Raw genomic sequence first — 56,652 nt, forward strand, 5'->3', positions numbered from 1 at the left:
CGCCGAGACCACCAGGATCGCGCCGTCCATCTGCGCGGCACCCGTGATCATGTTCTTGACGTAGTCGGCGTGCCCCGGGCAGTCGACGTGCGCGTAGTGACGGTTCGCGGTTTCGTATTCGACGTGCGCGGTGTTGATCGTGATCCCACGCGCCTTCTCTTCCGGCGCCGCGTCGATGTCGTCGTATTTCTTCGCTTCACCACCAAAGTGCTTCGCCAGCACCGTGGTGATCGCCGCAGTCAGCGTCGTCTTGCCGTGGTCCACGTGCCCAATCGTCCCAACATTGACGTGCGGCTTCGTCCGCTCAAATTTTGCTTTGGCCATGCTTGATACCCCTTTTTCGTTGCCGCGTGCGAGAGAAAATGGTGCCCATGACGTGGATCGAACACGTGACCTCTCCCTTACCAAGGGAGTGCTCTACCACTGAGCTACATGGGCACTTTACCCTTCGACTGGAGCGGGTGAGGGGAATCGAACCCCCGTCTTAAGCTTGGAAGGCTTCTGCTCTACCATTGAGCTACACCCGCTCAAACCCGCAACCTGTCCAGCCTGAAACCTGGTGGAGGGGGTAGGATTCGAACCTACGAAGGCTGAGCCGGCAGATTTACAGTCTGCTCCCGTTGACCGCTTGGGTACCCCTCCGAGAGAATCGACATTATGCCGGATTTCACAGACACGGTCAACACCTTTACTCCCTTTCTACCGCTCTGCGTTCCTGCCGTCCATTTTTTCGATCACGCACAATCGCGCTAAAAGTCACCGCCCGCACTATAGTTTTCGAAGCGCGTGTATTCACCAAAGAATGCAAGCCGGATCGTTCCGGTGGGGCCGTTACGGTGCTTCGCGATGATGATCTCGGCGGTCCCCTTGTCGGGGCTGTCCGGGTGATAGACCTCGTCGCGGTAGATGAACATGATGATGTCGGCATCTTGTTCGATCGCGCCAGACTCGCGCAAGTCCGACATCACGGGTCGCTTGTTCGGTCGCTGTTCAAGACTGCGGTTGAGCTGCGATAGCGCGATGATCGGGGTGTTGAGCTCCTTCGCAAGCGTCTTCACCGAGCGCGAGATCTCCGAAAGCTCATTCGCGCGGTTGTCGCTCTCCTTGGCGCCGACCATCAACTGGAGGTAGTCGATCACGACGAGTCCCAAACGACCCCCGAACTGCCGCGCCAGACGCCGCGCACGGGCGCGCAGATCGATCGGGTTGAGCCCGCCGGTCTCATCGATGAAGATCGGCGCATCGTAGAGTTTGCCCATCGCGGCCGAGAGCCGCGCCCAGTCGTCGTCGGTCAGTTTGCCGCGACGCAGTTTCTGCAAATCGATGCGCCCCACTGAGGCAAGGAAACGCATCGCCAGCTGAGTGGCTGGCATCTCCATCGAAAAGATCGCCACCGGAAGTTTTTGATGGAGTGCCACATGCTCGGCGATATTGAGGGCAAAGGTAGTCTTACCCATCGCGGGACGCCCCGCGACGATGATGAGGTCACTGGGTTGCAACCCTGCCGTCTTTTCGTCCAAATCGAGGTAACCGGTCGGCACACCGGTAACATCGTTGCTTGCATTGCGATCATAGAGTTCCTGAACGCGGTCGACGACTTGTTTCAATGCGGTACCGATCGAGACGAAGCCCGTAACGGCGCGTGCGCCTGCTTCGGCGATTTCGAAAATTTTCGCCTCGGCTTCGTCGAGGATCGTTTTGGCGTCCCTACCCATCGGCGCGAGCGCGCTTGCGGCGATCTCGTCGGCGACACTGATCAATTTGCGCAGGATCGCCCGCTCGCGGATGATCTCCGCGTAACGGCGCACGTTCGCAGCGGAAGGGGTCTGGTTCGCGAGCTCCGCAAGATAGGCGATCCCACCCGCCGCTTCGTCTTCCCCACTCTTTTGCAAAGATTCATGAACGGTGACGATGTCCGCCGGTTTTCCTTGCTGGATGAGCGCGGTGATGTGGCGAAAGATCCTGCGGTGGTCGTCTCGATAGAAATCTTCCGCAGCGACGATGTCTGCGACACGCTCCCACGCGTCGTTGTCGAGCAAAAGCCCCCCGATCAACGACTGTTCGGCTTCGATCGAGTGGGGCGGCAGGCGTAGCGCCGCAGTCTCATACCCGAGCGCTTCCGACGTCATCTTTTACCTCCCGAAACGAAAAAGGCAGCCGAAGCTGCCTTCTTCGCGACCGATTCGCAAACGGCGCTTACTCACCCAAGACTGCGACATGGATTTTCGGCCGCACGTCGGCGTGCAGGTAAATTTCGATTTCGACTTCGCCGATCGCTTTGATCGGCCCTTCGGGCATGAGCACTTGTCCTTTGGATACGGCAAAACCCATCCGGTTGAGCTCGTCGGCGATGTCGATATGGGTGACCGACCCGAAGAGACGGCCATCGACACCGGCTTTGCGCACGATCTGAAGGGTAATCCCTTCGATCTGACTACCAAGCGCCTGCGCTTGCGCCAAGCGCTCCGCAGCCTGCCGTTCGAGCTCGGCGCGACGGGCTTCGAACTCGGCGATGTTTTCCGGAGTTGCCCGCTTTGCCTTCCCTTGCGGGATCAGATAGTTGCGCGCGTACCCATCCTTGACGGTGACGACATCGCCCAGATTCCCCAGATTTGGCACTTTGTCCAGCAGAATGACTTGCATGGTTGGGCTCCCGATTATTTGTGCTGATCGGTGTAGGGCAGCAGCGCCAAGAATCGCGCGCGCTTGATCGCCAATGCCAACTGGCGCTGAAAGCGCGACGAAGTCCCGGTGATCCGCGCCGGCATGATTTTGCCCGTTTCCATGATGTATTCTTTCAGGGTATCGATATCTTTGTAGTCGATGGTCTCGACCCCTTCCGCCGTGAAGCGGCAGAACTTACGACGCCGCGCGTTGCGGCCACTTTTAGCGAAACTCATTGTGCTTTCCTTTCTTCATCCTGATGCCATTGCACTGCGGTGAGGTGGAGCTGCAACTGCCGACCGCCTTTGCGTCGTGCCGCGAAAAAACCTTCCCCGGTCACTTCCGCGCCCATCGGCAGCGCATCCATCACGGTTGCCACATCCCCCATCGCAACCCAATGGAATCGAAAATCGACTTCGCGTGTACGTCCAACTTCGCACTGCATCGAGCGGTGCCACCCTTCCCCTTCGCTCACTGCCAACCCCGCAGGGGTATAACGCAACGCATCACGCGCAGTGACATCAAAAGTGAGGCGACAGCGATTGGCGCCCATCGCGATGCAGTCGATCCCGCGCTTACGCGTCGGTTGCGGCCTCAGCGGAAGCTGCAGGTTCGGCTGCCGCTGGCGCAACGATCTGATCAGCCCCCGCGGTGGTGCTGGGGTCGAGCAGCGAGCGCGCCTTTTCCCCTTTCATCATCGGAGAGGGTTCGGTCACCGGCCCTTCCATGCGAATCGTCAAATGACGCAGGATTGCATCATTGAAGCGGAACGCCGTTTCGAGCTCTTGCAAGGTTTCCAAGTCGCACTCGATGTTCATCAAAATGTAGTGCGCCTTGTGAATCTTTTGGATCTGGTACGCCAGGTGTTTACGCCCCCAGTCTTCCAACCGATAAATTTTGCCGCCGCGTTCGGTGATCAATTTCCGATAACGCTCGACCATCACCGGCACGTTTTCCGACTGGTCGGGATGGACCATGAAGACGATTTCATAATGACGCATGAAGACTCCTTCTGGATGTGTTGACCACAGCCTTCCCGAGCTGGGTAAGGCAAGGAACCTAACATTTTATCGGATCAACCATTTTTGCGCAACACCGGCCACGCCGCGCGCAGGTAGTGAATCATCGAAACGATCGTCAAAACCGCCGCGAGCCACAGCAGCCACCGCCCCCATAGGAGGGGTTCGAAAGTACCGAACGGGTCGGCATAGAGGAGGAAGGGGATCGCGACCATTTGCGTGGCCGTTTTGAGTTTGCCGACGAACGCAACGGCAACGGTTTGCGCCTCACCAACCAATGCCATCCACTCCCGGAGCGCCGAAACGGTAATCTCGCGCCCGATGATGATGAGTGCGGCGACGGCATCCGCGCGCCCGAGATCGACCAACACGACGAGCGCGGCGGCGACCATCAGTTTGTCCGCCACCGGGTCGAGAAACGCCCCGAATGCCGACTGCTGCTGGAGCTTGCGTGCCAGGTAACCATCGAGCCAGTCGGTCACACTGGCGGCGACGAAGAGCACGGTTGCCGCCAGATTGACGAAATGGCCCGTGACCCAGGCAGTGGGCAGGTAGAACAAGAGGACGAGGAGCGGGATCGCCGCGATCCTCAGCCAGGTCAGTAGGTTGGGCCAGTTCCAGCGCATCGCGCCCGCGCTCCGCCTGTTTTTCGCTAACGCCCTTGCCGACCGAAGAGACCGCGAACCGCCTCTTGGAGATCGCCCGGAAGGACGACCGTTTTGGCGCTCTGCGATTCGGCAAGGGTTGCGAGCGCGGTGACATATTTTTCGCCCAGCAGGTAGCGAATCGCGATGTCGTTGGCTGCAGCCGCCTCGGCAACCCGCCGAATCGCTTCTGCAGAAGCCGCGGCGAGCGTCACTTGGGCCTGCGCGTCGCGTTTCGCCGCTTCGAGCCGCGCTTCCGCCTCCAAGATCGCTGCTTGCTTCGCCCCTTCGGCGCGGGTCACCGTCGCCTTGCGTTCCCGTTCCGCCGCTGCTTGCATCTCCATCGCTTGTTGCATCGACGGGGACGGGTTGATGTCCTGGATTTCGACCGTCTTCACCGTGACCCCCCAGTCGACCGCTTCGTCGGCGATTGACTCCCTGAGGCGCGCCTTGATCTTTTCCCGGTTGGAGAGTGCCTCGTCGAGCGACATCTCGCCGATGATCGAGCGCAACGTAGTCATCACCAAATTGCGGATCGCCACGGCGAAATCGACCACGCCATACGCGGCCCGAACGGGATCGGTCACTTTGACGAACGCCACCGCGTTGGTACGGATCACCGCGTTGTCGCGGGTGATCACCTCCTGCTCCTGGACGTCGAGGATGATGTCCTTGGTGACCAAGCGGTACGCCACGTCGTCGAGATAGGGAATGATGAAATTGAGACCGGGCGTCAGCGTCTTGTGGTACTTACCCAGACGCTCGACGACCCACTCCTCCCCTTGCGGTACGGTCCGGATCCCTTTGGCGAGGGTGATGACGACGAAGACGATGGCGACGATAAGCACGATGAGTTGCGGATCCATCTCACTTCCTCCCAGGTTGGGCTTTTGCCGGGGCAACCGTAAATTCAGCGCCGTCGAACGCGACGACGACAACCCGCTCTCCGACCGCGATCGCGCTTTCCGAGCGACACGGCCAGCGATCACTCCCCAGTACCGGTTTTTGCAGCAACACTTCCCCGCGTTGAAACGGCGCGACCGCCCGAGTAAGGATGCCGACCTCTCCCACGACACTCTGCGCATCGGTGACGGAATCGGCTGCGGTGCGGCGATCATGCGGCCGCCACACCGCGAACCACAGCACCAAGAGTGCGATCGCCACCGCCAACCAGAGCCCGAGTTGCGCAAAGAGGGTCATCGGCACGATCGCTTCGGCGATGCCGACCACCACGCCCGCAATACCGAACCAGATCACGACGAACGATGGAATCACGAGCTCGAGCGCCATCAAGACGATCCCGATCACCACCCAATGCCACCACAGCAACGGCGCCCACGTCATCGCGCACCCCCTTCCCCGTCCGGGTTTTCCCCGTGCAATGCATTATAGAGGATCGTGGCGATCTTGCGGTCGATTCCTGGCACCCGCAACAGGGCTTCGAGCGGCGCGGCGCGCACGCCTTCGAGGCTACCAAAAGCAGCCAACAGCGCCCGCCGCCGTTTCGGTCCAATGCCGGGGATCTCTTCGAGCCGGGTACGGGCACGCGCTGCCGCACGACGCACTCGATTCCCGGTAACCGCAAAGCGATGCGCCTCGTCCCGAATCTCTTGAATGAGATGCAGCGCCGCGCTCGTCGCGCCCAGCACCCGCTCGGCCCCGTCGGGCCGCACCAACCGCTCCTCCCCGGGGCGGCGTTCGGGACCTTTCGCTACCCCAAGCAACCGTTCGCACCCCATACCCAGATCAGCGAGCGCTTCGGCAGCCGCGCGCACCTGGCCGAGGCCGCCGTCGATCAAGATCAGATCGGGAAGCGGTTCGCCCTCTTGCGACAAACGCGTGTAGCGGCGGCGGACCGCTTGTCCGATCGCGGCGGTGTCGTCGCCCGGTTTCACGTCGCGGATTGCGAAGCGGCGGTAGCGCTTGGGTTGCAGCGCACCATTCGCCCAGACGACACAGCTCGCGACCGTGGCTTCACCGCCCAGGTGGCTCACGTCGAACGCTTCGATCCATTCGGGGGGTCGCTCGAGGGGAAGCCAATCGCGCAGCGCTTCATGGAGGGCCTTGGCACGTGCCGCCTGACGCAAGGTATCGTTTTGCCGCGCCGCCAACGCCAAACGGGCATTTTTTTCTGCGATCTCGACCCATGCCCGCTCGATTTCGCTTCTGGGCGCCGCAACCACCACGCGCGGCACCTCAGCAACCGCTTCGAGGCTCTCCCGCAACCACTGAAGCGACGCGGGCGATGCGGGCGCGATGAGGATGCGGTCGGGTACCGGCTGTTCGGCGTAATGGCGCTCGAGGCAAGCTGCGAGCAGATCCTCGGCCGCAGCGCGTTCGTCGTTCGTCGTCGCCGTCCGCTCGAGAAAGAGGGTGCGATCGCCCAGATGGCGTCCGCCGCGCACCGCGGCCCAACTCACCGCGGCGTCGGTGCCCGTGACCACCGCGACGAAGATATCGACGTTCTCTTCGCGGCGGCTGTCGATCGCTTGCGTCGTGCGCAATTCCTGAAGCTGACGGATCTGATCGCGCAACTGCGCGGCGCGTTCGAACTGCCACGCGTCGCTCGCTGCTTGCATCGCTTCGGTCAGTTCCGAAATCAGTTCCGAGCTTTTGCCCGAGAGGAACTGCACGGCCGCCCGCACCTGAGCCTGGTAGTCGGCAACCGAAACCGCTCCGACGCACGGCGCGGTACAGCGGTGGATCTGGTGCAGCAGACAGGGGCGCGTGCGGTGGGCAAAGACCGTGTCTTCGCAGGTGCGAAGCTGAAAGATTTTCTGGATCCACTGGATGCTTTCCCGCGCCGCGAGCGCGTTGGGGTAGGGGCCAAAATAGCGGTCACTGTTCTTCAACGGGCCGCGGTAGTAGTAGATGCCGGGAAAGTCGCCTCCGCTGATCCGAAGGTAGGGGTAGGTTTTGTCGTCGCGAAAGAGGATGTTGTACTTCGGCTGCAGCGTTTTGATCAGGTGGTTTTCGAGGATGAGCGCTTCGGCTTCGCTGCGCACGACGGTGACTTCGATCGCGGCGATCTGTGCGACCATCCGCGCGATGCGTGGGCTCGGCAGTTGCGTGCGAAAGTAGCTCGCGAGCCGTTTTTTGAGGTTTTTCGCCTTGCCTACATAGAGCACTTGCCCCTCTGCACCGAGCATGCGATAAACACCCGGCGCTTCTGGTGCGGTAGCGAGGAACCGTTTGGCGTCAAACGCGGCCGACATCGTCACCAGGCGTCCAACATGCGATCGATCGCAGCAAAGTCGTTACACGCCAACGCCACGTCGCCCCCTGCGGCGAAAAAGGCGCGCCCCCGTTCGGCGAGCGTGGCGCCCGCCCAGTTCGCCGCGGCCATGCCTAAGTCGTCGGACGCGATCCAGCCGGCGAACTGCAGCCGTTCACGCAGCACGGTCTGCAACCAAAACGGGGAAAACGCAGCGGGCGCATCGTCACAATGGGGAAAACGAACGAGCGCCGCCATCACGCCACAGCCCGACAACAACGCGCCGTCCGTTGCCACTGCCCGCACCAACTGCCGATAAGGAACCAAATCGGCAGCCCAGAGGGCATCCCAAGATCGGGAGTCCGTGGGCAGTTCGAGGTGGGAATCTTCGACCACACCACCGTGCCCAGGGAAATGTTTGAACACTGGGCACACGCCGGCACGCGCGAGCCCATCGGCAAAGGCCAACGCCAACGTCGCTGTGATGTGGGGGTCGGCGGAAAAGGCGCGATCACCGATCACCCGTGACCGGCCGTCGTCGAGATCGACCACCGGCGCAAAATCGACGTCGATCCCATGTGCGGCGAGCTCCCTACCGGCGAGCGCCCCCCAACGCCGCGCCGTCTGCACGGCCGCCTCTGGATCGGTCGTCCACTGGGCGCCTAAATGGCGCATCGGCGGGAGCTGCGTAAAACCTTCGCCTTGGAAACGCTGTACACGTCCGCCTTCGTGGTCGACCGAGATCCGAAGGTCGTCGCGCACGCTGCGAATCGCTTCGGTCAAACGGCGCAGTTGCGCGCTCGTCTGCCAATTGCGGGCAAAGAGGACCACGCCACCCACCGCCGGATGGACGAGGCGCGTCCGATCGCGCGCCGTAAGCGCAGGACCCTCGACGCCGATCCACCACCGGGGCGCTGCGATCGTAAACCGCTCAGACACGGGTTCCTCCTTCGATCACGACGAAGGCGACGACGTGCGTCTCTTCGTCACTCAGAGAGAGATGGGCTGCCGTTGCGCCGCGATCGGCAAAGCGCTGCGCGAACGACTCGGAAAAACGCCACACCGGTTGCCCGCTGGGTTGGTGGGTGATTGCGATGTCGTAAAACCTCACCTCGGCGCCGATGCCACTTCCCCACGCTTTCGCGAACGCCTCTTTCGCAGCGAACCGTTTGGCGAGGAACCGCGCCGCAAAGCGGTCTCGCTCCAGAGGCGCACGCGCCGCGAGCCGGGTAAAGAACACCTCCTGTTCGGTTGGCTGCAAAATGCGACACGCCAAGCGATCGCGATGTCGGCCCCAGACTTGTTCGACCCGTGCCACCGCCACCAGATCGACACCGATGCCCAAAATCATCGCACGTAAGCTCGAACCGGAGCGCTAACCGCTACGTTGCGCCGCATCCGCGATCAACGCCTTCATTTCCCGAACTGCTTGTTCGAGCCCGACGAAGAGCGCTCGGCTGATGATCGCGTGACCGATGTGCAGTTCCGCAATGCCCGGCAGCGCCGCGATCGGCGCAACGTTGGCGTAGTTGAGCGCGTGCCCGGCGTTGAACTGCATCCCCGCGGCACGGATCGCTTCCCCGGCCTGGCGCACCGCCGCGATCGCCGCACGGGTTTCGGGATGGTCGGCACGGCGACCATACGCCCAAAAGGCGTGCGCGTACGGGCCGGTATGGACTTCGCACACCGTCGCGCCCACTTCGGCAGCGGCTTCGATCTGCTTCAGATCGGGATCGACGAAGAGGCTGACCCGAATCCCGGTTTCAGAAAGTTTCGCGACCACGGTTTTGAGCCGCGCTCGTTCTCGCACGACGTCGAGCCCCCCTTCGGTGGTGATCTCCTGCCGTCCTTCGGGAACGAGCGTCACCATTTCGGGCCGCAGCTGGCATGCGATCGCAACCATCTCATCGGTAGCCGCCATCTCCAAATTGAGGCGCACTTGCACCGATTCCCGCAACAGCCAGACGTCGCGATCCTGAATATGGCGACGGTCTTCGCGCAGATGAACCGTAATGATCTCTGCGCCAGCAAGCTGCGCCACGGTTGCAGCCCAGACGGGATCGGGCTCATAGGTGCGGCGCGCTTGCCGAACGGTCGCCACATGGTCGATATTGACACCCAATTCGCACATCGTTCATCCCTTCCCGTTCGTAACCCATTCTTTCATGAAGGCGCGGGTACGCAGCGGCCGCCCCTCCAGGCAATGGTCGATGAGCGCACGCAACCACGGCTTGACCTCGCGCGCGACGATCGGCGCCGACCATGCGCCTTGCGCCACCGCTTGGTACGCTTCGGCCGATAGCGGCACCGCAACCGGTCCGGTCTCCGGCCATTGCGGGGCATGGCCGGTTGCCTGAAGCGACGCCCATTCGAACGCGCGCAATACCGGCGCGACCGGTTCGCCCGCGGCGAGCGCGCGCACTGCGGTTTCGTACGCGTCGAACCACTCCGGATGGGGGACTTCACGCGGCGCAAGCCGCAGGATCAATTCGTTGAGATAATACCCGCACCAGAGCGCTTCGCCCGAAAGCAGCGGCATTCCGCCCAACCATTCGGCCCCGGTCAGGGTCAGCCGTTCGCCTTTCCCGGACCAGCGCAGATGGAGCGGTTGGAACGGCAGCAGCACCGAACGCAAAGCCGAGTGCGGCCGCTTCGCCCCTTTGGCCACCAACCACAGCCGCCCATGCGCTCGGGTCCAGGCATCGACCAAGAGGCTGGTTTCGCGCCACGGTTCCGCGTGGAGGAGAAACCCGCGATCGCTGCCGCCACGCCGCGTCTCATTCATTGCCTACGCTGCGGATCATCCGTCGAGCCCGAGTTCGCGCAACGCGCGCGGATCGTCGGCCCAACCGCCACGGACCTTGACCCAGACGTCGAGATAGACCGTGGCGTCAAGCAGCGCCTCCAATTCTTTGCGCGCTTCCGACGCGATCCGTTTGATCCGCTCCCCCCCTTCGCCGATCACGATCGGTTTGTGCGCGTCGCGCTCGACGATGATCTCGGCCCAGATCCGCCGCAGTCGCCCCTCCTCCTCGTAGCGGCGGATTTCGACCGCAGTGCCGTAGGGGAGCTCGTCGCCCAAGAACCGAAACACCTTTTCTCGTAGGTACTCCGCCGCGAGAAACCGCTCGCTGCGGTCGGTGATCGTATCCGGATCGAAGATCGGTTCCGATTCGGGCAGATAGCGCACAATCGTCTGGATCAGATCGTCGAGATTGCGTTTTTTTTCCGCGGAGATCGGGACGATTTCCGCGTAGGGAAAGTCGTTGGCGCGTTCGGCGATGAACGGCAAGAGGAGATCCTTGCGCGGCAAACGATCGACTTTGTTGATCACGAGAAAAACCGGAACCCCTTGCGGTAAGAGGCGCATCACTTTCTGATCGTCCGCGGTCCATTTTCCGGCTTCGATCACGAAGAGGACCAGATCAACATCGGCGAGGGCTTGGGTCACGACCCGGTTCATCGCTTGGTTGAGCAGCCGCTTGTGGCGGGTTTGGAACCCCGGGGTATCGACAAGTACGATCTGCCCGTCGTCGGTGGTGACAATGCCGTGGACGCGATGGCGCGTCGTCTGCTGTTTTTTCGAGACGATACTCACCTTCGCGCCGACGAGCGCGTTCGTAAGTGTCGATTTGCCGACGTTCGGTCGCCCGACGACGGCGACGTACCCGGCGCGGAAAGACGGTTTTGTGCTATCGACTTGCGATTCGCTCGTGTGCATCAGCCTCCCCCTTCGTTTGCTTGGCGCAACCCCGCAAGCAGAACGGAGGCTGCGGCTTGTTCCGCACGGCGGCGGCTCGCCCCTTCCCCTTCGGCAGTCGCGTTCAACGCTGCGCTCACCACCCGGACGCGAAAATGTTGCGCATGCGCAGGCCCTTTCGCTTCGATCAAATCGTAGCGCGGTGGCGGCAGGTGGCGCGCCTGCAACCACTCTTGCAAAGCGGTTTTCGGGTCTTTGAGGGTTGTCAGGTCGCCGATTCTGTCCAGTTCCGGGGCGAACCACGCTTCGACACAAGCCGCCGCGGTAGTAAAACCAGCGTCGAGAAAGAGCGCACCGATGAGCGCCTCCAGCGCGTCGGAAAGGATCGACGGGCGGCGATGCCCGGCACCTCGACGCTCACCTTCGCCCAGAATCAACCAATCGGGAACGCCCAAGCGTTCCGCGAGCGCCGCCAACGTCTCTTGCCGCACCAACCGGGCACGGGCGCGGGAGAGGTCCCCTTCGCTCGCATTCGGGAAACGGCGGTAGAGGAGTGACGCCACCGCACACCCCAACACCGCGTCGCCCAAGAACTCCAACCGCTCGTTGTGCTGCTCTCCAGCAGAACGGTGCGTGAGCGCTTGGCGCACCAACGCGGGTTGCGTAAAGCGGTGCCCAAACAGCGATTCCACCTGCGACAAGATCGCTGCAAAACCGTTCGGATGCATCAGGGTGCGCTGGCCTCGAAGGTAAAGAGGAGACTGACGTTCGCGACCAAGGGCAACACCTTCTCGTAGGCGACGCGGACGACGTACCCATGCTCCCCATCTTTGCGAATTTCTAGATCCCGCGCCGAGACCGAGGTGATGTAGTCGGCTGCTGCGCGGCGGTCGAACGCTTGCCGAATCGCCTGCGGCTCTCCTTCGGCCGCGGCTGCAACCAGCGCCCGCTTGACCGCAGCGAATTCGGTGTAAAACGGAACGATGCGCATCGCTAGAATGATCGCTACGCCCGCAATCGCCCCCCAAAAGAGTACCGATAGGAGCGAAAAACCTCCATTTGCCCGGATTTGCTGCGGCTTGCACCCCTTTCCACCCATCTTCGCCACCCCCTTACTCGAATCCGCCAATGCGCGACAGATCGTCGAAGTTGAACCAGATCCAGAAGGCTTTCCCCACCAAATTTTCGTCTGGGACGAACCCCCAAACGCGCGAATCGCTGCTGCCGTCACGGTTGTCGCCCAGCACCAGATAGTGCCCCTCGGGAACGGAACAGCTGAATCCGCGGCGGTGGTAGGTACAGAGTTCACGATACGGGAAATCCATGCGGTGGGTCACATAGGGCGGCGCACTCTCGTCCCAGATGATCGCATGGGCGTGTTTCCCCAACTGCTCGCGCCACTGAATCCGGTACGCACGCCGATCGGGCATCACGTAGTCGGGCAAGCGCTCGAGCGGCACGGTCACGCCGTTGATCCGCAACCGTTTGTCGATGTATTCGACGTAGTCGCCAGGCAACCCCACCACCCGCTTGATATAGTCGAGCGACGGATCGACCGGATAGCGAAAGACCACGACGTCGCCGCGCTCGGGTTTTCCCAAATCGATCACTTTGGTCTTCACGACCGGCAAGCGAATGCCATAAGCGAATTTATTCACCAAAATGAAGTCGCCGGGCAACAGCGTGGGAATCATCGATCCCGACGGAATTTTGAACGGCTCGACCAGAAACGAGCGCAAGAGAAAAACCGCAGCGAACACACCGAAAAAGCTTGCGCCGTATTCGACCCACCACGGGTCGGGCGCACCCGCAGGCCGCCGACGGCGCGCGAAGAAGCGGTCGAACCCCCAGAGGATTCCGGAAACGAGCGTCAAAAGAAAGAGGAAAAACTCGAAATCCACCGCCGTCACCCTTCGTCGGTACGCAACACGGCAAGGAACGCCTCTTGCGGGATCTCGACGCTACCCACCTGCTTCATCCGCTTTTTCCCCGCCTTCTGTTTCTCAAGGAGTTTCTTCTTGCGGGTGATGTCCCCCCCGTAACACTTCGCCAACACATTTTTACGCAGCGCCTTGATCGTTTCCCGGGCGATGATGTGCGAACCGATCGCCGCTTGAATCGGCACGTCGAACATCTGCCGCGGAATCAACTGCCGCAGTTTCACCACGAGCTCACGCCCCCGCTGCTGTGCCGAACTGCGATGGACGATCACCGACAACGCGTCGACCCGCTCGCCGTTCACCAAGATGTCCAATTTGACGAGATCGGCGGCGCGGTAATCTTTGAATTCGTAGTCGAGCGACGCGTAACCGCGGGAGACCGATTTGAGCTTGTCGAAGAAGTCGAGCACCACCTCGTTGAGCGGCAGATCAAAACGCACCTCCACCTGCCGTCCGTGGTAACGCATGTCCTGTTGCACGCCACGCTTCTGATTGCAGAGCGTCAAGACCGGCCCCACGTAGTCCTGCGGCACGAAAATGGTCGCGGCGATGATCGGCTCGCGAATTGCTTCGATCTGCCCGGGATCGGGAAGCTTTGCCGGGTTTTCGACCCGCAACACCTCCCCTTTCTTCGTGACCACCTCATAGACCACCGAGGGTGCGGTGGTGATGAGATCTTGGTCGAATTCGCGCTCGAGCCGCTCCTGGACGATCTCCATGTGGAGCAGTCCCAGGAATCCGCAACGGAAACCAAAGCCGAGCGCCTGCGACGTCTCCGGTTCGAACTGCAGTGCCGCGTCGTTGAGCTTGAGCTTTTCGAGCGCCTCGCGCAACTGATCGTATTCACTCGATTCCACCGGGTAAAGTCCAGCGAACACCTGCGGCTTAATTTCACGAAAACCGGGCAACGGCTCCGCCGCCGGACGAGCGGCGAGCGTAACCGTATCGCCCACTTTGGCTTCGGAAAGGAGCTTGATGCCAGCGATCACGAACCCCACTTCACCGCACTCGAGCGATTCCCGCTCGACCCCTTTCGGCGTAAAAACCCCCACCTTGTCGATTTCGTGCTCGGCGCCTGTGGCCATCAAGCGGATCGTGTCGCCCCGCGCCAAACGGCCGTCGACGACGCGCACCAGCATCACCACGCCGACGTAATTGTCGAACCACGAGTCGATCACGAGCGCCCGGGTCGGCGCTTCCGGATTGCCCCGCGGCGGAGGCACGCGCGCGACCACCGCCTCCAGGATCGCTTCGATTCCGATCCCGTTTTTCGCGGACGCGGCGATCGCATCGGACGCCGGGATGCCGATCACCTCTTCGATCTCTTCTTTCACCCGTTCCGGCTCAGCCTGCGGCAAATCGATCTTGTTGAGCACCGGAACCACCTCGACGCCAAGATCGATCGCCAGGTAACAGTTCGCGACCGTCTGCGCTTCGACCCCCTGCGACGCATCGACGACCAACAGCGCCCCTTCGCACGCCGAAAGCGACCGGCTCACCTCGTAGGAAAAATCGACGTGCCCCGGAGTATCGATCAGGTTGAGCTCATAGACCTTGCCATCTTTGGCTCGGTACTGCAACGTAGCGGTTTGCGCCTTGATCGTAATGCCGCGTTCGCGCTCGATATCCATCGAATCGAGCACCCGATCCTGCATCTCGCGGTCTTGAAGCCCGCCGCAAAGTTGGATCAGGCGGTCTGCGAGCGTCGATTTCCCGTGGTCGATATGGGCGATGATCGAAAAGTTACGGATGTGGTCCATGGTCACCAAAGAAAAAAGCCCCACAGGGGGATCCGCGAAAAGGGCTATTGTACCGAAACCGCAACGGTTTAGCGTGCCACGATGCGCACGACCGGTCGAATGCGGCGCGCCGCTTGCCGCCAGACGAAGAGCATGGTACCGACGAGCAATGCAACCGCTCCCCCATCGGCGACGAAGGAAGAGAAGGGGGCAAGGAGCGCATGACCGACTGCGGCAAGCGCCACACCGATCACGAGCGGTTGCCCATAAACCCGCCACGCCGCGGCGAGCGGCGCCCCAGAAGCCGTGACGACCCAAACCGGTTGCCCGGCTTCCAATGGGGTTTCCCACTGTGCGCGGGGGAACCAAAACCGTTTCGTGCCCTGCCAATTGACGAGCGAAACCCCACCGCAACCCCCAGACTCATGACAGCGCCCACAGCCGCCACGCGGTTCGACGATCGTGATCCACGCCCCCGCCGCATCAACGGCTTCGACCACCGCCGCAACGCGATCCGATACGGTGCACGCGGCGTTAGGCGCGTGCACATTACTCATCGACATACCGCATCCCGTCCAATAAACGGTGGAGCGTCGCCGCCGGGACCTCACCGACGGCGGTCTGCAACCACCCGTTGCGGTTTCGCCGCACGATCAAGGTTGCGCCCCAACGCTGCGCAGAGCCACGTTCTGCAGACTCCGCGATCGCTGCGCCCGGACGCTCCGTTTCTGTTTCCGTGTCCCTCGCGTGCTGCGACGGCGCCTGTTCGACAAACAGGGAGACCGACGCGGCGCCGTCGCTAAGAGCCCATTGCCATACGCGGGAACCGGATGGCCCTTGCCGCCACCCTGAGGCGCGCAACGCAAACCCCGGCGGGAGATCATCGAGACGCCACGGCATCGCGTCCGGGGCGACGGTATGGAGACGGAAATCGACCCTATCGCTCTGCCCCAAACTGCTCCACGCTTGGCGCACTTCGGTGAGATCGGCTTGGGCGTGCCGTTCGAATCGAACGAACGCAAACCGTTCGAGCGGGGTCATCGAGCCATCGAATATCGTTCGTTCCAGCGTCACCCCGGTAGCGGCGTCCAGCCACCAGCGCTGCGGGTAGCGCCAGGGATCCCGCGGCTGCATGAGCCAACCGTTTGCCGGGTGGCCTTGCCAGTTTTGCTCGGGAAGCGGGGTCACTTCGTACCACTGCGCCAATTCGCGGAGCGAACGGCTCAGGGCGGGAACGCTCTGATGGCGCACGTCCCAATCGGCTTCCAACACGACCTGTTCGGCAGCGAGTTCGGTGCGGCAGCGATTGCGCCAACACAACGTAACCCGCTCGTTCGGTCCTTCGACCGTCGTCCAATAATAGGCGCCCAGCGGCGTTTGCCCCGAATCGATCCGAACGACGACGGGCGTTTCGTCACGCACCCACACCGCGACCCCGGAGAAAGTGGTCGTCGGTACGGTTTGCGCTGCTTCGTTCGCCTCGCTAGCGCCCCCCCATGACGACGAAACGAAAACGAGGAGAAGACCCGCAAGCAGCCGCTGCGTGCGCCCCATCGCCCCCTTTCCTCCCCTCATCGGGCGTTCGTCGAAACGCGCGGCGGCGTGGCAAGGGCGCGCACAGTCACGCCGCCCATCGGCTGCGCCGGGTTGTGCGCCAACATGTAAAACGGGGCTGAAGTGAATCGTACCGGTTGTACCCCCGCGTCTGCTGCCACGACGACCGAACGCACGCCCATCGGCAGCGTCGGCAAGCGCCGCTGCCCGCCCATTGCCGCAGGGGCGAAAGCCACCGACTCGGCGCGAAGCGCCATTTCCCGTTCTGCAACGCGCACGCCCGCTTCACGGGGCGACTGCAACGCCAAAACGCCCGTTACCACCACCGCAACGAGCGTGGCAGCCACCGCGCTCCAGCGCCACCACGCGTCGTTTGCTGCGGTAACGGGCGTCGTTCCGTCCCCTCCTGCAGCGTCTGCCAAGCGAGCCAGTTCCCTTTGCGGGGGTGCTTCGGAGCCGGGCTCTGCGATGCGCTGCAGCACCGCAGCGACGAAACCGTCCGACGGTGTTGCGAGCGGTTCGCCACGCAGCGCTGCACCGATCAGCGCGTAGGTTCCCCAGGTGCTTCGTGTGTTGGGGTCGCGCAGGATCGCTTCGAGATCGAGATCCGTTGCCGGTTCCGCGTACTCGTCGTCGAACCACGCGGAGAGCACTTCCTCGTTGCCATTCAACCGATCCATCTTCGCCTCGTCTGCCTTGTCGTTATCGCAATCCCCGAACTACCAGCGTCGGTCGGGTGGGGTTTCCAGAAGGGGGCGCAATCGGCGAGCAATCGCTTCCCGCGCCCGGAAAATGCGGGAGCGCACCGTTCCGATCGGACACCCCATCGCCTCCGCGATCGCTTCGTAACTCAACCCTTCGAGCTCCCGTAATTGGATTGCCGTGCGCAATTCCTCCGGGAGCTCGGCCATCGCTTCCTCCACCGTACGCGCGATCTCCTGCGAAAGCAGCAACCGCTCCGGCGTATCGTCCGTTCCCTGTCCCTCCAAAAGATCGAACGACTCTCCCTCGTCGTTGTCCTGGGTCGTGCTTGTCGTCATCACCTCTCGTTTCGCGCTCACCAGATGGTTCTTCGCGGTATTGAGCGCAATTCGGTAGAGCCAGGTATAAAACGCGCTTTCGCCGCGAAACGCGTTGATGGCGCGGTACGCTTTGATGAATGTTTCCTGCGCCAGATCTTCCACCTCTGCGGGATCATGCACCAACCGCGCGATCAAGCGTTCCACCCGGCGGCGGTATTTTTCCACCAGCAACCCAAACGCTGCCTGGTCGCCCGCCTGCACGCGCGCCACCAACGCTGCATCGGTGAGCGAACGGGGCGTTTCCTCCACGCCGCGATCCGTTTTCGAAGTGTTTGCCGCCATGCGCGCATTATACGCGGCGCACCGTGCTCTGCTACTGACCATCGATCGCGGGAAATGTTCCGGAATATGCTAGGATTGGCGCGCGCCATTCGGTAGGGGAAAGGCTGTGACCGTGCTCTGCTTCGACGTTTTGGTGATTGGCTCAGGTCTTGCCGGACAATCGGTGGCGCTTCGTCTTGCCGACCATCGCCGTGTCCTGCTCGTTGCGAAACGGTCACTCACCGACACGGCCACCCAATGGGCGCAAGGGGGGATTGCCGCAGCGCTCGATACCCCCGAAGGAATCGCGTCGCACGTTCAAGACACGTTGATCGCTGGTGCCGGGCTCTGTCACGTCGAAACGGTTCGCTTCGTCGTCGAACACGGTCACCAGGCGATCGAATGGCTGATCGCGCAAGGGGTGCCGTTTACGCGCGACGCCGACGGCAGCTACCACCTGACGCGCGAAGGGGGCCACTCTGAGCGGCGCATCTACCATTCGGCCGACGCCACCGGCGCCGCCGTCCAAGAGACCCTCACCGCGAAAGTGCGTGCCCACCCCAACATCACCATCTGGGAGAATCACCTTGCGCTCGACCTCATCACCGGCGCGCGGGTTGGAGTGCCGCAGCGGGGGTGCGTGGGAGCGTATCTCTTCGACCGCACCACCGGGCGGGTGAAAACGGTCGCAGCGTCGCACACCGTGCTCGCAACCGGTGGCGCCGGGAAGGTCTACCTCTACTCGACCAACCCCGATATCGCCACAGGCGACGGCATCGCGATGGCGTGGCGCGCAGGCTGTCGCGTCGCGAACATGGAGTTCATCCAGTTCCACCCCACCTGCCTCTTCCATCCGCATGCCAAATCCTTCCTGATCAGCGAAGCGGTGCGCGGCGAAGGGGGAATCCTCAAACTCCCAAACGGCGAGCGTTTCATGCCGCGACACGATCCGCGTGCAGAACTTGCGCCACGCGATATCGTCGCGCGGGCGATCGACTTCGAGATGAAGAAACACGGGCTCGATTGCGTCTATCTCGACATCAGCCACAAACCGGCCGAATGGATTCGCAGCCATTTCCCGACCATTACGCAGCGCTGCCTCGAGCTCGGGATCGACATCACGCGCGAGCCGATCCCCGTGGTGCCGGCAGCCCACTACACGTGTGGCGGCGTCGTGGTCGATCTCCGCGCTCGCACCGACCTTCCCAACCTCTATGCAGTAGGCGAAACCTCATGTACGGGGCTGCACGGTGCCAATCGCCTGGCGAGCAATTCGCTACTGGAGTGCGTGGTATTTGGCGAGGCGGCGGCACACGACATCCTCGCGCAGCCGGTTCATCCTGCCTGCACGCTTCCCGAATGGGATGAGAGCCAGGTTACCGACCCAGACGAAGAGGTGGTAATCTCCCATAACTGGGATGAATTGCGCCGCTTCATGTGGGACTACGTCGGGATCGTGCGCAGCGACAAACGGTTGTTGCGCGCGATGCACCGCATCCGTCTCTTGAAACGGGAAATCGACGAGTTCTACGCCCACTTTCGCGTGAACAACGATCTGATCGAGTTGCGTAACCTCGTGCTCGTTGCCGAACTGATCGTCCGTTCGGCGATGCGCCGCAAGGAGAGCCGGGGGCTCCATTTTTCGCGTGACTACCCCGAACCGTTACCCAACGCGCGCGATACGGTGCTTCGCCCACGGCGCCCCCGTTGAAAAAGCCCTTTTGATCCCGTTTTACGCGCGCGTTGCCCCGTCAAGCGAACGGGGGCGACGCGTAGCCGATCCACCCTTGCGCCCGAACCGCAAGACGCCAGTCATCGGCAGCGGAAAGCCGCCACCGTTCGGTCCAAATGGTGAAATGGGTTCCCTTGACCGTTCGGGCGGTGAGTCGCCACCACAACCCCACGCGCTGAAGCGCAACGAGCCGTCCGATGCGCTCTGCGGAGGCGGTAGCCCGGTTTGAGAAAGGCGCACCCGTAGGGTCGCGCACCGCTTGCACCCGATCCCCTTCGAGTAAATACCTTGTCGCGCGCTGCTCGCGCCAGCGCCAAGCCGTCTCGAGCGCCGATAGGGCAAGAAAGACGACTGCCAGCGCGAGCGCTTTGCCGGCAAGGAACGCAAACGCAACCGCTGCACAAAGCCCGTGTGCGCCCACAAGCAGAACAACGGTCTGAGTGGGAGGCGGCAGCAAGACCGCTTCGCATGCCGGGAACGCGCTTCCTGGCCTCTTGCTGGGTGCCGCGCCCGTTTCGGGTGCCGCGCAACGGTGCGCTGCTTCAGATCCGCTTGAAGACAAGCGTTGCGTTGGTGCCACCGAATCCGAACGAATTGGAGAGCGCCGCGCGAATCTTCGTCGCCCGCGCCGTATGCGGACAGTAATCGAGATCGCACCCCTCGCCCGGTTCGTCGAGGTTGATCGTGGGCGGTGCAACCTGATGGTGGAGCGCAAGGATCGTAAAGATCGCCTCCACGCCACCTGCGGCCCCCAACAGATGCCCCGTCATCGACTTGGTCGAACTCATGATCAGCCGTTTTGCATGGTCGCCGAACGCGCGCTTCACCGCCAACGTTTCGGCGACGTCACCGAGCGGCGTCGAGGTGCCATGGGCGTTGATGTAATCGATTTCGTCGGGGTCGAGGCGCGCATCCCGCAGCGCATTCCGCATGCAGCGCATCGCCCCATCGCCATCCTCACACGGCGCCGTCATGTGGAAAGCGTCCGCACTCATACCGTACCCGACGAGCTCCGCGTAGATTCTCGCCCCGCGGCGCTTCGCGTGCTCGTACTCTTCTAGGACGATCACGCCGGCACCTTCACCCAACACGAACCCATCGCGCGCTTTGTCCCACGGTCGGGACGCTTTTTCGGGTTCGTCGTTACGGGTCGAGAGCGCTTTTGCCGAGGCAAAGCCACCGATTGCAAGCGGCGTCACGGTCGATTCGGCACCGCCAGCGATCATCACGTCGGCATCGCCGTACTGAATGAGACGCGCCGACTCGCCGATCGAGTGGGTCGCGGTGGCACACGCGGAAACGACGGAGAGGTTGGGCCCTTTCGCCCCGAGCAGGATCGAGAGGTTGCCCGAGATCATGTTGATGATCGAACTGGGGATGAAGAAGGGCGAAATCTTCCGCGCGCCGCCGCTCAGGAAATCGTGGTGGGTCGCCTCGATCATCGGCAGACCGCCGATCCCCGAGCCAATATTGATCCCCACCCGTTCGGCGTTGGCCTCAGTAATCTCCAATCCGGCGTCGCGCACCGCCTGAATGCCAGCCGCCATGCCGTAGTGGATGAAGAGATCCATTCGGCGCGCCTCTTTCTTCGGCAGGTACGCGGTGACGTCGAAATTCTTGACTTCCCCAGCGATGCGCACCGGAAACGTGCTGGCGTCGAAACGCGTGATGGGACCAATGCCAGAGCGCCCCTCGACGATGTTTTTCCACGCCTCTTTGACACTATTGCCTACGGGAGAAACGATCCCCAGGCCGGTCACGACCACGCGCCGACGCATGCCGTACTCCTTCGGATAAAGGGAATTATTTGTTGAGGTGCGCGACGATGTAGTCGATCGCCTGTTGCACCGTGGTGATCTTTTCAGCCTCCTCGTCCGGAATTTCGCACTCGAACTCCTCCTCAAGCGCCATGACGAGCTCAACCGTATCGAGCGAATCGGCCCCCAGATCCTCGACGAAAGACGACTCGTTCTTGATGTCGGCCTCATTCACGCCGAGTTGTTCGGCCACGACCTTTTTCACACGCTGCTCGATTTGCTCGATGTTTTCCATTTCGGATGACTCCTTGAACGGGATGAAAAGCGAGGTTATTCTACCAAAGCAAAAAGCAATTCAAGCCTTTTTCACGCCATGTACATACCGCCATTGACGTGAAGTGTGGCGCCGGTGACATAGGATGCCGCCGGTGACGCCAAGAAGAGCACACACCCGGCAACTTCCGCAACCGACCCCAAGCGCCCCAACGCGATCTGGCTCGCGAGCAGCTCGCGTTGGGCTTCGGGTAACGCTTCGGTCATATTGGTTTCGATGAAACCCGGCGCAACGCAGTTCACGGTGATGTTGCGGCTACCCAATTCGCGCGCCAACGCCCGGCTCATCCCCGCAACGCCCGCTTTTGCGGCGGCGTAGTTGGCCTGCCCGGCGTTCCCCATGCTGCCGACCACAGAGGTGATATTGATGATCCGCCCGTACCGCGCTTTCATCATCCCTTTGAGCACGAGGCGCGACAGACGAAAGACCGCCGTGAGGTTGGTATCGATCACTGCCTGCCATTCGTCGTCTTTCATCCGCATCGCCAGGTTGTCTTTGGTGATGCCCGCGTTATTGACCAGAATGGTGATCGCACCGCGCGCTTTCTCGATCGCGCGAACCAAACGCTCGGCCGCAGCGCCGTCGGTGACATCGAGCACGTGCCCTTCGCCGCTCAGCCCTGCCGCAGCGAAACGGGCGCGGATCGCCTCAGCACCCGCTTCGCTCGTTGCCGTTCCGATCACATAGGCGCCTGCTGCGGCGAGCCAGTCCGCCACCGCCGCGCCGATCCCGCGCGACGCACCGGTGACAAGCGCCGTCTGCCCATCCAGCCGAAACGCGCGCGCTACCGTTTCCTGCACCGTCTGCTCCATCTCAATTCTTTCCGTCATGGCGTTCTGTCTCAAGCAGCGACTGCACGGCTTGCGCATCGCTCAACGCGACGCTTTCAAGCGACTTGACGATCCGCTTCGTGAGCCCCGCAAGCACTTTCCCAGGACCACATTCGACCACTTGCGTGACCCCCGAAGCCGCCGCGTGTTCGATCGTTTCGATCCAGCGCACGGGGGAATAGGCTTGCGCTACGAGCGCGGCACGAATCGCTTCCGGCTCTGCGTGCCTTGCCACGTCGACGTTGTGGATCACCGGGATGCGGGGCGAACGCAACGCAACTTCGGCAAGCGCAACCGCAAGCCGCTCCGCAGCGGGACGCATCAGCGCACAGTGAAAGGGGGCGCTCACCGGCAAGAGCACCGCGCGTTTGGCGCCGCGCGCTTTCGCAAGCTCCGAAGCCCGCAAGACCGCGTCCCGATGCCCCGCAACCACGATCTGGCCGGGGGCGTTGAGATTCGCGGGGGCAACGATCTCCTCTGCCGATGCGACCTGAGCACACACGTCGGAGACCGCCGCAGCATCGAGCCCCAAGATCGCTGCCATCGCTCCCACGCCCTCCGGCACGGCCTCTTGCATCGCCTCCCCTCGCAGGCGAACCAACCGGACGGCGTCAGGAAAAGCAAGCGCCTCAGCAGCCACGAGCGCACTGTACTCGCCGAGGCTGTGCCCCGCAAGGAACGCGGGATCATGGCCACCGAGCGCTTTCCATGCCCGCCAGACCGCAACGCCAGCAGTGAGCATCACCGGCTGGGTATTGCGCGTCCGCGCGAGTTCCGCCTCCGGCCCCTCATCGACCAGACGCCACAGATCGATCCCCAAGGCATCGCTCGCCTCCCGAAAGGTTTCCCGAATGGCCGGCAATCCTTCGTAGGCGCGCATCATGCCGACACTCTGTGACCCCTGACCGGGAAAGACAAACATCGTCGTCATGCGTCTCCTCGCTTTTTGGTTCAGGTCACCAACGCAGAAGCGCAGCACCCCAGGTAAAACCGCCACCGATCCCTTCGAGCAGCACCGTTTGACCGGGCAGGATCTGCCCCGCCTGCACCGCATCGCACAACGCAAGCGGTATCGACGCCGCCGAGGTATTGCCGTGCTGCTGCACGGTGGTCAGTACCCGCGAAAAAGGCACCTCAAGACGCTTCGCCGTCGCCTCCAAAATACGGATATTGGCTTGATGGGGCACCAACCAGTCGAGCCGATCGGGAGTCATCTGCGCCGCTTCGAGCACTTCCAGCGCAACGTCGGCAAGCGACTGCACGGCAAATTTGAATACCGCCTGACCCTGCATCCGGACGAACGGATCTCCCGTCACTTGGCCATGCGCAGTCTGGCCCGGAACACAGAGAAGGTGGCGGTAGCGTCCGTCGGCGTGCAATTTCGTCGCCAAAATACCGGGCGCGTCGCTCGCTTCGAGCAGCACCGCACCCGCCCCGTCGCCGAAGAGCACGCAGGTCGTGCGGTCACGCCAATCCAGAATACGGGAGAAGATTTCGGCGCCGATCACCAACGCGCGCTGCGCAGCGCCCAATCGTATAAATTGGTCGGCCAACGTCAACGCATAGACGAAACCGGTACACACCGCTTGGACGTCGAATGCCGGCGAACCGTTGGTAATCCCCAGTTTGTCCTGCACGATCGTCGCGGTGCTCGGAAAAATCATGTCGGGCGTTGAAGTCGCCAGAACGATCAGCTCCACGTCGTTCGGCTGCCAACCTGCGGTGGCAAGCGCCTGCTGCGCCGCAACAACCGCCAGATCGCTCGTCTGCTCGTCGTCGGCAGCAAAATGGCGGGTGATGATCCCGGAACGTGTGCGGATCCACTCGTCTGACGTATCGACCCCACGCGCAACGAGCTCCTCGTTGGTAACGGGAGCCCCGGGAAGGTACCCACCCACTGCGACGAGCCGAGAATAGCGGGCCATCGTCTCCCCTTTCATCCCGCAGAAGGCGTCGAGTCAGCCGTGTTTTCCGCGGCGCAAACCCCGTTGAGCGCCGCCAACTGCTCCGCGACGCGATCGACCAGGCGATGGGTGCCGGCCTCCCAAGCCCGCTCGAGCGCCCAACCGAACGCATAGGCGTCGACCCCGCCATGACTCTTCACGACGGCGCCGCGCAAGCCGACCAAGACCGCCCCGTTGTACCGCCGCGGATCGACACGATCCTTGAAGCGGCGCAACACCGGCAATGCCACCAATGCGGCCAGTTTCGTCCACCACGCTCGGGAAAACTCTTCCCGCAGGAACGTCGCCAACATCTGCGCCAGCCCCTCGGTCGTCTTCAACGCCACGTTGCCGACGAACCCGTCGCACACCACCACGTCGGCAGCGCCCGCGTAGATATCTTCCACGTTGCCGACGAAATTGAGCGGCGACGCTGCAAGGAACTCCGCGGCTTCGCGAACGACCTGGTTGCCTTTGATCGCCTCTTCGCCGATATTGAGTAGCCCTACGCGAGGCTCGGAGACCCCTTCGACCGCGCGCACCAGCGCCGCCCCCATCACGCCGAATTGCAGGAGGTGTTCTGCGGTGCAGTCGACGTTCGCGCCCAGATCGAGCACCCAAACCCGCCCCTGGCGCGCCGGCAATACCGTTGCGATCGCCGGGCGATCGATCCCCGGCAAGGTTTTGAGGACGAAACGGGCAATCGCCATCAGCGCACCGGTATTACCGGCAGAGACGGCGGCCACTGCCCGACCATCACGCACCAACTCGATTGCGCGGCGCATCGATGAATCGCGTTTGGTCCGCAGCGCCGACTGGGGCAACTCGTCCATCGCGACGACCTGAGACGCCGGCTCCAAGGTGATTCGGTCCGGGAAACGACGGGCAAGGCGCTCGACTTCGGGCGCCAACCGATCGGGCATACCCACCGCAATGACGCGCGCGGCGGTGTTTTTGATCAAAAATGTTTCGATCGCAGGGATCGTGACGGAGACTCCATGGTCTCCGCCCATACAATCGACAGCCAGCGCGTGGTTCATTCGCCAGCGGTATCGATCACTTTACGACCGCGATAAAAACCACTCGGCGTCACATGGTGACGAAGATGGACTTCACCCGTGGCGGCATCGACCGCGATCGGCGGGTTCTTCAGGCGGTCATGCGACCGATGCATGCCACGCTTCGACGGTGATTTTTTGTTCTGCTGAACAGCCATGATTTAGCGCTCCATTTGACGTAACACGGAAAAAGGGGAAAGCGGTTCGCCCACTTGCGCCGGCCCCGGCAACGCGCACGCATCATGCACCGCACCTTGAGGCCACGCCAACAACAGCTCCTCTTCCAACAGCTCGAGTAGCGTGATGGGTTCGTCCATCACGCGCGCATCCCAGTTCTCCTCCTCGAGCTCCTCTTCCGGAATCGCCTCCGCAGACCGGTACCAAACGACCAGACGTTCGATCACCACCGTCCAAGGCGCCACCGCGAGACAATGCGGGCAGACCACGGGCAGCACGCCTTCGAGGCGCAGCCGACTCGCGGCACGCCCTTCCGGCGTTCGTTCGGGCTCGACCCGCCAATCGAGCGTCGCGGCAAGGTCACCGATCTGCTCCGCTGCACGCGCAAACCGCGCTGCGGCCACTTTTCCGGACCACGGCGCGTCGCCTCGAACGAAAGCAACCGGATCGAATACCTGAGCGAGGAGATCAGGATGTTCGGACATAAAAGCGGAATGATAAAATGTTCGCCACTTTTTGTCAAAGCCTTGCGTCCCGATGAACAGACCCGATTCTGCGCTTTTGGTGCTCGCATCTACCTCCCCGTACCGTCGTGCGTTGCTGGCGCGACTCAATCTCGACTTCGTCACCGCAAATCCCGAAACCGACGAAACCCCACAGCCCAACGAATCGCCGCGCAACCTTGCCTTGCGTCTTGCCGAAGCCAAGGCGCGCGCTGCGGCCCGTCAATTCGCGCAACCCGCCCTCATCATCGGCAGCGACCAAGTGGCCGCGTTGGGCAACGAACGCTTCGGTAAACCGGGCACGCCGGATCGCGCGATCGCGCAACTCAAGCGCATGCGCGGGGAAACCGTCTGTTTTTATACGGCAGTAGCCGTTTTCGACACCGCGACACAACAGAGCCTGGTCACCGAGGTTCCCACCGCGGTGACCTTTCGCGCCGACCTCACGGATGATGCGATCGAACGGTACGTGCGCATCGAACAACCGCTCGATTGTGCGGGCGCCGCCAAAATCGAAGCGCTCGGCATCACGTTGGTCGAAAAAGTGGTCAGCGACGACCCCACTGCGCTCATCGGGCTACCGTTGATCGCCACCGTTCGCCTGCTGCGCCGTTTCGGCTGGCAAATCCCGTGACGCACCCTTCAGTACCCGCTGGGGCACCCCACCTTCGGTCGGCCGCCCCAGCCGTCTGACGCACTTTGTGAGCGCCGCAGGAAGCGGCGCATCGAGCACGAGACGCTGCCCCGATTCGGGATGGTGAAACGACAGTCGGCTGGCATGGAGAAACAAACGCGGCAGATCGAGTCGACGCGCCACCACCTTATTGAGCGAAAAATCGCCGTACTTCTCGTCCCCAACGATCGGGTGCCCGACGTGCGCCAAATGGGCGCGAATTTGATGGGTCCTTCCCGTATGGATCTGCACTTCGACCAACGAAAACCCCGGCGCAGGCTCGCCCCACGACGCAAGACGAACCACCTCCGAATCCGAAGGTTTCCCCGTCTCGGCGATGCGCACCCGTCGCTCCCCCGCCGCAGTCAAGTAGCGCTCAAGCGGCGCGCGAATGCGTAAGCGCGGTTCTGCCATCACCCCAACCGTCAGAGCGAGGTAGGTTTTCGCCACCTCGCCAGTGCGCCAAGCCGCTTGCAACTTTTTCAACGCGCGACGCGTTTTCGCGATCACGAGCAACCCGGACGTATCCCGGTCGAGCCGATGGACGAGCTCCCAGCGCTGCGCCTCTGGCCAATGGGCACGCACCCACTCGATCAAACCCCAGGAAAGCCCCGACCCGCCATGAACCGCGACCCCAGAGGGTTTGTCGACGACGAGCAGCGCCGCATCCTCATAGACCACCGAAAGCGAAGCGAGCGCCCGCGCGGGTGGCGCCACCGCAGGAGCGGGTTCGGGCAAACGCAACGGCGGCACCCGCACCGTCTGGCCTGCGTACAACCGACTGTCGGGTTGCGCACGGCGACCATCGACCCGCACTTCACCGCACCGAATGATGCGATAAATCAACGCCTTCGGCGCCCCCTTCAGATGGCGACGCAAGAAATTGTCCAACCGCTGCGGCCCCTCGGTCACCTGCAAAAAACGGACCGCAGATGTGACTGGCGCGGGTTCCCGGTCGAGATCTTGCGCTTTTCCCATAATCAGTACTATACTTTCGACTTGACCAAGACCCGATCTTACTCCTTTGGTCGAGCCGTTTATCACTGCTCCCAAAAGGGTCTTGACCGGTTTTTTCGTTACGCACTGAACCCGACCAACCTTCTTCGGCGGTGCCTGACGTAAGGAAAGCAAGTGAAGCGCTCATTGGGTTTCGAGCGCGCCATCGAGGAATCCGTGAACACGATTTTTTTGACCCTCTTCCCGCTTCTTCTCATTGCGCTCGCCTGTACCTTAAGGCGTAAGAGCGTTGTGCCGGCTGCTTTTCGGTCTAAGCCAACCCTCTGTGCGCATCGCGAAGCGGCACGGTCCGCACGGCTTATCCCTCCCCTTTCCTGTCGGGTCCCGCCCATCGACTCGTGGAGACCCGAATCCGATGAAACGCATGCTCTTCAATGCCACGCAAGCCGAAGAATTGCGCGTGGCGATCGTAGATGGCCAGAAACTGATCGATATCGACATCGAATCCGCCCACCGCGAACAACGTAAGGGCAACATCTACAAAGCGGTCATCACCCGCATCGAACCCAGTCTGGAAGCGGTCTTCGTCGACTACGGCGAAGAACGGCATGGCTTTCTTCCCTTCAAAGAGGTTGCGCGCAGCTACTGGCGCAGCAGCGAACAGAACGGTCGCACCCGTGTTCAAGACGCGCTCGAAGTCGGTCAAGAGCTGATCGTTCAAGTCGAAAAAGAGGAGCGGGGCAACAAAGGCGCAGCACTCACCACGTATGTTTCGCTCGCAGGGCGTTATCTGGTCCTGATGCCCAACAACCCGCGCGGCGGCGGCGTTTCTCGCCGCATCGACGGTGAAGAGCGCGCCGAACTCAAACAGATGCTGGAGATGCTCAACGTCCCGGAGGGCATGAGCCTGATCGCACGCACCGCAGCGATCGGCCATTCGCTCGAAGAACTCCAATGGGACCTCGACTACCTGTTGAAGCTCTGGCGCGCGATCGAAGAAGCGGCAAACGCCCAAAAAGCCCCTTTCCTCATCTATCAAGAGAGCGCGCTCGTCATCCGCGCGATCCGCGACTACTTCCAGCCCGACATCAGCGAAATCCTCTGCGACACCGACGAAATTTACGAGCAGGCGCGCCAGTTCATGCAGCACGTGATGCCCGACTGTGTGCGCCGTGTCAAACGGTACGCCGATGATGTCCCGCTTTTTTCCCGCTTTCAGATCGAACATCAGATCGAAACCGCGTACGCGCGCCAAGTAACCCTGCCCTCTGGCGGTGCGATCGTAATCGACCACACCGAAGCGCTTGTCGCGATCGACGTCAACTCCGGCAAAGCGACCAAAGGTGCCGACATCGAAGAGACCGCGCTCAAGACCAACCTCGAAGCGGCGGAAGAGATCGCGCGACAGCTGCGGCTACGCGACCTAGGCGGCCTGATCGTGATCGACTTCATCGACATGGAAAACCCGAAAAACCAGCGGGAAGTCGAACAGAAACTCAAAGAGGCGCTGCACTTCGACCGGGCGCGGGTCCAGATGGGGCGCATCAGCAAATTTGGGCTCCTCGAGCTCTCACGGCAACGGCTCCGCCCGGCGCTCGCCGAAGGCACCTATGTCCCCTGCCCGCGCTGCAGTGGCACCGGTCATATCCGCAGCACCGAATCGGCCGCGCTGCATATCCTGCGCATCATCGAAGAAGAAGCGATCAAAGAGCATACCGCCGCGGTTTATGTTCAAGTTCCGGTCGACGTCGGCACCTTTTTGCTCAACGAAAAACGGTTCGACGTCGCCCGTATCGAGGCGCGCCACCAGGTCCGCGTCGTGATCATCCCCAACCGGCACATGGAAACGCCAGCGCACGAAGTGGTGCGGCTGCGCCACGACCAAATCGACAACCTGGACGTGCGCTTGGTGAGCTACGAACTGGTCACGCCGCCAGCGCCGGAAACCGCGCCGACGAACCTCCTGTCCGAGCGCAAAGCGCCCAAGCAAGAAGCCGCGGTGAAAGGGATCGCCCCCGACGCCCCGCCCCCGGTCACGCGAGCAACGGACGCACCGGAAGACGCGACGGCAGACACGGCGCCGACGGCCCAAACCACCGAGGCACCCCAGCAAGCTCCGCTGCTTCAGCGCCTTTTCGCGTGGCTCAAAAGCTTGATGGGACCAGGCGACACCAGCGCTACCTCATCGGAAACCGAAACCGCGAGCCCGTCCGCGCCACCGGTGCGAAATGGCAACGGTCGCCGCAACGGCAACAGACGTCGCCCACCGCGCCGCAAACGGAGCGACGAATCGCCGCGCGACGCGTTGACCAGCGAAACGTGGGCCGCACCGCCACAATCCCAAAGCGCCTCGGGCGAATCTTCCGAACCGTCCCCCGAGTCATCGGCTGAATCGGAAACAGGTGCCGAACCGTTGGAACTGGTGCTCACACCGGAGAGCGGCAGCGAATCGCCGAGCAAACGGCGCCGTCGCCGCGGCCGAGGACGGCGCAAAGAGTCGGCTGCCGAAAGCGAGACCACTGCTCCGACCGAAACCTACGACGCAGCAACCACCGAAACCACTTCGGCGGTAGCGGACACAACCGAGGAGCTTCCGGCTGAAGAACCGACCCCGACCGCACCGTCAGCAGCATCGGCACAACCGGCCGAAACCGCGCGCGAAGCGGCCAAAGGGGCTGAAACCGCACAACCCGAGGCCACCGAACCTGCCGTGACGGCATCCACCGATGCGGCAGAAGAAATAGCAACACCAGCACCCGAGCACGCCGAGAAGGAGCGCGTACCTGACGACGGCATCCTTCCAGAACGGCAGCTCCCGGTACCGGTTACGCCAGCAGTCACGGAAGTAGGGGCAGTAAGCGCTGCTGGCGAAACGACAGATACTCCAACTGCAGCGGACGAAACGGCTCTTGACACCACCCAACGTCCGGAGGCAGAGCCTGGCGCAACCGCGGCAGTCGTGCCGCAAGACGGCGAAACAGCCAAGCAGGTGCCCGCTCGCGCAGAGCCCGGTGCCGAATCGCAACCGGCTGCATCAGAAGCCACGGCACCCGAAGCAGCCGAACCCAAATCCGGTGCGTCGCCTGCGAACGCCGAAGGCTCCGAAGAAGCCCCGGTGCTGCTTGCGCCGCTTCCGGTCCCGGAACGCCTTGACGGCTCGCTGGCCGCCATCCCCCCGGGGCGTCCAGCGGTTTCGCAAAACCTGAGTGAAGGCGAGCCGCGTGACGGCAACACGGCAACGGAAGCCGCGCTTGGCACCCCTGAGCCGACAACGGACCTGCCAGCGCGCGCCGCAGACGACACCACCCACGAAACCCCGCCGGCAATGTCCGAACCGGGCGTGCCGCCCGCCAGCGCGGCGCCTTCCGCAACCGCCGCGCCATCGTCCCGCAACGCAGAGACGCCGAAGGGCAACGAGCCGCACGAGATTACGGATAAGCCTGCCCCGCGCCGCGAAACCGATACCGCGGCGCTGCGGGAAATGGTCGCGCAAGCGGGCCTCGTCTGGATCGAAACCGACCCCAGCCGCGTCACGTATCGACCGGTTTTTCCGCAACCTGAGGGCTTGGGGCGCGTGATCCCGCGCGCCCCGAAACGCGACGAAGGACCGCTCATCCAGGTGGAGACGCGACGCAGCTAACTGCTCAGCGTGGCTCGATGGCGCGCTTCCAGCCAATCGAGCCACCCTTTCGCCCCCTCTTCGATGAGATCGAGCACCTGCTCGAACCCTTCTCGCCCGCCATAGTAAGGGTCTGGCACTTCGTAATTGGGAAACGCGCGGCTATGCGCCATGAAAAGCCCCAGCTGCGCGCGCGCCTCGAGCGGACGCATCCGTTCGAGCAGCGCCAGGTGGCTGCGATCCATCGCCAGAATCCAGTCGAAGCGGCGAAAATCGTCGCGGCAGATTTGCCGCGCGCGCAGCGCCGAAAGATCATAGCCCCGGGCGCGCGCGGCCCGTAGCGTCCGAGGGTCCGGCGGTTCCCCCACATGGTAGTCGTGCGTTCCCGCCGAATCGACCTCCAGCCACGTCACACCGCGCTGCTGCGCCAGATGGCGCAAAACCCCTTCCGCGGTCGGCGACCGGCAGATATTGCCCGTGCACACACACAACAAACGAAGTGGTGTTGTCATACTCCCTCCTGAGGCGCAATCGAGCGGCGTCACGCAACCGTCTCGAACCCGAACACCGACCGCCGCAACGCCAGCAGTTGATCGCGCAACGCCGCCGCCTTTTCGAATTCGAGCGCCTCGGCGTGGCGTTTCATCTCGCGCTCCAGCTTCTGAATCGCTTTCGCGACCGCCTGCGGGTCACTGCGGTCGAGCTCAGCCAACCAATCCCCGTCCGCACGCGACGCCGCACGACCGCTTACACGGGCCGCCGCACCCGCACCGGATGCAGGCAACCCATCGATCAACTCTTTGACCGCTTTGACCACCGAACGGGGCGTAATCCCATGCGCCGCGTTGTAGGCGATCTGTTTGGCCCGCCGCCGCTCGGTCTCCTCGATCGCGCGGCGCATCGAATCGGTGACCGTATCGGCGTAGAGGATCGCGGTTCCATGGACATGGCGCGCCGCTCGGCCGATCGTCTGGATCAACGACCGCTCCGAACGCAAAAACCCCTCTTTGTCGGCATCGAAGACCGCCACCAACGAAACCTCGGGAATATCGAGCCCCTCGCGCAACAGGTTGATCCCCACCAGAAGATCAAACGCCCCCAAACGCAAGTCGCGGATGATCTCGGCGCGCTCCACCGTGTCGATGTCGGAATGGAGGTAGCGCGCCCGCACCCCATTTTCGTTGAGAAACTCGGTGAGGTCTTCGGCCATCCGCTTGGTGAGCACCGTCACCAACACCCGCTCACCGCGCGCGATGCGCTGCTGCGCTTCATGGAGCAGATCATCGACCTGCTGCGACGCAGGCCGCACCCACACCTCCGGGTCGACGAGACCGGTGGGGCGCACCACCAGTTCGACCACCGCGTCGCTCGTTTCCCGTTCATAATCCCCTGGTGTTGCCGAAACGAAAACCGTCTGCGGCATTCGCGCTTCGAACTCCGTCCAAGTAAGCGGCCGATTGTCCATCGCGCTGGGGAGGCGGAACCCGTACTCGACCAGATTGGCCTTCCGCGCGCGGTCGCCGCGGTACATCCCTCCGATCTGTCCCACCGTGACGTGCGACTCGTCGATGAACAACACCGCGTCGGGAGGCAAATAGTCCATCAAGGTCGGCGGCGGCTCACCGGGCGCGCGCCCCGAAAGGTGGCGCGAATAGTTTTCGATCCCTTTGCAAAACCCCACCTCTTCGAGCATTTCCAGATCGAAGAGCGTGCGCTGCTCGAGCCGCTGCGCTTCGACCACCTTCCCCGCAGCCAGCAGCGCTTCGCGCCGCTCCCGCAACTCGGCCTTGATCGCGTCGATCGCGCGCAACACGGTTGCGCGCGGTGTGACGAAGTGGCTCGACGGATAGACCGTAAAGCGGGCAAGCTGTTGCACCACCGCACCGGTGAGCGGATCGAAGAGCTTCAACGCCTCGATCTCATCGTCGAACCACTCCACCCTGAGCGCCCATTCGGCGTGTTCGGCCGGAAAGATATCGATCACTTCGCCGCGCACGCGGAACGTCCCGCGCACGAAATCGCTCTCGGTGCGCTCATACTGCATCGCGACCAACCGCTCGATCGCCGCGCGGCGCGCAAGCTGCTCCCCCACCCGCAAGTGCAGGATCATCGCGTGGTAGTCGACCGGATCCCCGATCCCGTAGATACACGAGACGGTGGCGACGATCACCACATCCCGCCGCTCCAACAGGCTCTTGGTTGCCGACAGGCGCATCTGCTCGATGTGCGCGTTGATGCTCGAATCCTTCTCGATGTAGAGATCGCGGCTCGGCACGTAGGCTTCGGGTTGGTAGTAGTCGTAATAGGAAACGAAGTACTCGACCGCGTTCTTGGGGAAAAATTCGCGAAACTCGCTGTAGAGCTGCGCCGCCAAGGTCTTATTGGGCGCGATCACCAACGCCGGACGCCCAAGGCGCGCGATCACGTTGGCCATCGTAAAGGTCTTACCGGAACCGGTCACCCCCAACAACACCTGGCGCGCGAGCCCCGCCTCGAGCCCCTCGACCAACTGCGCGATCGCCTGCGGCTGATCCCCTGCCGGGGAATATGGGGCGTAGAGCACGAAAGGGCTTCCGGGAAAACGGTGCCAGGTCCCCTGCTCCTCTGCGTTTCGTAGCGGGACACCCCCTGGATTTGGCAAAGAATCGCCTGGGAGCGCCGTGGTAGAATCGTTTGCTGTCACAGGTACCATCTTTCCATTATCGCAAAAGTTGGAGAATCGCGATGTCACTTTTTGCCAATGTCCCGCTTGCGCCGCGCGACCCGATCCTGGGTCTCAACGAAGCCTACGCTGCCGACCCGCGCTCGAACAAAGTGAACTTGGGCGTTGGGGTCTACTACGACGACAACGGGAAAATTCCGTTGTTGGCGTGCGTGCGCGAAGCGGAAACCGCGATGGCGGCAAACCCGAAACCACGCGGCTACCAGCCGATCGAAGGGCCAGCGCACTACACCACTGCGGTGCAGCACCTGCTCTTCGGCCCCCAATCCCCCCTCTTGGCAGAAAAACGGGTCGTCACCGCGCAAGGGCTTGGCGGCACCGGGGCGCTGCGTATCGGCGCCGACCTTCTCAAGCGGATCGTCCCCGACGCTTCGGTCTATATCTCCGCCCCGTCGTGGGAAAACCACCGCGGCATCTTCGAAGCAGCGGGTTTCCCCGTTCATGAATATCGCTATTTCGACGCCCAAACGGGCGGCGTCGATTTCGCGGGCATGATTGCCGATCTCGAAGCCGCACCGGCCCACAGCATCATCGTGCTCCATGCCTGCTGCCACAACCCCACCGGCGCCGATCTCACCGAAGCGCAATGGCAAACGGTCGTTGAAGTCTGCCAAACCAAAGCGCTCGTGCCGTTCCTCGACATGGCCTACCAAGGCTTCGCCGAAGGAATCGACGCCGACGCGGTTGCCGTGCGCCGCTTCTGCGACGCGGGAATTCCGTTGTTCATTTCGAGCTCGTTTTCGAAGAACTTCTCGCTCTACGGCGAACGGGTTGGGGCACTTTCGATCGTCACCACCTCCGCCGACGAAGCCGCGCGGGTGCTTTCGCAACTCAAACGGGTGATCCGCACCAACTACTCCAACCCGCCGACCCACGGGGCAGCGTTGGTCGGCACCGTGCTCTCCGACCCGGCGCTTCGGCAGCAGTGGGAGACGGAACTGGCGGGCATGCGCGAACGCATCCGAGCGATGCGCCAAGGGCTGCGGGCGCGCCTGGAAGCCGCGGTTCCTGGGCGCGACTTCACCTTCGTCACCGCGCAGCGTGGGATGTTCTCCTACACCGGACTCACACCGGAACAGGTCGAACGGCTCCAACGCGACTTCGGCATCTACGCCGTGCGCTCGGGTCGGATCTGTGTCGCCGCGCTCAACAGCCGCAACCTCGACACCGTTGCCGACGCGATCGCCACAGTGTTGCGCAGCTGACTGCGACTCGCTAGAATGACCTCCATGAGCGTGCAACCGGTCGAGCACATTGAACCGCAGGCGGCGGAAACCGAACTCAAGCCGCCGCCGCTCTTCAAGGTGCTGCTTTTGAACGACGATTTCACGCCAATGGACTTCGTGGTGGAAGTGCTGCAGCGCTTTTTTCATATGAACACGGAACGCGCCGTCGCAATCATGCTCAAAGTCCACCATGAAGGGATGGCCGTGTGCGGCGTCTTCCCGAAAGACATCGCCGCCACCAAAGTGGCGCAAGTCACCGAGTTTGCGCGCAAGCACGGCCACCCCTTGGCGTGCACCATGGAGGAAGTTTAGCGATGATCGCCCCGGAGCTCGAAGTCACTCTGCATCTGATCTTTGCCCAAGCGCGCCGGATGCGCCACGAGTATGTGACCGTCGAGCACCTGTTGCTCGGGCTACTCGACAACCCGTCGGCTTCGGAGGCGCTGCGCGCAATCGGCGCCAACATCGATGGGCTGCGGCGTGACCTACAGCAGTTCATCGACACCCACGTCCCGCGCGTTCCGGGTGAGGGCGATTTCGACACCCAACCCACCCTGGGCTTCCAGCGCGTCGTTCAGCGGGCGATCCTCAGCGTCCAGTCGGCGGGGAAATCGGACGTCACCGGCGCCGCGGTGCTCGTCGCGATTTTCGGCGAAAAAGATTCGCACGCGCTCTACTTGTTGCAGCGGCACAAAATCACCCGCCTCGACATCACCAACTACCTTGCGCACGGCGTCGTCCCCGATCGGGTCGCGCAACAGCAGAACCTACGCAACAAAGCTACCGCCCCCAAGAATAACCCCGCGGCAAGCGACGAGGACGACGAACAGCGTCCCGCAAACGGCGCTGCGGCGCTCGAACAATTCACCCTCAACCTCAACCAACTTGCGAAAGAGGGCAAGATCGACCCCCTCATCGGTCGCGACGCGGAACTTGAGCGGGTCGTGCAGACCCTTTGCCGTCGGCGCAAGAACAACCCATTGCTCGTGGGCGAAGCCGGTGTGGGCAAGACCGCGATCGCCGAAGGGCTCGCGAAACGGATCGTCGACGGCGAAGTCCCCGAAGTGCTTGCGCACGCCACCGTCTATGCGCTTGACCTCGGAACCCTGCTTGCGGGAACCAAATACCGCGGCGATTTCGAACAGCGGCTGAAAAACGTCCTCAAAGCATTGCAGGAACAAGAGGGGGCGATTCTCTTCATCGACGAAATCCATACGCTGATCGGCGCCGGCGCCGCCTCGGGCGGAAACCTGGACGCTTCGAACCTCTTGAAACCGGCGCTTGCGAAGGGGCAATTGCGGTGCATCGGCGCCACCACCTACAACGAATACCGTCAGATCTTCGCCAAAGATCACGCGCTCTCGCGCCGCTTTCAAAAAATCGACGTCACCGAACCGTCGGTTGCCGACACGGTCGCGATCCTCAAAGGGCTCAAAGAGCGCTTCGAAGCGCACCACGGCGTCAAATACACCGCTGCGGCACTGCAAGCTGCCGCCGAACTCTCCGCGCGCTACATCACCGACCGGCAACTCCCCGACAAAGCGATCGACGTGATCGACGAAGCAGGTGCCGCGCAAAAAGTGCTCCCCAAAGGCAAGCAGAAAAAGACGATCGGCAAAGCGGAAATCGAAGCGGTGGTTGCCAAACTGGCCCGAATCGCGCCCCGCGCCGTCGCCCACGACGACCGGCAAAAGCTCGCTACCCTCGAACGTGACCTCAAACAGGTGGTGTTCGGGCAGGACGAAGCGATCGAACAGCTCGTGCGCGCGATCAAACTCAACCGCGCCGGACTCGGCAACCCCAACAAACCCATCGGCTCGTTCCTCTTCTCCGGGCCAACGGGTGTCGGCAAAACCGAAGTAGCGCGCCAGCTCGCCTTTACCCTCGGGATCGACCTCGTGCGCTTCGATATGTCCGAATACATGGAGCGCCACACCGTAAGCCGCCTCATCGGTGCGCCGCCCGGTTACGTCGGGTACGAAGAAGGGGGGCTGTTGACCGAAGCGGTGATGAAAAAACCCCACTGCGTCCTTCTCCTCGACGAAATCGAAAAGGCGCACCCGGACGTCTTCAACCTGCTTTTGCAGGTGATGGACCACGGAACGCTCACCGACGCCAACGGCCGTAGCACCGATTTCCGCCACACGATCCTCATCATGACCACCAACGCGGGCGCAGAAACGATGCAGCGAAGCGCCATCGGCTTCACCGCGAAGCGCGAAGCGGGCGACGAGATGGCCGAACTCAAACGCGTCTTCACCCCAGAGTTCCGCAACCGACTCGACGCGATCGTCTCGTTCAAGCCGCTTACCCCCGACGTGATTGCACGCGTCGTCGATAAATTCCTCCTGCAGCTCGAAGCGCAACTCCAAGAAAAACGGGTCGAAGCCCACTTCACCGACGAACTCAAAGCGTGGCTCGCTGCGAAAGGGTTCGATCCGGTGATGGGCGCCCGTCCGATGGCGCGCCTCATTCAAGAGACGATCCGCGCAGCGCTCGCAGACGAACTCCTCTTCGGCCGTCTGGCCCACGGTGGCGAAGTGACGATCGACATCGACGACCACGAAAAGGTGGTGCTTCGCTTCCCGGAAGACGGCGAAACTTCCGATCACCTCCCTGTCGTCGAAGCCGAAGGATGACGCAGCGATGACCTTTCAAACCACCGACCTCTGTGACGCCTTCGAAAGCGAACTCCAGGTACTTGCGCCAATCCTGCGCTCCTACGGCGGCGCGCGCTGCGCGGGCGGCCCAATCCGCACCCTCAAAATCTTCGAAGACAACGCGCTCGTGCGGGAAACGCTGGCAACCCCGGGCGAAGGGGCAGTGCTCGTGATCGACGGCGGCGGCAGCCTGCGCCGCGCGCTCCTTGGCGATCAGCTCGCGGAACTGGCAGTCCAAAATAGCTGGGCAGGCGTGATCGTCTATGGCGCGATCCGCGACTCCCGCGCCATCGCGCAGCTGCCGCTTGGCGTCTGGGCCATGGGCACGATTCCCCTCAAAACCGTGAAACGGGGCGAGGGACAACGCGACATTCCCGTCACCTTTGGCGGGGTCACCTTCACGCCCGGACACTTTGTCTATGCCGACGAAGACGGCGTGATCGTCGCGCCGCGCCCACTCCTCTGATCCCAGGAAAACGGGGCACAGCCGCCCTTGACCGAACTGGCGACCCCCTCCGCCCCTTGGCTCGCGCTTGCTGGCGGGTTGGGCTTTTTCTTGCTGGGTCTCGAGCTCCTCACCGACGGCCTTCGCCTGGCCGCAGGTCCCAACCTCCAGCGCCTGCTCAGTCGTGCAACCGATACCCGGTGGCGTGGACTCGGTACCGGCATCCTCATCACCGCGCTCGTCCAATCGTCGTCGCTCGTCACGTTTGCCACGATCGGCTTTGTCAATGCCGGGTTGCTCACCCTTCACCAATCCCTATGGGTCATCTTTGGCGCCAACATCGGCACGACTGTCACCGGCTGGCTCGTCACCTTGGTTGGCTTCGAGTGGGCGCTCGAATCGTGGGCGTTGCCGCTTGTTGCAATCGGCGCGTTTTTCCACCTGACCGGCAAGAGCAGCCGCCGTGGCGCGCTGGGGTTGGCGTTGGCTGGCTTCGGTCTGCTGATCACCGCGATCGATCTTCTCAAGAGTGGTTTGGGCGGTGCTGCAGCGCACGTGACACTACCCATCGGTGACGGACCGCTTCTGCTCATGGCGCAAACCGGCGCTGGGTTTGTACTCACCCTTCTCCTCTTCTCCTCGAGTGCCGCCACGGCGCTCATCCTCACCGCAATCCACAGCGGCCTCATCGACCTCTCGAGCGCCGCCGCGATGGTGATCGGCGCGAACCTCGGCACCAGCGTCAAAGCCTTCCTGGCCGCAATCGGCGCAACGGCGAACGCCAAACGCGCCGCAGCCGCCCACATCCTCTTCAACACCCTTACCGCAGTAGTCGCATTCCTCATCCTCCCTGCCCTGGTTACCGTGACCACCGCGCTCACTGCGTGGAGCGGAGCCGAACGCGACCCTGCGATCGCGATCGCGCTATTCCACACCCTGTTCAACGTCCTGGGTGTCGTTCTGATCTGGCCACTCGCCAACCCGATGGCCGCTTGGCTGCAACGTCACTTCCGTACGCGCGAAGAAGACGAAGCGCAACCCCGCTACCTCGACCACACGCTCGTCACCATCCCTGACCTGGCACTCTCTGCGCTCCAACACGAACTGGTGCGTCTGCGCGACATGGCCTCAGCGATCCTCGAACGGGCGATCGTCGGAACCGTACCCGACCCAACCGCGGTCCATGCGGTGCGAACCCTCACCCACGCAATCGCCCGCTTCATCGCCGCAATGAACCAAGGAACGCTCACACCGCAATTGATCGACACCAGCGAACGGCTCTTGCGTGTGGCTCGCTACTATGAAAGCGCGGCGCGGTTTGCCGAAGAGGGTGCGCACGCTTGGGGCGAATACGACGAACGCGACCCGTCCGTGATGGCCGCATGGGAACGCTTTCGCACCGCGGCGCTGGCGCTGCTGCCCACCGCCACCCATGCACCCCTCGAAGCGGCCGGGCCATCAGACGACGCCATGGAAGCCGCGTACCAAAACCTCAAAGCCGCGCTCCTGACCGCCGGCAGCCGTGCAGCGCTCTCCATCGCCGCAATGGACGCGCAACTGCGCGCAACAAGCGCGATCCACCGTGGTCTGCAACAACTACGCAAAGGCATCACGCGCACACCCCCACCCCTCACACCGCAAAAAACGCCACATACCTGACCCAACCGCACACGTTCTCGACTTCGCGCGTTTTTGTCTCTTATGTCTTATATAAGATACTTGACGCGGCGCAACAAGCACGGTATCATCAATCCCGTCGCCACTTGGCACATTCGTAACCGAAAGGACGCAATCATGGACCGTCAACAGCAGATCGAAGCGATCAAAAAAGATTGGGCCGAAAACCCGCGCTGGAAAGGGATCACCCGCACCTACACCGCCGAAGACGTCGTGCGTCTGCGCGGTTCGGTGACACCGGAATACACCTTCGCGCGCATGGGCGCAGAAAAACTCTGGAAATTGCTCCACACTGAGCCCTACATCAACGCGCTCGGGGCGCTCACCGGCGGCCAAGCCATGCAACAGGTCAAAGCCGGGATCAAAGCGATTTACCTCTCCGGCTGGCAAGTTGCCGCGGACAACAACGAATACCGCGCGATGTACCCCGACCAGTCGCTCTACCCGGTGAACTCGGTGCCGGTGGTCGTCGAACGCATCAACAACGCGTTCAAACGTGCCGACGAGATCCAATGGGCCAAAGGGCTCAACCCAGGTGACGAAGGGTGGATCGACTATTTTGCCCCGATCGTCGCCGACGCCGAAGCGGGTTTCGGAGGCGTACTCAACGCCTTCGAACTGATGAAGGCCATGATCCGTGCGGGCGCCGCTGGGGTGCACTTCGAAGACCAGCTCGCAAGCGTCAAGAAGTGCGGCCACATGGGCGGGAAAGTGCTCGTTCCCACCTCTGAAGCGGTGCAGAAACTGATCGCCGCGCGGCTGGCTGCGGACGTCTGCGGCGTGCCCACGCTGGTGATCGCGCGTACCGACGCCGAAGCCGCTGATCTGCTCACCTCGGACCACGACGAATACGACAAACCGTTCCTCACCGGCGAGCGCACCGCCGAAGGGTTCTACCGCACCAAGAAGGGTCTCGAGCAAGCGGTGGCGCGCGCACTCGCCTACGCGCCGTACGCCGACCTCGTCTGGTGTGAAACCGGTACGCCCGACCTCGAATTCGCGAAAAAATTCGCCGAAGCGGTCCATGCCAAGTTCCCCGGCAAGATGCTCGCGTACAACTGCTCGCCGTCGTTCAACTGGAAGAAGAACCTCGACGACGCCACGATCGCCAAATTCCAACGCGAACTCGGCGCGATGGGGTACAAATTCCAGTTCATCACGCTTGCCGGTGTCCACAGCATGTGGTACAACATGTTCGACCTGGCGTACGATTACGTGCGTCGCGGCATGAGCGCCTACGTCGAGAAAGTGCAAGAGCCCGAATTCGCGGCCCGCGAACGCGGTTACACCTTCGTCGCCCACCAGGCCGAAGTGGGTACCGGTTACTTCGACGACGTCACCACGGTCATCCAAGGGGGTCAGTCGAGCGTCACCGCGCTCACCGGTTCCACCGAAGAAGAGCAGTTCCACTGATCAGCCCGTGAGAGGCACGGCATGGCGCGATCCGTGCCTCGCCCATGCCAGAGGGAGACAAAAACGGTTGGGTAGCCCCAGGGGCTACCCTTTTTCGTGTCCGAGCGAAATGCACGCCGCAGATGGACAAATCGACACGAACTCAGTATCCTTCCACCAAGTACGGCCACACCAAGGAGACCTTACCCCAATGATCACCCTCGAAACCCACGACGATCGCGTCGAAGCCACCGTCTTTGGCGAATTTACCCTTGCCGACTTTCGCGCATTCGAAGAGCAGATCGAATACGCGAACCGCTTCCACGGCCCGGTGCGGCTCCTTCTCGACTTACGCCAGATGATCTCTTACACCATCGACGTGGCGTGGGAAGAGCTCAAATTCACCCGCGCACACCCCGACGCGTTCGACCGCATCGCGATTCTCACCGACGACGATTGGCTCACGTGGATCGCCTGGATCGAGCGCTTTTTCGTCCATGCCGAAATCCGCACCTTCACCGACGAAGACGCTGCACGCGCCTGGCTCGACGAACCCGTGACGAACCCAGCGGATTGACCGAAACGCACATGGCCGTGATGAGCCTTTTTCCCGCTACCGTGATCGATAATGCCACGGCGTACCGCTGGCTCAACGAAGGAAACGCGGTCGCGATCGATTGCCGTTTCGACCTTGCCAACCCCGAACTCGGCGAAGCCGCGTACCGCACCGCCCATCTTCCGAGGGCACGCTACTGGCATCTGGAACGGGACCTCTCTGCCCCACCGTCGGGGCGTAACGGCCGCCATCCGCTGCCGTCGCCCGAATCGTTCGTCGCGCTACTGGCTGCAAGCGGCATCACGCGTCAAACTCCCGTGATCGTCTACGACGCAGCAGACGGCTTGATGGCCAGCCGCGCATGGTGGATGTTGCGCGCATGCGGCATTTCGGCCGCCGTCCTCGATGGCGGCTGGCGCGCTTGGTGTGAAGCAGGGTTACCCAGCACTGCGGAACCCGCAACCCCCGTTCCCACCGCCCCGATCACACTCGATGATTGGCATCTGCCGGTTGCCACCGCCCAGACGGTACGGGCCGCACTGGACGACCCCGGGGTCCTACTCATCGACGCCCGAGCCCCCGAACGCTATCGCGGTGAACACGAACCGATCGATCCCGTCGCGGGCCACATCCCAGGCGCCGTCAACCGTTTCTACCGGGAAAACCTTGACCCAGAAACCGAGCGCTTCTTGCCACCGGAACGGCTGCGCGCCGCCTTTGCTGCGTTGCTGGGCGCGATCCCGCCACAACAGACCATCCATTACTGCGGCTCAGGCGTCACCGCATGCCACAACCTGCTGGCAATGGCGCATGCCGGGATGCCATTCGGCCAGTTGTACGCCGGTTCGTGGAGCGAATGGTGCGCCGACCCCTCGCGCCCCGTCGCCCGCACCCCATCCTGATCCCTCACCCTTCCAACACCACCCGCTCTACCTCGGGCAGCGACCGCGCCAAGAAGCGCTCGGCCAGGGTGTGAAACCGCGGGGGTTTGTCCGAAACGTAGAAGTGATGCTGGGGCGCAGCCGCTTCACGGCGCAGGAGCGCCTGTTCCGCCAGCACCTGCGCGGCGGCTTCGGCAACGGCAACCGCCGAATCGACCAACGCCACCTCCGGCCCCGCGACGCGGCGCAACAGCGGTTTGAGCAACGGATAGTGCGTGCACCCCAAAACCAGGGTATCCACCGCCTCCGAGGTGAGCGGCGCCAAATATTCCCGTGCCACCTGTTCGGTCACCGGATGATCGACCCACCCCTCCTCGACCAACGGAACGAAGAGCGGGCACGCCCACGCATGCACCCGCACGTCGGGTGCGTACGCATGGATCCGTCGCGCGTACGCGCCGCTATCCACAGTCGCCATCGTGCCGATCACCGCAACAGCCCGGCGCCGCGTCATCTCCGCAGCCGCCCGTGCCCCGGCGTCGATCACGTCGAGCACCGGCACGCCGGCCGCCAAACCCGCTACTGTGTCCGCAGCGACCGCGGCCATCGAATTGCACGCGATGATGAGGAGCTTCACCTCTTGCTGCAACAAAAAGCGGGTGATTTCCGCAGCATACCGCCGGATGGTCTGCGCCGACTTCACCCCATAGGGCACGCGCGCGGTGTCACCGAAATAGACGATCGCTTCATTAGGCAGCCGCTCCATCACCGCCCGCGCCACCGTTAGCCCCCCAACCCCCGAATCGAAGATACCGATCGGTGCATTGCTCACCGGTTGCCTGCCCATCGTCTGCGCCATCGCCCCGCGTCACTAAGCAAATGGAACGGATTGTACCGTACCACCCTGGCCGCGATGGCGCGCCAGCGCCCACTGGACGTGTTCGCGCACCAGCGGCGACGGGTCGTCGGCGCGCTGCCTGAGCGCCGCCACCACATCTGGGGTCGTCGGGGCGTTACCCAACGCCACGGCCAAATTGCGCAACCAACGCGGATAGCCGATGCGCCGAATCGGAGAACCCGCGAAACGATCCAGGAATTCGTGTTCGCGCCAAGCAAACAGTTCGACCAACCGCGGCGCATCGAGCCCATGCCGCGGCTGAAAGTCGGAGCATTGTGACGGCGTCGCGAAACGATTCCACGGACAGACCAATTGGCAATCGTCGCAGCCATAGATTCGGTTGCCAACGAGCGGCCGCAGTGACTCCGGAATCGATCCAGGATGTTCGATCGTCAGGTACGAAATGCAGCGCCGCGCATCCACCGTGTAGGGCGCGACGATCGCCTGCGTTGGACACGCGGTGAGACAACGCACGCATCGCCCACAATGCGCACGTTGCGGCGCGTCGACCGGCAACGGCAGGTTGGTGACCAGTTCGCCCAGAAAAAAGTAGGACCCTTCGCGTGTCAGCAACAGCGTATGCTTTCCGCGCCACCCCAAACCCGCGCGCGCGGCGAGCGCCACCTCCCATATCGGCGCCGAATCGACGAAGACCCGCCCTTGGTGTTCTGGCGCCAACGTTTTCAGGACGTTTTCCAGTTTCGCCAAGCGGGCGCGCACCACCTTGTGGTAATCTCGGCCCAGCGCATACCGCGAAATATAAGCGCGCGACGGGTCGGCGAGCACCGCTTCGGCCGGCGCCGCCTGCTCGGGCCAGTAGGGAAAACGCAACGAGACGACGCGCTGCGCGCCTGGAACGAACGCGGCGGGGCGCGCGCGCAGCGTCCCCCACTTTGCCATATAATCCATCTCGCCGTGGTACCCTTCGCGCAACCACGCAAGGAGTTTCGGCTCTTCCGCGGAGAGGTCGACGTCGCTCACCGCCATCGCGGCAAACCCGAGCGACTCCGCCGCGCGCCACAACGCTGCTTTGATCTGTGCCCAATCGCGAACCGTTCCTGCCATCGACACCCATCGCCCCCATGAATACCGACGCCTCTTTTACCACAACCGCGCACCTCGAAAACGAAGCCGAAACCGGCGCGTTCGCGCGACGCGTTGCCCCCTGCTTCGTCGCGACCCGCGGCATCGTCACGCTGACCGGGCCGCTGGGTGCCGGCAAGACCACCTTCGTACGGGCACTCCTCAACGCGCTCGGCCATCACGGACCGGTCAAAAGTCCCACCTATACCTTGGTCGAACCCTACCCAGATCTCGCTGTTCCAGTTTATCATTTCGACTGCTACCGGTTCGCCGACCCCGAAGAGTTCCGCTGGGGCGGCTTCGACGAATACTTTCAACCGGAAAACCTCTGCTTGGTGGAATGGCCCGAAAAAGCGCACCCCTACCTACCGAGCCCCGACTGGCAGGTTCGGATCGCGATCGAAGCGACGGGCAGTCGGCTGCTGACCCTGGGCGCCTGCTCGACTGCGGCGAAGCGGCAGTGGCCAGCGCTCGGCTAGCCACCCCCGCAGCCGCGTTGTCCCGCGTCCAAGCGGCACGCCGCGCCTTTCTCTCCCGCGCCACGCTCCTTGCGGCATTCACTTGGCTGCCGACACGCCTCATCGCCGCGTCGCCACCGCGCATCGTCGCCGTTCGCGCTTGGCCCGCAGAGGAATACACACGCGTCACGCTCGAAGCCAGCGCCGCACTCGAACACGAAGCATTCTTACTAGAAAATCCACTGCGCCTTGTGATCGACCTCAAAGGGGTGGTCGTCCAAACGATTTTGCGTGCCCTTGCAGAACATATCGCACCCGACGACCCCTATATCGCCGCGGTCCGCGTCGGGCAGTTCACCCCAGAGACCACCCGCATCGTCTTCGACCTGAAGCAAGCAGTCGTCCCGCAGATCTTCCTTCTCGACCCCATCGATCCCTATCAATACCGCCTGGTGATCGACCTCTATCCCGAAAAACCGCAAGACCCCGTCGCGCGGCTCTTGGCCGAACTCGACAAACGGCAGCGGACGGAAAGTGACACGCCGGTCCTCAGCGAAACGCCCCCGCGGCGACCCGCCGAAACCCAAGCGAACCGGGCAACCAACCCGCGTAAGCCACAACCGAAACCACCGGAACAGGACGCCCCATACGTGATCGTCCTCGACCCCGGGCACGGTGGCGAAGACCCCGGCGCGATCGGTCGTCACGGTACCCGGGAAAAGGACGTGGTGTTGGCGGTGGCGCGGCGCGCCAAGAAGCGGTTCGACGACGACCCGAAAACGCGCGCGGTGCTGACGCGCAGCGATGACTACTTCATCGCGTTGGGGGAAAGGGTGAACCGCGCCCGGCGCGCCCAAGCCGACCTCTTCGTCTCGATCCACGCCGACGCCTTCGTGCGCCCCGACGTCGCCGGGAGCTCGGTCTATGCCCTCAGCGACCGCGGTGCCTCGAGCACCGCAGCGAAGTGGCTCGCGCAAAAAGAGAACCAATCCGACCTCATCGGCGGCGTCCAATTGGCAGCGCGCAGCGACCATGTCGCCGCTACGCTCCTCGACCTCTCGATCACCGCAACCCGCACCGACTCGTTGCGCCTCGCGCAAGCGGTGCTCGCCGAGCTCGCGCGCGTAAGCCCCCCCCACCGCCCCGAGGTCGAAACCGCGAATTTCGCAGTCCTGCGTAACCCCGACGTCCCGTCGGTACTCGTCGAGCTGGCGTTCATCTCCAATCCCACCGAAGAACGGCGACTAAAGAGTGCAGACTACCAAGAACAGCTCGCCGAAGCGATCTACCGCGGCGTGAAGCGCTACCTCGAACGCCACGCGCCGCGTCCTCGTGCGTTGATGCTCGCCGCCAAGAGCCGCGACCCCGCAAGTTGATCCGCGGAATACCGGTATAATTGGGCGTTTTCCGAAAGCAGACTCAGAGGACGATGCGCATCCTGCGGGGCCATGCGCCCAGCCTTGCACCGACCGCGCTCACCGTCGGCAATTTCGATGGCGTCCATCGCGGACACCAGGCGTTGTTGCGCCTGGTCTGCGACCGTGCGGTAGCACGACAACTCACCCCTGCGGTGCTCACCTTCGAACCCCACCCGCGCGAGCGGTTGGCACCGACCAGTGCCCCCCCGCGTCTCACCCCGCTGCGTGACAAAGCAGCACTGCTTGCGCGGGAAGGGATCGCGCAACTGCACATCCTCCCCTTTACCCGCCGTATCGCACAGTGGTCGCCTGAGGCGTTCATCGCGTTCTTGGTCGAACGTCTCATGGTTCGCCATTTGATCGTCGGCGACGATTTTCGCTTCGGCGCCCATCGCGCCGGCACGTTGGAAACCTTGCTCGACGCTGGCGATCGCTTCGGCTTTACCGTCGAAGCGATGTCGACCCTTACGTTAGGCCCCGAACGCATCAGCTCGAGCGCCGTGCGCACCGCGCTCGATGCGGGCAACGTCGAACACGCCGCGGTGCTGCTTGGGCGTTGGTACGCGGTCACCGGACGCGTCCACCCAGGCGCACAACTCGGCCGCCAAATCGGCGTTCCGACGATGAACCTACTGATCGCACCACGGCAAGCGCTTCCTTCGGGCGTTTTCGTCGGCTGGGTCACCGGTCTGGGCAATCGGCCAGAACCGGCGGTGATCAACGTCGGCGTACGCCCTACCGTCACGCAGCGCCACCCAGCCGATCGCGCATCCTGCCCTCTGCTCTCCCCCACACTGGAGGCGCACCTCCTCGATTGGCACGGTGACGCATACGGCAAGCGGATCACCGTCCATTTCGCCGCCAAACTGCGGAACGAACAGCGCTTCCCGTCGCTTGCTGCGCTCACGACACAAATCCACGACGACATCGCCGCGGCGCGACGCTGGCACGCAACGCACCCCACGCAATACCCATTGGATTAGGAGTCGATCGATGGCTAACGGAAAGGGCTACCGCCAAACCCTCAACCTCCCCGACACGCCGTTCCCCATGCGCGGCGACCTCGCGAAACGTGAACCGGGTTGGGTCGCGGCGTGGCAAGAGAAACGGCTCTACACACAGATCCGCGAGCGGTGTCGGGGCCGCCTGAAAAAGTTTGTGCTTCACGACGGCCCGCCGTACGCGAACGGGGATATCCATATCGGCCACGCGGTCAACAAAATCCTCAAAGACATCATCGTCCGCTCGAAAACCCTCGCGGGATACGACGCCCCCTACGTTCCGGGGTGGGACTGCCATGGGCTGCCCATCGAACACCAGATCGAAAAACGGTACGGGCGCGGCCTACCCGGCAGCGAAGTGCGGCGGCTGTGCCGCGAATTCGCAGCGGAACAGATCGAACGGCAAAAGCGCGACTTCATCCGCTTGGGGGTGCTCGGTGACTGGGACAACCCCTACCTCACCATGAACTACGCCAACGAAGCGAACGAAATTCGCGCGCTCGCCCGCCTGGTCGCCGCCGGTTTCGTCGTGCGCGGTCTCAAACCCGTGCATTGGTGCTTCGACTGCGGGTCGGCGCTCGCGGAAGCGGAGATCGAGTACGAAGAGCGCACCGCTTCGGCAATCGACGTCGCGTTCCCCCTCGACCCGGCGGAACAGGCGCGTGTGGCGCAAGCGTTTGGCCTTGCCGAAGCGCCGCAGCAGCCGATTCTAGCCGTGATCTGGACCACTACTCCCTGGACGATCCCGGCGAACCAGGCACTCAACGTCCATCCCGAATACCGGTACGAACTTGTCGCCACCCCGAAAGGGTGCCTGATCCTGGCCGCAGAACTGAAGGATGCGGCATTGGCGCGCTACGGCTTTTCCGCCTCAGAAGTCGAAACGCTCGGCGCGTGTCAGGGGGCGGCGCTTGCGCGCGTCACGTTCCGCCATCCGCTCTATGATCGCGCTTCACCCGTCCTGCCCGACACCTACGTCGAGCTCGCCACCGGCACCGGCATCGTCCATTCGGCCCCCGCCTATGGGGAAGACGACTTCCGCGTCTGGATCGCCGCGGGTTTCCCCCAAGAGGCGATCCTCACTCCGGTTCAAGGCGACGGGCGCTTCGCCCCTGATCTGCCGGAATTCGGCGGCCTTTCCGTCTGGGAAGCGAACCCGAAGATCGTCGCCGCGCTCGAAGCTGCCGGGGCGCTGCTTGCGCACGCGCCGATCCGCCACAGTTACCCACACTGTTGGCGCCACAAAACGCCGACGATCTTCCGTGCCACCAACCAGTGGTTCGTCGCGATGGACCTGCCTCGCCCCGATCCCCTGCGCGACAACCACCCCACCACGTTGCGCGACCGGGCGCTTGCCGGCGTCGATGCCACCCGCTTCTACCCCGCTTGGGGTAAACAACGGCTGCACGCGATGATCGCGAACCGTCCCGACTGGTGCATCTCACGACAGCGCCACTGGGGCGTCCCGATCCCCTTCTTCGTCCACAAGCAGACAGGGGCGCTTCACCCGCGCACCGTCGAACTCATGGAAGCGGTTGCGCAACGCGTGGAACAGGAGGGCATCGAAGCGTGGTTTACACTCGACCCTGCAGAGCTTCTGGGAGACGAAGCGCGCGACTACGAAAAAGTCACCGACACCCTCGACGTCTGGTTCGACTCCGGCACCACGCACCTGCACGTCTTGCGTGGCTCCCATCCCGAGCTCGGCCACCCTGCGGCGATGTACCTCGAAGGGTCCGACCAGCACCGCGGGTGGTTCCACTCGTCGCTCCTCACCGGTTGTGCGATCGACGGTCGCCCCCCTTACGACGCGCTCCTCACCCACGGCTTCGTCGTCGACGGGCAAGGGCGCAAGATGAGCAAATCGCGCGGCAACGTCGTCGCGCCGCAAGAGGTGTGTGACACCCTCGGCGCCGACATCCTGCGCCTCTGGGTCGCCAGCACCGACTATTCCGGTGAGCTCACCATCTCGAAAGAGATCCTGCAACGGGTCGTCGAAGTCTACCGCCGGTTGCGCAACACTTTGCGCTTCATGCTCGCGAACATCGCCGACTTCGACCCGACGCGCGAAGCGGTCGCGCCAGAGGCGCTCGTCGACCTCGACCGCTGGGCGATCCTGGCAACCGCAACGGCGCAACAGCAGATCACCGACGCGTACGAGGCGATGGAGTTTCACCGCGTCGTCCAGACGATGATGCACTTTGCCTCGGAAACGCTTGGGGCGTTCTACCTCGACGTCCTCAAAGACCGCCTCTACACCACCCCCGCGCAAGGACACCCGCGCAAAAGCGCCCAGACCGCGATCACCCACATCCTGCATGCGTTCGTCCGCTGGATGGCGCCAATTTTGCCATTCACCGCGGAAGAGGTCTGGGAACACCTCACCGGCAACCCCGAAGAGAGTGTGATGTTCCACACCTGGTACGAACTGCCCGCAATCCCCGACGCCGACGCAGTGCGCGAACGCTGGCACTGGGTGCTCGATACCCGCGAACGGGTCACCAAAGCGATCGAAGCAAAACGCGAAGCGGGCGAAATCGGCGCAAACCTCGAAGCGGAGATCACCCTCTTTGCCGCCGGGGCGCGGTACCAAGCCTTGGCAGCGCTTGGGCGCGAACTCCACTTCCCGTACATCGTCTCGCGCGCCGAAGTGGTCGAAGTGGCGACCGCGGAGGAAGAGCGGGTCGAAGCACGCAAATCGCCGCACGGGAAATGCGCACGCTGCTGGCACTACGAACCCGACGTCGGCAGCGACCCGGCGCACCCCGACCTCTGCGGCCGCTGCCAAACCAACCTCACGGGTTCTGGAGAAACCCGGCTGTGGGCATAAACCCCGCGTTTCCCGAACCCGCACCCTCCGTGCCATCGGGGACGGCGGCAACGCGCCGCCTTCGGGTCGTAGGCATCGCGGCGCTGGTTTTCGCGCTCGACCAACTGAGCAAATGGATCATCGCGGCAACCATACCCACGGGCGAAGCGCTTGTTGTCACCCCCTTCTTCCAACTCGTCTCCGTCTACAACCCGGGCGCGGCGTTCAGCTTCCTTGCCGGCGCCGCGGGCTGGCAGCGGTGGTTCTTTTTAGCGATCGCCCTTGCCGTCTCGCTTTGGCTGCTGTGGGAAGCGGGCACCGCCACCCGCAAAACCCTCTTGACCGCGTACGGTATGATCGTGGGTGGCGCACTCGGCAATGCTTGGGATCGCGTCGCCCACGGCGCCGTCCACGACTTCCTGCTCTTTCACTACCGCGCGTGGCACTGGCCCGCCTTCAACCTTGCCGACAGCGCGATTACCCTTGGCGTGGCGTTGCTCCTCTGGCATCTCAGGAAAGACCGATGAACGAACCCCTTACCCCGGCGAACGCGTCGCACTCAAAACCCGACACCGACGCCCCGGCATGTGTCGCACCGCACCATCTGGTGACGCTCCACTACCGCATCACGTTAGAGAACGGCGTCCCGATGGTGAGTACCTTCGAAGCGACGCCGGCAACGTTGCAACTGGGCGACGGCACCCTGGCCCCGCAATTCGAACGACTCCTCGTCGGCCTGCCCGTTGGCAGCCGCCACATCTTCACCCTACCGCCGGAAGCGGCGTTCGGGCCGCGCCGCGACGACCTGATCGAACGGGTTCGTCGCGCCGATTTTCCCGACGACACCGCCGCAGTGGGCACGATCCTCTCGTTCGCGGCACCCGACGGTTCCCGTTACGCGGGTGTCGTCGTGGAACTCGACGACGAATGGGGGGTCGTCGATTTCAACCACCCGCTGGCGGGCAAGACCATTCGCTTCGAAGTCGAAATCATCGGAGTCTGCTGACGTGACCGCACCGACCCATCGACCCACCATTGCGCTCCTTGCCAATCCACGCGGCTTCTGTGCCGGTGTCGACCGGGCGATCGCGATCGTCGAAGAGGCACTGAAGCGTTTCGGCCCCCCGGTTTATGTCCGCCACGAAGTCGTGCACAACCGTCACGTCGTCGACGGGCTCAAAGCCCGCGGCGCGGTCTTCGTCGAAACCCTTGCCGACGTTCCGGACGATGCGGTGGTGATCTTCAGCGCCCACGGCGTCTCGCAAGCGGTGCGCGAAGAGGCAGCGGCGCGCGGGCTCAAGGTTCTCGATGCCACCTGTCCGCTCGTCACCAAAGTCCACCTCGAAGTCCAGCGCCTTTACCGCGCCGGTTACCAGATCGTGATGATCGGCCATGCCGGTCACCCCGAAGTCGAAGGAACGATGGGGCAAGTTCCAGACCGCGTCTGGCTGGTCGAAAACGAACGTGATGTCGCCAACCTCCCGGAATTGGGCGACCGGGTCGCCTTCGTCACCCAAACCACCCTTTCGGTCGACGACGCCCGCCGCATCGTCGCGGCCCTCACCGCACGCTTTCCCCACATCGTCGGCCCCAAGAAAGACGACATCTGCTACGCGACGCAAAACCGGCAAGACGCCGTGCGCACGCTCGCAACCGCAACCGACCTCGTGCTCGTGATCGGCTCGAAGAACAGTTCCAACTCCAACCGTCTGCGCGAAGTCGCCGCAAGCTGTGGCGTCCCCGCCTACCTGATCGACGGCCCAGACGACATCGACCCGACGTGGCTAAACGGCGCAACACGCATCGGCATCACCGCGGGCGCCTCGGCGCCTGAGGCGCTCGTCACCGCGGTGACCGACCGTCTGCGCGCGTTGGGCATCACTGCGATCCAAGAAAGCGACGGCATTCGCGAAACGGTCCATTTTCCCTTACCGAAGGAGCTCGTCGATGCGTGACGACACCGCCGCGCGCACCCCTGAAGCGATCGACCGACTCGATTTCGAAACCGCACTCAAACAGCTGGAAGGCATCGTCGCCGCATTGGAAAGCGGCCATCTGCCGCTCGAGCAGGCGCTCACCCAATATGAGACGGGCGTGCGCCTCGTGCACCACGCCCGAACGCTGCTGCAAGCCGCCGAAGAGCGGTTGGTGCGCATCGAATCGCTCCACCGCCAGACGGCAGCGGCGGAAAACGGCGCGACGCGTCTCGCGAACGAATCCACCCCCGCCACCGATGACAGCGACGACATCCCTTTTTGACCCGGCCCGCTTCGAAGCCGCGCTCGAACACGCGCTCACGGCAAGCGCGAGTCTCAGCCCGCGGCTACTCGCCGCGATGCGCCATGCGCTCCTGGCCCCCGGCAAACGGTTGCGCCCCCAACTCGTCTTCGCCGCTGGCGCGCTCACCCAGGCATCCGCCGAAGCGCTCACCCCCTTTGCTGTTGCGGTCGAACTCATCCACACCTACTCGCTCATTCACGACGACCTCCCCGCGATGGACGACGACGCGCTGCGCCGCGGCCGCCCCACCGTTCACGTCGCGTTCGACGAAGCCACTGCGATCCTTGCCGGGGACGCGCTACAAGCGCTCGCGTTCGAAACGCTCGCCATCACACCGGAACTCACGCTCGAACAGCGGATGCGGCTCGTCGGGCTCCTTGCGCACGCCGCCGGCGCGGGCGGCATGGTCGGCGGACAAGCACTCGATATCGAAGCGGAGCGCTTCCCGTCCACAGCTGCGCCCGAAAGCGACGCGTTGACCGCGCTCGAGCGACTCCACCGCGGCAAAACCGGCGCGCTCATCGAAGCGGCGGTGATCGGTGGTGCGCTCTGCGGCCCCAAAGTCAAACGTACCCTACTGGAAACCCTGGCGCCGCTCGCCGCGCAACTGGGGTTGGCGTTCCAAATCGTGGACGACCTGCTCGACGCCACGAGCGACGCGACCACGCTCGGCAAAACGCCCGGCAAAGACGCACGACAGGGCAAACAGACCTTCGTCACCCTGCTCGGTGAACGTGCGGCGCGCGAACGACTCCGCACCCTCCAACGACAGATCGACGCAGCGATTGCCGCGCTCGGCCGTGATGCGGCGCCGCTCGCCACAGTCGCACGGCACGTGATCGAACGCAACCGATGAGGCCACCCCCTATGGAACCTGCAGCGCTTGCGATCCGCTTCCCGCTTCTTGCCCGTATCGACACGCCGGAGGATTTGCGCAGAGTGCCCAAAGAGCGACTGCCGGAATTGGCCGCGGAACTGCGCACCTTCATTTTGGAATCGGTCGCGAAAACCGGCGGGCACCTCGCCTCCAACCTCGGCGCGGTCGAACTCACCATCGCGCTCCATTACGTCTATGACACCCCGTTCGACCGCCTGGTCTGGGACGTCGGCCACCAATGCTACCCGCACAAGATCCTCACAGGGCGGCGCGACCGTTTTCACACCCTGCGCCAATGGGGGGGGATCGCCGGCTTTCCCAAGCGGGACGAAAGCCCGTACGACACCTTCGGTGTTGGCCACTCCTCGACCTCGATCTCCGCAGCGCTCGGCATGGCGGTCGCTGCGAAAGCGCGTGGTGAATCGCGTCACGTAGTCGCGGTGATCGGTGACGGCGCGATGTCGGCGGGCATGGCATTCGAAGCGCTCAACAACGCCGGGGATATGGAAGGCATCGACCTCACCGTGATCCTCAACGACAACGAGATGTCGATCTCGCCGCCGGTCGGTGCACTCACCAAGATCCTGGCGCGGCTCCTCACGGGCGAACCGTACCGCACCGCACGTGAGATCGGCTCGTCGCTCCTTGCGGCGGCGCCGCCCCTCAAAGCGTTCGCGCGGCGGGTCGAAGAACACATGATCGGGATGCTCACCCCGGGCACCCTGTTCGAAGAGTTCGGCTTTCGTTACATCGGGCCGATCGACGGCCACGATCTCACCACGCTCGTCCCTACGCTGGAAAATTTACGGGAAACAGGGGGACTACAGTTCGTCCACGTCGTCACCAAAAAGGGACACGGCTACAAACTGGCCGAAGCCGACCCGATCCGCTACCACGGCGTCAGCCGCTTCGACCCGAAGGCAGGGCTTCCCGAACCTGCCCCCCTACCGGCACCCGCGAAGCCGCCCACCTACACCGAAGTCTTCGGCAAGTGGCTCTGCGCGATGGCCGAACGCGATCCCCTTCTCATCGGCATCACCCCCGCGATGCGCGAGGGCTCCGGGCTGGTCGCGTTCTCCGAGCGCTTTCCCAACCGTTATTTCGACGTCGGCATCGCCGAACAGCATGCGGTCACCTTCGCCGCGGGGCTCGCCTGCGAAGGCTTCCACCCCGTGGTCGCGATCTACTCCACCTTCCTGCAACGCGCCTACGACCAACTCATCCACGACGTCGCGTTACAAAACCTCAACGTCACCTTCGCGATCGACCGTGGCGGTCTGGTGGGTGCCGACGGCCCCACCCACCACGGCGCGTTCGACCTCTCCTACCTCTCCTGCATCCCCAACCTGATCGTGATGGCCCCCTCCGACGAAGCGGAGTGTTGGCGCCTGCTCACCACCGCCTACACCTACGAGGGCCCCGCAGCGGTGCGTTACCCCCGCGGTACCGGCCCTGGCGCGCCGCTACCGACCGCACTCGAACCGCTGCCCATCGGCAAAGCGCGGGTGGTCCGCGAAGGCAAGCGCCTGGCGATCCTCGCGTTCGGCGCCCCGCTCGCCGCAGCGCGGCCCGTTGCGGAAGCACTCGACGCGACGCTCGTCGATATGCGCTTCGTCAAACCGCTCGACGCGGAACTGCTCGATGCGCTCTGCGAAACCCACGATCTGTTCGTCACCGTCGAAGAGAACGCGGTGATCGGGGGTGCTGGCAGCGAAGTGGCGCGCCTGCTCGAATCGCGCCCCACCCCCCCGCGCCTCTTGCGCTTGGGACTTGCCGACCGATTCTACCCCCACGGCGACCCGCAGAAACTGCTGGCATGCGCAGGACTCGATAGCGAAAGCCTGCACCGGGCGATTGACGATTTCTATCGAACTTCGCCTTGACTTCGCGGTCGGAAACAGGTAAAAAATCCTACGAAAACAGTCAACAAATCAACCCACAAGGAACGGCCCATGACTGAGATCGCCCAACCGCCACTTGCCGACGTCGCCCACGAAATGCCGGACGTTCAAGGTTCGGCCGACCACCGCAACCTCGACATCGACCGGGTTGGCATCAAAAGCATCCGCCACCCAATACGCGTCTCCGACCGCAGCGGCGGCGTGCAACACACCGTGGCCACCTTCAACATGTATGTCGGGTTGCCGCGCCACTTCAAAGGCACCCACATGTCGCGCTTCGTCGAGATCCTCAACCAGCAAGAGCGCGAACTGTCGGTGGAATCGTTCGAGCCGATGCTCCGCCACATGGTCGAACGGCTCGAAGCCGCCACTGGGCGTGTCGAGATGACCTTCCCCTATTTCGTCCTCAAAAAAGCGCCGGTCTCGGGCGTCGAAAGCCTGATGGACTACGACGTCACCTTCATCGGCGAGATCGACGAAAGCAACCAGTACCGCTTCACCCTGACAGTGGTCGTACCGGTCACCTCACTCTGCCCCTGTTCAAAAAAAATCTCGGAGCGCGGTGCGCACAACCAGCGCAGCCACATCACGATCACCGCAACGCTCGCGGATCATGTCTGGATCGAAGAACTGATCGACATCGCCGAAACCGAAGCCAGCTGCCAGCTCTACGGACTCCTCAAACGGCCCGACGAAAAATATGTCACCGAGTACGCGTACGACCACCCCAAATTCGTCGAAGATCTGGTGCGCGACGTCGCTGCGCGCCTCAATCGTGATCCCAGAGTCGTCCGCTACGTGGTCGAATCGGAAAACTTCGAATCGATCCACAACCACTCGGCCTACGCGCTCATCGAAGGGCCGAAATAACGCACCGCGGGGCAAAGACCAGCCACACCCGCCGTGGCAGGTTTTTCTGAATGAATCCATGAAAAAGGCCACCGCCAACCGGTGGCCTTTCGCGCTTT

59 protein-coding genes and 3 tRNA genes are annotated in these 56,652 nt (G+C 63.1%); 22 read left to right on the forward strand and 40 right to left on the reverse strand.

What is annotated here, in order from left to right:
• The 26 genes from KUL93_RS06230 to rpoE form a co-directional block, all read right to left on the reverse strand.
• Nucleotides 1-324 (reverse strand): GTP-binding protein (locus KUL93_RS06230; RefSeq protein WP_217126217.1); only part of this gene is annotated, 324 nt, incomplete at its 3' end.
• Between the two features lie 39 nt (nt 325-363).
• Nucleotides 364-438, reverse strand: a tRNA-Thr gene (locus KUL93_RS06235).
• A 15-nt stretch (nt 439-453) separates the two neighbouring features.
• Nucleotides 454-527: transfer RNA gene (locus tag KUL93_RS06240), tRNA-Gly, on the reverse strand.
• A gap of 30 nt (nt 528-557) precedes the next feature.
• Nucleotides 558-642: transfer RNA gene (locus KUL93_RS06245), tRNA-Tyr, on the reverse strand.
• A 107-nt stretch (nt 643-749) separates the two neighbouring features.
• On the reverse strand, nt 750-2,129 hold the full coding sequence (dnaB, locus tag KUL93_RS06250) for a replicative DNA helicase (protein ID WP_217126218.1): 1,380 nt from the start codon (nt 2,127-2,129) through the stop codon (nt 750-752).
• Nucleotides 2,130-2,196: 67 nt separating this feature from the next.
• Nucleotides 2,197-2,643 (reverse strand): 50S ribosomal protein L9, encoded by a 447-nt coding sequence (gene rplI, locus KUL93_RS06255; protein WP_217126219.1) that lies wholly within the window; start codon nt 2,641-2,643, stop codon nt 2,197-2,199.
• A gap of 14 nt (nt 2,644-2,657) precedes the next feature.
• Nucleotides 2,658-2,900 (reverse strand): 30S ribosomal protein S18, encoded by a 243-nt coding sequence (gene rpsR, locus KUL93_RS06260; RefSeq protein ID WP_217126220.1) that lies wholly within the window; start codon nt 2,898-2,900, stop codon nt 2,658-2,660.
• On the reverse strand, nt 2,897-3,217 hold the full coding sequence (locus KUL93_RS06265) for a primosomal replication protein N (RefSeq protein WP_217126221.1): 321 nt from the start codon (nt 3,215-3,217) through the stop codon (nt 2,897-2,899). The genes rpsR and KUL93_RS06265 overlap by 4 nt, the downstream gene beginning before the upstream one ends.
• 22 nt (nt 3,218-3,239) lie before the next feature.
• On the reverse strand, nt 3,240-3,665 hold the full coding sequence (gene rpsF, locus KUL93_RS06270; protein ID WP_217126222.1) for a 30S ribosomal protein S6: 426 nt from the start codon (nt 3,663-3,665) through the stop codon (nt 3,240-3,242).
• Between the two features lie 74 nt (nt 3,666-3,739).
• A complete protein-coding gene (gene pgsA / locus KUL93_RS06275; RefSeq protein ID WP_217126223.1) occupies nt 3,740-4,309 on the reverse strand; it encodes a CDP-diacylglycerol--glycerol-3-phosphate 3-phosphatidyltransferase in 570 nt (189 codons plus the stop codon).
• A 26-nt stretch (nt 4,310-4,335) separates the two neighbouring features.
• Complete coding sequence (locus tag KUL93_RS06280) at nt 4,336-5,193, reverse strand: SPFH domain-containing protein (protein ID WP_217126224.1); 858 nt, start codon at nt 5,191-5,193, stop codon at nt 4,336-4,338.
• A 1-nt stretch (nt 5,194) separates the two neighbouring features.
• A complete protein-coding gene (locus tag KUL93_RS06285; RefSeq protein WP_119334456.1) occupies nt 5,195-5,671 on the reverse strand; it encodes an NfeD family protein in 477 nt (158 codons plus the stop codon).
• The gene (uvrC, locus tag KUL93_RS06290; RefSeq protein ID WP_249419314.1) at nt 5,668-7,542 is read right to left on the reverse strand and encodes an excinuclease ABC subunit UvrC; all 1,875 of its coding nucleotides are present in this window, start codon (nt 7,540-7,542) and stop codon (nt 5,668-5,670) included. Before uvrC ends, KUL93_RS06285 begins: the two co-directional genes overlap by 4 nt.
• Nucleotides 7,543-7,544: 2 nt before the next feature.
• Nucleotides 7,545-8,480, reverse strand: coding sequence for a beta-N-acetylhexosaminidase (gene nagZ / locus KUL93_RS06295; RefSeq protein ID WP_217126226.1), 936 nt, complete (start codon nt 8,478-8,480; stop codon nt 7,545-7,547).
• Complete coding sequence (gene acpS, locus KUL93_RS06300) at nt 8,473-8,892, reverse strand: holo-ACP synthase (protein WP_217126227.1); 420 nt, start codon at nt 8,890-8,892, stop codon at nt 8,473-8,475. The genes nagZ and acpS overlap by 8 nt, the downstream gene beginning before the upstream one ends.
• A gap of 24 nt (nt 8,893-8,916) precedes the next feature.
• Complete coding sequence (locus KUL93_RS06305; protein WP_217126228.1) at nt 8,917-9,672, reverse strand: pyridoxine 5'-phosphate synthase; 756 nt, start codon at nt 9,670-9,672, stop codon at nt 8,917-8,919.
• 3 nt (nt 9,673-9,675) lie between these two features.
• Nucleotides 9,676-10,326, reverse strand: a complete 651-nt coding sequence (gene recO, locus KUL93_RS06310; protein WP_217126229.1) for a DNA repair protein RecO — start codon at nt 10,324-10,326, stop codon at nt 9,676-9,678.
• 15 nt (nt 10,327-10,341) lie between these two features.
• Nucleotides 10,342-11,262: a GTPase Era gene (gene era / locus KUL93_RS06315; protein ID WP_119334450.1), complete on the reverse strand. Its 921-nt coding sequence runs from the start codon at nt 11,260-11,262 to the stop codon at nt 10,342-10,344.
• The gene (gene rnc, locus KUL93_RS06320; protein ID WP_217126230.1) at nt 11,262-11,969 is read right to left on the reverse strand and encodes a ribonuclease III; all 708 of its coding nucleotides are present in this window, start codon (nt 11,967-11,969) and stop codon (nt 11,262-11,264) included. Before rnc ends, era begins: the two co-directional genes overlap by 1 nt.
• Entirely contained in the window at nt 11,969-12,340 is a 372-nt protein-coding gene (locus KUL93_RS06325) for a DUF4845 domain-containing protein (RefSeq protein ID WP_217126231.1), read from the reverse strand. Before KUL93_RS06325 ends, rnc begins: the two co-directional genes overlap by 1 nt.
• 13 nt (nt 12,341-12,353) lie before the next feature.
• On the reverse strand, nt 12,354-13,142 hold the full coding sequence (lepB, locus tag KUL93_RS06330) for a signal peptidase I (protein ID WP_217126232.1): 789 nt from the start codon (nt 13,140-13,142) through the stop codon (nt 12,354-12,356).
• 5 nt (nt 13,143-13,147) lie between these two features.
• Nucleotides 13,148-14,941, reverse strand: coding sequence for a translation elongation factor 4 (gene lepA, locus KUL93_RS06335; RefSeq protein WP_217126308.1), 1,794 nt, complete (start codon nt 14,939-14,941; stop codon nt 13,148-13,150).
• A gap of 68 nt (nt 14,942-15,009) precedes the next feature.
• Nucleotides 15,010-15,477, reverse strand: coding sequence for a SoxR reducing system RseC family protein (locus KUL93_RS06340; RefSeq protein WP_217126233.1), 468 nt, complete (start codon nt 15,475-15,477; stop codon nt 15,010-15,012).
• Entirely contained in the window at nt 15,470-16,495 is a 1,026-nt protein-coding gene (locus tag KUL93_RS06345; protein WP_217126234.1) for a MucB/RseB C-terminal domain-containing protein, read from the reverse strand. Before KUL93_RS06345 ends, KUL93_RS06340 begins: the two co-directional genes overlap by 8 nt.
• Nucleotides 16,492-17,154, reverse strand: coding sequence for a sigma-E factor negative regulatory protein (locus KUL93_RS06350; protein ID WP_217126235.1), 663 nt, complete (start codon nt 17,152-17,154; stop codon nt 16,492-16,494). Before KUL93_RS06350 ends, KUL93_RS06345 begins: the two co-directional genes overlap by 4 nt.
• A gap of 39 nt (nt 17,155-17,193) precedes the next feature.
• Nucleotides 17,194-17,805 carry an RNA polymerase sigma factor RpoE gene (gene rpoE / locus KUL93_RS06355; RefSeq protein ID WP_346731665.1) on the reverse strand — a complete coding sequence of 204 codons (612 nt, stop codon included), beginning with the start codon at nt 17,803-17,805 and terminating at the stop codon, nt 17,194-17,196.
• A gap of 145 nt (nt 17,806-17,950) precedes the next feature.
• On the opposite strand from rpoE, the gene nadB reads away from it, so the two are divergent.
• Nucleotides 17,951-19,528 carry an L-aspartate oxidase gene (nadB, locus tag KUL93_RS06360; protein ID WP_346731666.1) on the forward strand — a complete coding sequence of 526 codons (1,578 nt, stop codon included), beginning with the start codon at nt 17,951-17,953 and terminating at the stop codon, nt 19,526-19,528.
• 40 nt (nt 19,529-19,568) lie between these two features.
• Here the strand turns inward: nadB and KUL93_RS06365 are convergent, their stop codons facing one another.
• The 9 genes from KUL93_RS06365 to KUL93_RS06405 all read right to left on the reverse strand — a co-directional run bounded on the left by KUL93_RS06365 (nt 19,569) and on the right by KUL93_RS06405 (nt 26,133).
• Nucleotides 19,569-20,129 (reverse strand): hypothetical protein, encoded by a 561-nt coding sequence (locus KUL93_RS06365; protein WP_217126238.1) that lies wholly within the window; start codon nt 20,127-20,129, stop codon nt 19,569-19,571.
• Entirely contained in the window at nt 20,092-21,327 is a 1,236-nt protein-coding gene (gene fabF, locus KUL93_RS06370; RefSeq protein ID WP_217126239.1) for a beta-ketoacyl-ACP synthase II, read from the reverse strand. The genes KUL93_RS06365 and fabF overlap by 38 nt, the downstream gene beginning before the upstream one ends.
• A 25-nt stretch (nt 21,328-21,352) precedes the next feature.
• Nucleotides 21,353-21,601 (reverse strand): acyl carrier protein, encoded by a 249-nt coding sequence (gene acpP / locus KUL93_RS06375; RefSeq protein WP_233467996.1) that lies wholly within the window; start codon nt 21,599-21,601, stop codon nt 21,353-21,355.
• 71 nt (nt 21,602-21,672) lie between these two features.
• A complete protein-coding gene (gene fabG / locus KUL93_RS06380; protein WP_217126240.1) occupies nt 21,673-22,452 on the reverse strand; it encodes a 3-oxoacyl-ACP reductase FabG in 780 nt (259 codons plus the stop codon).
• Nucleotide 22,453: 1 nt separating this feature from the next.
• Nucleotides 22,454-23,401, reverse strand: coding sequence for an ACP S-malonyltransferase (fabD, locus tag KUL93_RS06385; protein ID WP_217126241.1), 948 nt, complete (start codon nt 23,399-23,401; stop codon nt 22,454-22,456).
• Between the two features lie 25 nt (nt 23,402-23,426).
• On the reverse strand, nt 23,427-24,395 hold the full coding sequence (locus tag KUL93_RS06390; RefSeq protein ID WP_217126242.1) for a beta-ketoacyl-ACP synthase III: 969 nt from the start codon (nt 24,393-24,395) through the stop codon (nt 23,427-23,429).
• A gap of 11 nt (nt 24,396-24,406) precedes the next feature.
• The gene (plsX, locus tag KUL93_RS06395; RefSeq protein WP_217126243.1) at nt 24,407-25,453 is read right to left on the reverse strand and encodes a phosphate acyltransferase PlsX; all 1,047 of its coding nucleotides are present in this window, start codon (nt 25,451-25,453) and stop codon (nt 24,407-24,409) included.
• Nucleotides 25,450-25,629: a 50S ribosomal protein L32 gene (rpmF, locus tag KUL93_RS06400; protein WP_217126244.1), complete on the reverse strand. Its 180-nt coding sequence runs from the start codon at nt 25,627-25,629 to the stop codon at nt 25,450-25,452. Before rpmF ends, plsX begins: the two co-directional genes overlap by 4 nt.
• Before the next feature lie 3 nt (nt 25,630-25,632).
• The gene (locus KUL93_RS06405) at nt 25,633-26,133 is read right to left on the reverse strand and encodes a hypothetical protein (protein ID WP_217126245.1); all 501 of its coding nucleotides are present in this window, start codon (nt 26,131-26,133) and stop codon (nt 25,633-25,635) included.
• 52 nt (nt 26,134-26,185) lie between these two features.
• On the opposite strand from KUL93_RS06405, the gene KUL93_RS06410 reads away from it, so the two are divergent.
• On the forward strand, nt 26,186-26,785 hold the full coding sequence (locus tag KUL93_RS06410) for a Maf family protein (protein ID WP_217126246.1): 600 nt from the start codon (nt 26,186-26,188) through the stop codon (nt 26,783-26,785).
• Here the strand turns inward: KUL93_RS06410 and KUL93_RS06415 are convergent.
• Nucleotides 26,729-27,802, reverse strand: coding sequence for an RluA family pseudouridine synthase (locus tag KUL93_RS06415; RefSeq protein ID WP_217126247.1), 1,074 nt, complete (start codon nt 27,800-27,802; stop codon nt 26,729-26,731). The genes KUL93_RS06410 and KUL93_RS06415 overlap by 57 nt on opposite strands.
• Before the next feature lie 394 nt (nt 27,803-28,196).
• Between KUL93_RS06415 and KUL93_RS06420 the strand changes: the two genes are divergently transcribed.
• Nucleotides 28,197-31,421, forward strand: coding sequence for an Rne/Rng family ribonuclease (locus tag KUL93_RS06420; RefSeq protein WP_217126248.1), 3,225 nt, complete (start codon nt 28,197-28,199; stop codon nt 31,419-31,421).
• Here KUL93_RS06420 and KUL93_RS06425 read toward each other — a convergent pair.
• The gene (locus tag KUL93_RS06425) at nt 31,418-31,912 is read right to left on the reverse strand and encodes a low molecular weight protein-tyrosine-phosphatase (RefSeq protein ID WP_217126249.1); all 495 of its coding nucleotides are present in this window, start codon (nt 31,910-31,912) and stop codon (nt 31,418-31,420) included. The genes KUL93_RS06420 and KUL93_RS06425 overlap by 4 nt on opposite strands.
• A 29-nt stretch (nt 31,913-31,941) precedes the next feature.
• A complete protein-coding gene (gene uvrB / locus KUL93_RS06430) occupies nt 31,942-34,092 on the reverse strand; it encodes an excinuclease ABC subunit UvrB (protein ID WP_217126250.1) in 2,151 nt (716 codons plus the stop codon).
• 26 nt (nt 34,093-34,118) lie between these two features.
• Here uvrB and KUL93_RS06435 point away from each other — a divergent pair, with 26 nt between their 5' ends.
• The 8 genes from KUL93_RS06435 (at nt 34,119) to KUL93_RS06470 (ending at nt 42,980) form a co-directional block, all read left to right on the forward strand.
• Nucleotides 34,119-35,327, forward strand: a complete 1,209-nt coding sequence (locus KUL93_RS06435) for an amino acid aminotransferase (protein ID WP_346731667.1) — start codon at nt 34,119-34,121, stop codon at nt 35,325-35,327.
• A gap of 24 nt (nt 35,328-35,351) precedes the next feature.
• On the forward strand, nt 35,352-35,660 hold the full coding sequence (clpS, locus tag KUL93_RS06440) for an ATP-dependent Clp protease adapter ClpS (RefSeq protein WP_249419312.1): 309 nt from the start codon (nt 35,352-35,354) through the stop codon (nt 35,658-35,660).
• 2 nt (nt 35,661-35,662) lie between these two features.
• Nucleotides 35,663-37,987, forward strand: coding sequence for an ATP-dependent Clp protease ATP-binding subunit ClpA (gene clpA / locus KUL93_RS06445; protein ID WP_217126253.1), 2,325 nt, complete (start codon nt 35,663-35,665; stop codon nt 37,985-37,987).
• A 7-nt stretch (nt 37,988-37,994) separates the two neighbouring features.
• Complete coding sequence (rraA, locus tag KUL93_RS06450) at nt 37,995-38,474, forward strand: ribonuclease E activity regulator RraA (RefSeq protein WP_217126254.1); 480 nt, start codon at nt 37,995-37,997, stop codon at nt 38,472-38,474.
• Nucleotides 38,475-38,501: 27 nt separating this feature from the next.
• Nucleotides 38,502-40,112: a Na/Pi cotransporter family protein gene (locus KUL93_RS06455; protein WP_217126255.1), complete on the forward strand. Its 1,611-nt coding sequence runs from the start codon at nt 38,502-38,504 to the stop codon at nt 40,110-40,112.
• Nucleotides 40,113-40,247: 135 nt separating this feature from the next.
• The gene (aceA, locus tag KUL93_RS06460; RefSeq protein ID WP_217126256.1) at nt 40,248-41,543 is read left to right on the forward strand and encodes an isocitrate lyase; all 1,296 of its coding nucleotides are present in this window, start codon (nt 40,248-40,250) and stop codon (nt 41,541-41,543) included.
• Nucleotides 41,544-41,733: 190 nt separating this feature from the next.
• On the forward strand, nt 41,734-42,099 hold the full coding sequence (locus KUL93_RS06465; protein ID WP_217126257.1) for a SpoIIAA family protein: 366 nt from the start codon (nt 41,734-41,736) through the stop codon (nt 42,097-42,099).
• A gap of 20 nt (nt 42,100-42,119) precedes the next feature.
• Nucleotides 42,120-42,980 carry a sulfurtransferase gene (locus KUL93_RS06470; RefSeq protein WP_430408203.1) on the forward strand — a complete coding sequence of 287 codons (861 nt, stop codon included), beginning with the start codon at nt 42,120-42,122 and terminating at the stop codon, nt 42,978-42,980.
• Between the two features lie 4 nt (nt 42,981-42,984).
• Here KUL93_RS06470 and murI read toward each other — a convergent pair whose 3' ends face one another.
• A complete protein-coding gene (gene murI, locus KUL93_RS06475; protein ID WP_217126259.1) occupies nt 42,985-43,818 on the reverse strand; it encodes a glutamate racemase in 834 nt (277 codons plus the stop codon).
• Nucleotides 43,819-43,830: 12 nt separating this feature from the next.
• Complete coding sequence (gene queG / locus KUL93_RS06480) at nt 43,831-44,922, reverse strand: tRNA epoxyqueuosine(34) reductase QueG (RefSeq protein ID WP_217126260.1); 1,092 nt, start codon at nt 44,920-44,922, stop codon at nt 43,831-43,833.
• 17 nt (nt 44,923-44,939) lie between these two features.
• Between queG and tsaE the strand changes: the two genes are divergently transcribed.
• The 11 genes from tsaE (at nt 44,940) to folE2 (ending at nt 56,554) form a co-directional block, all read left to right on the forward strand.
• Nucleotides 44,940-45,419, forward strand: coding sequence for a tRNA (adenosine(37)-N6)-threonylcarbamoyltransferase complex ATPase subunit type 1 TsaE (tsaE, locus tag KUL93_RS06485; RefSeq protein ID WP_217126261.1), 480 nt, complete (start codon nt 44,940-44,942; stop codon nt 45,417-45,419).
• Entirely contained in the window at nt 45,401-46,774 is a 1,374-nt protein-coding gene (locus tag KUL93_RS06490; RefSeq protein WP_217126262.1) for an N-acetylmuramoyl-L-alanine amidase, read from the forward strand. The genes tsaE and KUL93_RS06490 overlap by 19 nt, the downstream gene beginning before the upstream one ends.
• Nucleotides 46,775-46,827: 53 nt before the next feature.
• Nucleotides 46,828-47,799, forward strand: a complete 972-nt coding sequence (locus KUL93_RS06495; protein ID WP_217126263.1) for a bifunctional riboflavin kinase/FAD synthetase — start codon at nt 46,828-46,830, stop codon at nt 47,797-47,799.
• Nucleotides 47,800-47,809: 10 nt separating this feature from the next.
• Nucleotides 47,810-50,647: an isoleucine--tRNA ligase gene (gene ileS, locus KUL93_RS06500; RefSeq protein ID WP_217126309.1), complete on the forward strand. Its 2,838-nt coding sequence runs from the start codon at nt 47,810-47,812 to the stop codon at nt 50,645-50,647.
• Nucleotides 50,644-51,153, forward strand: coding sequence for a signal peptidase II (lspA, locus tag KUL93_RS06505; RefSeq protein WP_430408204.1), 510 nt, complete (start codon nt 50,644-50,646; stop codon nt 51,151-51,153). The genes ileS and lspA overlap by 4 nt, the downstream gene beginning before the upstream one ends.
• Complete coding sequence (locus KUL93_RS06510) at nt 51,150-51,632, forward strand: FKBP-type peptidyl-prolyl cis-trans isomerase (protein WP_217126265.1); 483 nt, start codon at nt 51,150-51,152, stop codon at nt 51,630-51,632. The genes lspA and KUL93_RS06510 overlap by 4 nt, the downstream gene beginning before the upstream one ends.
• 1 nt (nt 51,633) lies before the next feature.
• Complete coding sequence (gene ispH, locus KUL93_RS06515) at nt 51,634-52,581, forward strand: 4-hydroxy-3-methylbut-2-enyl diphosphate reductase (RefSeq protein WP_217126266.1); 948 nt, start codon at nt 51,634-51,636, stop codon at nt 52,579-52,581.
• Entirely contained in the window at nt 52,574-52,885 is a 312-nt protein-coding gene (xseB, locus tag KUL93_RS06520; RefSeq protein ID WP_217126267.1) for an exodeoxyribonuclease VII small subunit, read from the forward strand. Before ispH ends, xseB begins: the two co-directional genes overlap by 8 nt.
• The gene (locus KUL93_RS06525; protein ID WP_217126268.1) at nt 52,860-53,762 is read left to right on the forward strand and encodes a polyprenyl synthetase family protein; all 903 of its coding nucleotides are present in this window, start codon (nt 52,860-52,862) and stop codon (nt 53,760-53,762) included. Before xseB ends, KUL93_RS06525 begins: the two co-directional genes overlap by 26 nt.
• Complete coding sequence (dxs, locus tag KUL93_RS06530; protein WP_217126269.1) at nt 53,759-55,666, forward strand: 1-deoxy-D-xylulose-5-phosphate synthase; 1,908 nt, start codon at nt 53,759-53,761, stop codon at nt 55,664-55,666. Before KUL93_RS06525 ends, dxs begins: the two co-directional genes overlap by 4 nt.
• A gap of 69 nt (nt 55,667-55,735) precedes the next feature.
• Complete coding sequence (folE2, locus tag KUL93_RS06535) at nt 55,736-56,554, forward strand: GTP cyclohydrolase FolE2 (RefSeq protein WP_217126270.1); 819 nt, start codon at nt 55,736-55,738, stop codon at nt 56,552-56,554.
• Nucleotides 56,555-56,652: the final 98 nt, after the last annotated feature.

This window comes from Hydrogenophilus thiooxidans, assembly GCF_019049855.1.
GTDB classification, from domain to species: Bacteria; Pseudomonadota; Gammaproteobacteria; order Burkholderiales; family Rhodocyclaceae; genus Hydrogenophilus; species Hydrogenophilus thiooxidans.

Excerpts from the sequence above, each read along its gene's own strand:
- dnaB (WP_217126218.1), bottom strand. The coding sequence starts at position 2,129 with ATGACGTCGGAAGCGCTCGGGTATGAGACTGCGGCGCTACGCCTGCCG.
- rplI (WP_217126219.1), bottom strand. The coding sequence starts at position 2,643 with ATGCAAGTCATTCTGCTGGACAAAGTGCCAAATCTGGGGAATCTGGGC.
- rpsR (WP_217126220.1), bottom strand. The coding sequence starts at position 2,900 with ATGAGTTTCGCTAAAAGTGGCCGCAACGCGCGGCGTCGTAAGTTCTGC.
- KUL93_RS06265 (WP_217126221.1), bottom strand. The coding sequence starts at position 3,217 with ATGGGCGCCAATCGCTGTCGCCTCACTTTTGATGTCACTGCGCGTGAT.
- rpsF (WP_217126222.1), bottom strand. The coding sequence starts at position 3,665 with ATGCGTCATTATGAAATCGTCTTCATGGTCCATCCCGACCAGTCGGAA.
- pgsA (WP_217126223.1), bottom strand. The coding sequence starts at position 4,309 with ATGCGCTGGAACTGGCCCAACCTACTGACCTGGCTGAGGATCGCGGCG.
- KUL93_RS06280 (WP_217126224.1), bottom strand. The coding sequence starts at position 5,193 with ATGGATCCGCAACTCATCGTGCTTATCGTCGCCATCGTCTTCGTCGTC.
- KUL93_RS06285 (WP_119334456.1), bottom strand. The coding sequence starts at position 5,671 with ATGACGTGGGCGCCGTTGCTGTGGTGGCATTGGGTGGTGATCGGGATC.
- uvrC (WP_249419314.1), bottom strand. The coding sequence starts at position 7,542 with ATGTCGGCCGCGTTTGACGCCAAACGGTTCCTCGCTACCGCACCAGAA.
- acpS (WP_217126227.1), bottom strand. The coding sequence starts at position 8,892 with ATGATTTTGGGCATCGGTGTCGATCTGGTGGCGGTGGCACGGGTCGAA.
- KUL93_RS06305 (WP_217126228.1), bottom strand. The coding sequence starts at position 9,672 with ATGTGCGAATTGGGTGTCAATATCGACCATGTGGCGACCGTTCGGCAA.
- recO (WP_217126229.1), bottom strand. The coding sequence starts at position 10,326 with ATGAATGAGACGCGGCGTGGCGGCAGCGATCGCGGGTTTCTCCTCCAC.
- era (WP_119334450.1), bottom strand. The coding sequence starts at position 11,262 with ATGCACACGAGCGAATCGCAAGTCGATAGCACAAAACCGTCTTTCCGC.
- rnc (WP_217126230.1), bottom strand. The coding sequence starts at position 11,969 with ATGCATCCGAACGGTTTTGCAGCGATCTTGTCGCAGGTGGAATCGCTG.
- KUL93_RS06325 (WP_217126231.1), bottom strand. The coding sequence starts at position 12,340 with ATGGGTGGAAAGGGGTGCAAGCCGCAGCAAATCCGGGCAAATGGAGGT.
- lepA (WP_217126308.1), bottom strand. The coding sequence starts at position 14,941 with ATGGACCACATCCGTAACTTTTCGATCATCGCCCATATCGACCACGGG.
- KUL93_RS06340 (WP_217126233.1), bottom strand. The coding sequence starts at position 15,477 with ATGAGTAATGTGCACGCGCCTAACGCCGCGTGCACCGTATCGGATCGC.
- KUL93_RS06345 (WP_217126234.1), bottom strand. The coding sequence starts at position 16,495 with ATGAGGGGAGGAAAGGGGGCGATGGGGCGCACGCAGCGGCTGCTTGCG.
- KUL93_RS06350 (WP_217126235.1), bottom strand. The coding sequence starts at position 17,154 with ATGGATCGGTTGAATGGCAACGAGGAAGTGCTCTCCGCGTGGTTCGAC.
- fabF (WP_217126239.1), bottom strand. The coding sequence starts at position 21,327 with ATGCGTCGGCGCGTGGTCGTGACCGGCCTGGGGATCGTTTCTCCCGTA.
- acpP (WP_233467996.1), bottom strand. The coding sequence starts at position 21,601 with ATGGAAAACATCGAGCAAATCGAGCAGCGTGTGAAAAAGGTCGTGGCC.
- fabG (WP_217126240.1), bottom strand. The coding sequence starts at position 22,452 with ATGGAGCAGACGGTGCAGGAAACGGTAGCGCGCGCGTTTCGGCTGGAT.
- fabD (WP_217126241.1), bottom strand. The coding sequence starts at position 23,401 with ATGACGACGATGTTTGTCTTTCCCGGTCAGGGGTCACAGAGTGTCGGC.
- KUL93_RS06390 (WP_217126242.1), bottom strand. The coding sequence starts at position 24,395 with ATGGCCCGCTATTCTCGGCTCGTCGCAGTGGGTGGGTACCTTCCCGGG.
- plsX (WP_217126243.1), bottom strand. The coding sequence starts at position 25,453 with ATGAACCACGCGCTGGCTGTCGATTGTATGGGCGGAGACCATGGAGTC.
- rpmF (WP_217126244.1), bottom strand. The coding sequence starts at position 25,629 with ATGGCTGTTCAGCAGAACAAAAAATCACCGTCGAAGCGTGGCATGCAT.
- KUL93_RS06405 (WP_217126245.1), bottom strand. The coding sequence starts at position 26,133 with ATGTCCGAACATCCTGATCTCCTCGCTCAGGTATTCGATCCGGTTGCT.
- KUL93_RS06410 (WP_217126246.1), top strand. The coding sequence starts at position 26,186 with ATGAACAGACCCGATTCTGCGCTTTTGGTGCTCGCATCTACCTCCCCG.
- KUL93_RS06415 (WP_217126247.1), bottom strand. The coding sequence starts at position 27,802 with ATGGGAAAAGCGCAAGATCTCGACCGGGAACCCGCGCCAGTCACATCT.
- KUL93_RS06420 (WP_217126248.1), top strand. The coding sequence starts at position 28,197 with ATGAAACGCATGCTCTTCAATGCCACGCAAGCCGAAGAATTGCGCGTG.
- KUL93_RS06425 (WP_217126249.1), bottom strand. The coding sequence starts at position 31,912 with ATGACAACACCACTTCGTTTGTTGTGTGTGTGCACGGGCAATATCTGC.
- uvrB (WP_217126250.1), bottom strand. The coding sequence starts at position 34,092 with ATGGTACCTGTGACAGCAAACGATTCTACCACGGCGCTCCCAGGCGAT.
- clpS (WP_249419312.1), top strand. The coding sequence starts at position 35,352 with ATGAGCGTGCAACCGGTCGAGCACATTGAACCGCAGGCGGCGGAAACC.
- clpA (WP_217126253.1), top strand. The coding sequence starts at position 35,663 with ATGATCGCCCCGGAGCTCGAAGTCACTCTGCATCTGATCTTTGCCCAA.
- rraA (WP_217126254.1), top strand. The coding sequence starts at position 37,995 with ATGACCTTTCAAACCACCGACCTCTGTGACGCCTTCGAAAGCGAACTC.
- aceA (WP_217126256.1), top strand. The coding sequence starts at position 40,248 with ATGGACCGTCAACAGCAGATCGAAGCGATCAAAAAAGATTGGGCCGAA.
- KUL93_RS06465 (WP_217126257.1), top strand. The coding sequence starts at position 41,734 with ATGATCACCCTCGAAACCCACGACGATCGCGTCGAAGCCACCGTCTTT.
- KUL93_RS06470 (WP_430408203.1), top strand. The coding sequence starts at position 42,120 with ATGAGCCTTTTTCCCGCTACCGTGATCGATAATGCCACGGCGTACCGC.
- murI (WP_217126259.1), bottom strand. The coding sequence starts at position 43,818 with ATGGCGCAGACGATGGGCAGGCAACCGGTGAGCAATGCACCGATCGGT.
- queG (WP_217126260.1), bottom strand. The coding sequence starts at position 44,922 with ATGGCAGGAACGGTTCGCGATTGGGCACAGATCAAAGCAGCGTTGTGG.
- tsaE (WP_217126261.1), top strand. The coding sequence starts at position 44,940 with ATGAATACCGACGCCTCTTTTACCACAACCGCGCACCTCGAAAACGAA.
- KUL93_RS06495 (WP_217126263.1), top strand. The coding sequence starts at position 46,828 with ATGCGCATCCTGCGGGGCCATGCGCCCAGCCTTGCACCGACCGCGCTC.
- ileS (WP_217126309.1), top strand. The coding sequence starts at position 47,810 with ATGGCTAACGGAAAGGGCTACCGCCAAACCCTCAACCTCCCCGACACG.
- KUL93_RS06510 (WP_217126265.1), top strand. The coding sequence starts at position 51,150 with ATGAACGAACCCCTTACCCCGGCGAACGCGTCGCACTCAAAACCCGAC.
- xseB (WP_217126267.1), top strand. The coding sequence starts at position 52,574 with ATGCGTGACGACACCGCCGCGCGCACCCCTGAAGCGATCGACCGACTC.
- KUL93_RS06525 (WP_217126268.1), top strand. The coding sequence starts at position 52,860 with ATGACAGCGACGACATCCCTTTTTGACCCGGCCCGCTTCGAAGCCGCG.
- dxs (WP_217126269.1), top strand. The coding sequence starts at position 53,759 with ATGAGGCCACCCCCTATGGAACCTGCAGCGCTTGCGATCCGCTTCCCG.
- folE2 (WP_217126270.1), top strand. The coding sequence starts at position 55,736 with ATGACTGAGATCGCCCAACCGCCACTTGCCGACGTCGCCCACGAAATG.